Source organism: Chitinophaga fulva (assembly GCF_012927205.1).
GTDB classification, from domain to species: domain Bacteria; phylum Bacteroidota; class Bacteroidia; order Chitinophagales; family Chitinophagaceae; genus Chitinophaga; species Chitinophaga fulva.
On sequence record NZ_JABBGC010000001.1, the window covers coordinates 3044538 to 3102208 of the forward strand.

A 57671-nucleotide genomic window follows, 5' to 3' on the forward strand; every position below is an offset into this window, starting at 1 on the left:
GATACCCAATATGAAAGCAGCACAAGGTGTCACCTACATGAGCCACTGGCTGAGAGCCGATGTCCGCCTGAACAGAATAGTACACCTGACGGCCACCGGATTCGTGGATTTCGCTTTCTGGAATGGTAACCCTGATCCCAACAAAGACAGAAAACTACGTACGGCCTGGGGATATGTACCAGCCATCGAGGTATACCCCTTCGATAAATATGACCTGAAAATATTTCTGAACATGGTAGGCAGAGTATACCGGTATACCGATTATGCACAAACGAAATTCGGACTGGTGAATGATGATACCTACCGGTTTTCGATAGGGTTTATTACGCCGCTGCTGATCTTGTGAGGAATGGCGTGTCTCGCTCACATTTGTGTTCTGTGTTTGTGTTCCGTGTTCGGCGTTCCGTGTTCAGCGTTCCCATTCGCGTTCCGTTCGCGTTCCCAGGGCTAAAGCCCTGGGTTACGTTGTGGTTCAGGTTCTTTTATTGCTGAGGTCCATTATTGATAAGGGGTTTTGTTTCTGTACCTGGGTTTTATGGGGCTAAGCCTTGAGTTATGTTGTTGCGTTCTTCTGGCATTTGCAATTATTGTAGCCGTTATAGACATTGTAGCTGTTGTGCTCATTGCCTTCCTTATTCCATTATTCCAATGTTCCTGCTACCCCTATTATTCCTATTATCCCTATTATCTTCCCATTGCGTACTATCATCCCCATACTTCCTGTCATCTTCCTACTGTCTCCCATCATTTCCGTTGCTTCTTATCATATCTATTGCCTCTTTTATCTCCATAGCACCCATTCCTTCCATTGCAACTTCTTTAATCCTTACAAACCTGAACCACAACGTAGCCCAGGGCTTTAGTCCTGGGAAATAAAAAAGCAGCGAGGCAATCCCCGCTGCTTTGATGATATTTTTATATCGTTATTAGAATTCCTGTTCAAGCTTACCTACTGTTCCTTCGTCTGTAATACCCTGTACCACTACACGGAAACGTTTGGAGAAGTCGTTGTTATAGAACTCCACTTTAGCAGTATGTGTCAGGGTGTCAACCGCCAAATTGGGATTCCAATAGAGTGTCAGGCGTTTGTCGGGCAGGGCATGTACTTCTTTTTTCACAGAGTAATCCGGAGAATAGAAGGTTTTCACGACGGCATAACCTGCTTTTTTATACAGCTGGAAACCTTTGATAGACGGGTCGTTGGCAGGTGGATTATCGCCACCTTTTTTGGTGTATACGGCGATCGCGCCATTAGCGCCGCCGAAGCCGCCCATGAAAGGAGGGCGGAATACTTTGATCAACGCCACATCATTGATTGACAGGGTGCTCAGCATGCTGATGTCGGTCTGCATCTCGTTGAGGTAGAGGCCTGGTTTGCCACCGCGCCAGGAGAGGCTTGGGTTGCTGAGGTCACCGGTGATCTGTAAGCCGGCCACTTTGGACTGGAGATACTGGAAGATGTTGTAGGCGGTAGGATTCTCTTTGGTGAGGTCAAAACTATACCCATCGCCACCGGAGAACATGCCGGAAGCATATCGTTTTTCGGTGGTTTCTTCCGGTTTGATTTTTTTCGCATTCACATTTACTTCCTGCAGGTATACCGTTTTATTGTTGATGGCGCGGTTTACCTTATTGCTTTCCGCAGCTGTGGCGAGGAACAGTTTCAGGGAGCTGTTGTCAACCGCAGGCGGTACGCGCAGCGGATAAGGGATTTTTACCTGTGTAGCGCGGTCAAAGAAATGGATATCAAACTTCACGTTTACATCTTTGCTCTTTTTGGCATCGCTACCCTGGTAGTAGATGTAGGCTGTATCCGGGAACACCATGTTAGCGATGTTAAACTGACCTTTTTCATCGATCGGTGCAGATGCGAACATGGAAGAACTGTCCACAGGCAGTTTGATGATCATGTCCAGCTTACCGCCGACGATAGGCCTGCCGCTAACACCGGTGGTGATACCTTTTACGGTAACACCTTGTTCGTAAGGGTAACGGATATCCGGGAATTCATTTTTAGCGATCTTTTCCCAGCTGAACCTGCGCCATCCGTTGGTCAGCATCACGAGATCAAGAGCCTGCAGGGTAGTGGGATTGGTGTCACGGAAGTACCAGTTGGGATTGTATACATATCCTTTGATATCGGAAGTAAGGAGCAGGGTAGACACGATATCGGCCGCGTTTTTATCAACAGGTACCGCATCGGCGTCTGTAACAGCCACGGATATATTGGATTGCAGCGTGTCCGGGAGGCGCAGCACAAAAGTGCTTTTCTTGCGCGGCTCGCGGGCTACATCAGATTCCAGTACGTCCATTTCCATGCGGTCGTTGTTGCGTATAAAGGCTAGCCGCTCTGCGAGCGGGGCGCCGTTATTGCCGAACAGCGTTATCTGGAGAATGCCGCTGGGTAGTTTATCGGCCGGAATGAAGCCACTGATACGGCCTTCCGATACATCGAGGAGGGCTTTGTAGACCAGCTGCTGGCCCATTTGTGCGATGACTACCAATTTATTCAGTCCGGTATCGCCCATATTGGCGGGAACGGCCTGGTAGAAAATGCGGGCGCCTTTGTTGAACACTTTCAGCGACGCGCCGGTAGTCTGAACAGCCGGCAGGGTGAACGTCTTGCTTTGGCCTTTAGCACTTTTCACCACGGCCTGGTAGGCATCGGAGCCGCCAGTTGGTGTGATTTCGAAAGTGCCCATCCCGTCATGTACGGATTTGATGGCAGTATTTTTCGGGTCTTTTATGGCGCCGGTTACCTCGATAGGATAACCGTTGTTGTCGATAGCCTTGAAAGCCACGGTGTTAGCCTGGCCGGCAATGAGGTTGCCTCCTTCGGGGAAGAACTGTACAGAGAAGTCCGCAGCGGTACTGTCGGCAGCCGGACCGCCTTTTTTAGCCGGATCAAATATCTCGATGGTACGGGTATAAGTGAAGGCTGGGTCAAAGTTGAGCATCCAGGCGGTATAAGCTCTCAGCTGGTAGGTGCCTGGCTTCTGTGCTTCGGGCAGTTCAAAATTGCCTGGTGCGCCGGCGTTGAAAACGGCGAACAGTTTCTTCTGAACGATGTTGTTATTCTTGTCGAGCAGTTCTACATACAGATTGGTAGCCTGTGTGGAGGGAAGGCCCTGGAGGGTGACATATCCTTTGAACCAGATGGTTTCACCGGCAGCATAGTAGTCTTTGTCCAGATGCAGGAATACTTTTTCCTGCGGGTAGCGGTTGTTGTATTGCTGTAAAGCCTGAACCAGATGATCTGACCAGTCGGCAGGTGGCGGCATCACCGCCACGGCGCCCATAACTCCGGCCAGCAGGGTAGCGGGGACCATCCACTTCAGGTGACGTCTCTTTTTGGTATTGTGCACTTGCATGAACTGTATTTTGAGCCGAAATAATGGATATAAATAATAGGACAAATATAAACTTACGAAAGAATAAACGGTAAGATTACTGCAGGTTTGTTATTATTGCGTCTTCAAGCTTTGGTTTTAACAAGATTTTAATGAGTGCAATCCGGAAAAGATTAGTGGTGGCCGGCGGCGGTGCGGCCGGTTTTTTTTGTGCGGTCAATGCGGCGCGTTTATGCCCCTCCCTGGAGGTGGTATTGCTGGAAAAAACCGGTAAACTGTTATCCAAGGTAAAGGTCAGTGGTGGCGGCAGGTGTAATGTGACCCACAACGCCCCTGATATTACGTATATGACTAAACGTTATCCCCGCGGGCAACATTTTGTCAAGAAGACTTTCTCCCGCTTTTTTGTGACGGATACCATTGAATGGTACGCTGAGCGGGGCGTGAAGCTGAAAGCAGAGGCCGACGGGCGGATGTTTCCGGTCACGGACAACTCACAAACGATCATCGATTGTTTGCTGCGGGAAGCGGATAAATACCAGGTGAAGGTGGAAACCAACAAAGAGGTCACCGCACTGGAAAAGAGCGCTGACGGGCGTTGGCAGCTGCAGTTGCAGGATGGCCGGTCGCTGGCGGCGGACTATGTCTGCGTGGCTGCCGGAGGCTATGCGCAGACCGGCAAATTCAGCTGGCTGGAAAAAACAGGCCATACCATTGTGCCACCTGCTCCCTCCCTGTTTACTTTCAATATGCCGGGTAATCCTATTACAGCCCTGATGGGCGTGGCTGCTACGGCGCATGTGAAAATTGCAGGCACCAAACTACAGGAGACCGGCCCGGTATTGATCACTCACTGGGGCATGAGCGGTCCGGCAATACTGCGTTTGTCCGCCTGGGGCGCCAGAGAACTGCAATCGCTGCAATATACTTTCACTGCGATCGTGAACTGGCTGCCCGACTACAACGAAAATTCGTTGCGGGAAGAATGGCCATCCTTGCGACAGGATCTCGGGAAACAGAAAATACATCATAAGAACCCATTCGGCCTGCCACAGCGGCTGTGGCAATTTCTCCTGCTACAGGCGGGCATCTCCGAAGAAATGCGCTGGGCGGACGTACCGGCGAAAGACCAGAACCGGTTCATGAAGATGCTGGTCAGCATGGAGTTTCCGGTAAAAGGAAAGACCACTTTCAAAGAAGAGTTTGTTACCTGCGGTGGTATCACGCTCAGCGAAATAGACCCCTCCACCATGGAAAGCCGGTTGGTCCCCAACCTGTTTTTTGCAGGAGAAGTAATGGACGTAGACGGTATCACCGGCGGATTTAACTTCCAGCACGCCTGGACCAGCGGGTTTATCGCTGCAACTATGATTGCCATGATGGCCGCTGATGCTCCTGATTTACGAAGATAAGAGCAAAGCTTACGTTGCTTTCATATCCGCTATGATCTTCCTGATTATCTCCCTGAATCAGCGAAATCAGCAATAATCATGACCATCATAGTTTCAGGTAGTGCATGCCTGGCTCGTATTCTTTATCCAGCGCTGCCAGCAGGCTTTTGAAGTCTTCCGGCTGCCGCAGGAAATCCACTTTTGTAGTATCTATAACCAGGGTGCGGACAGGATGCTGTTTGATATACTGCATGTACATGTCGTGTACATTGAGCAGGTATTCGTCAGGTATCTGCTGTTCGTAGGAGCGGTTCCGGTGCCTTATATTTTCCTGTAGCCGGGTAACGGGCGCGTTGAGGAATATCAGCAGCTCGGGCTGTACCAGTTGAGGATTGATGATATCAAAGAGTTTCTGATAGAGGGAATATTCTTCTTCGGGCAGGTTGATTTTGGCAAACAACAGGCTTTTGATAAACAGGTAATCGGAGATCACCACATCAGAGAAGAGGTCCTTTGTTTGCAGCATGTCTTTCAGCTGTTTATATCTTTCCGCCATGAAAAACAGTTCCAGCGGAAAAGCATATTGCTGCGGGCGTTCATAGAAGAGGGGAAGGAACGGGTTGTCGGCAAACTCTTCAAGTATCAGTTTAGCGGAAAAGTGTTTGGCCAGCATATTGGCCAGGGTGGTTTTGCCGGCGCCGATATTTCCTTCTATGGTAATGAATTTATAGTGCATGGATTAGATTTTTTGCCCGCAGGGCATCTAAAGTGCTGAGCGGCAAAGATAAGCTGTAATGTGTTGCCTGCCTGTTGGGCTGCAAAGTTGTTTTAGTGTTGCTGCGTGGTCAGTTTAACGGCGCTCAGGTCGTCCGGGCATTCCTGTTGCAGCTGCCTTACGGTCTTATGCAGCACGGGATGCATGTAATCCGGAACTATTTCTGTCAGTGGTACGAGCACGAACTGGCGCAGGTGCATCCGGGGATGCGGCAGTTTCAGTTCCGGGTGGGAGATGACCTCATCATTGAAAAAGATCAGGTCAATGTCGATGACCCTGGCGCCCCATTTTTCCTGACGGATACGGCCGATCCGGCGTTCGATGTCCAGCAGTGTATGCAACAACGTTAGTGCGTCCATACTGGTCTGTATTTCAACTCCCTGGTTGAGATAATCGGGTTGGTCTACAGAGCCCCATGGGGCTGTCTGGTATAAGGCGGAGGTTTTAATCACCTCCCCGGCTGCTGCGGCGATGTGCCCGATTGCGTTTTGCAGGTTGGCTACACGGTCGCCCAGGTTGCCACCTATAAGTAATATTGCTGTATTCATGTATATTCTGAAGCCCAAAAGTAGCCATATTCCGTATTTTTGAAAAAATGTATCTTTCCATTTCCCTTTCATTTAATTAAAACGTATGCGTTTCTTTAAAACTTTCCTTGCAGCCCTTCTGGCATTCATTGTCTTTACAGGCCTATGCTTTATCGTGCTGCTGGCAATTATCGGGAAAGCCATTTCCCGTGAGCCCGTGACGGTTTCCCCCAATGGAATACTGACATTACAGACCAGCCAGGCTTTTAGCGAGCAGAAAATAGTAAACCCCGTAGCTGCTTTTCTGGGAGACGAGTCTTCCGAAATTCCCGGCCTGTTTCAGGCGGTAAGACTGATCCAGCATGCTGCTACAGACGACAACATTAAAGGGATCTATCTGAAAGTGGATGGTAATGGTAACGGCTTTGCCGGCACGGAAGAGCTGCGCAACGCCATCCTGCGCTTCCGCAAGTCCGGTAAGTTTGTGTATGCCTATGGCGAAGTGATGACACAACAGGCTTATTACCTCGCCAGCGCGGCTGACAAGGTGTGCCTTAATCCTAAAGGCGGCATTGACTTCGGTGGTTTTTCCACCCAACTGACGTTTTTTAAAGGAACATTGGAGAAACTGGAGATACAACCTGAAATTTTCTACTGTGGTAAATTCAAAAGTGCCACCGAGCCCCTCCGCGAATCACAGATGACAGAGGCCAACCGTATACAGACCAACCAGTTCCTGGGTGAGTTGTATGGCAACTACCTCAGTGGCATTGGTAAGGCCCGTCAGCTGGATACCGCTACCCTGCATGGTTATGCCAACGGGAACCTGATCAAGGAGGCGACAGATGCCCTGAAATATAAGCTGGTAGACGGTCTCAAATATGATGATGAGGTGATGAGCGAACTGAAAAGCAAGACCAGCATCAAAACAGATGAAGACCTCAACCTGGTACCTTTCCTGAAATACAATAGTGCCGTAACGCTGAACAATGGCGGTGGTGAACACAAAATCGCGGTGATTTATGCGCAGGGTGATATTATCAGTGGCGAGTCTGATAAGCAGAATGTCATCTCCAGCGAAAGTTATATCCACGATATCCGTAAGGCAAGGGAAGACAAGAAAGTGAAAGCTATCGTTTTACGGGTGAATTCCGGTGGTGGCAGCGCCCTGGCCTCAGAGGTGATCTGGCGTGAGCTGTCACTGGCTAAAAAGGTGAAGCCGGTGGTCGTGTCCATGGGTGATTATGCAGCTTCCGGCGGATATTATATTTCCTGTATGGCTGATACCATTTTTGCACAGCCGAACACACTGACGGGTTCCATCGGCGTTTTCGGTATCATGTTTAATATGGAGAATTTCTTCAAAAACAAGCTGGGTGTGACATTCGACGGTGTTAAAACAGCGCCGTACGCTGATTTGGGTACCATGTCCCGTCCGCTGAATGAAGTGGAGAAACGTTTTATCCAGGATGGTGTGGACAGCATCTATGCTTCGTTTAAATCGAGGGTAGTGGCTGGCCGTAAGCTGAATGCCGCTGTGGTGGACAGCATCGCGCAGGGCCGCGTATGGAGCGGTACGGATGCGTTGCGCCTCGGACTGGTGGACCGCATCGGTGGCCTGAATGAAGCCCTGAACTGCGCTGCCCGCCTGGCTAAAGTGTCAGAATACAGAATGGTGGAATATCCGGAAATCAAGGATAAACTGTCCCGGTTACTGAAAAACGTAGGCGGAGAAGTACAGGCCACCATGGTGAAGAGGGAAATGGGCGTGAACTACGACCTGTACCAGCAACTGAAAGCTATTCAGCACATACCTGGCGACGTACAGGCTAAACTGCCGTTCGTTTACAAGTTTTAAGATTTTTAAATTTTGGTATATAGGGGGATGAACAACTGTTGTTCATCCCCCTTTTGTTTTTTATATCGATATTAAAATCCACTTAAAAATCGGGCAGGCATCTACCTGAAAGTCATTATTGGAGGTCAAAAACAGTAAAAAATCACCATAAAATGATAAAAAATGGGTGAAATGAGCAAAAAGATGCCCAAAAGATACATTTTCCGGTCTGACGGCGAATGCAAAGCATGAAAAATCGGAGAGGACGTTATTTTTTTGAGTAGTTTTACGGGATTTTTAACAAACGAGACTCAGATGAATGGAGTGAAGTACAGCCAATGGAGGGCCATGCTGGCTATAACAAAAGGAAGTTTAAGAGGTATTTTCAGAAGCCCTTCTGCGGTGGTTTTTAGCCTGGGATTCCCGCTTGTGTTCATTCTCGTATTCGGATTTATTGGTGGCGGCAGTGTATCTGTGAAAGTGGGTGTGGACAGGCATACGGATATTAACAGCCGGTTTTACGAGGGATTGTCAAACGTGAAAACGCTGAAACTGGTTACAGACCAGCCGGCGGCGGAAATGGAAGATGACCTGAAGAAGGGCCGTATCACAGCCATCCTGAATATTGTACCTCAACAGGGAGCCGACAGCCGGCCTCATTTCCTGGTAAATGTCAGAACATCCACTGCGTCTGATGTCAACAAAAAAGCCATTTTGACGTCTGTGTTGAAGGAAGTGGCTGCGCGTATTGATGATCACGTTTATCCCCGGGAGTCTGTAGCGACTTTTACCACTGAAGAGATACCTGGTCGTGTTTTTAAGACCATCGATTTTATATTGCCCGGCCAGTTGGGTTTTGCGTTGATGAGCGCCGCCGTGTTTGGCACCGCCTTCCTGTTTTATAGTTTAAGGCAAACACTTGTATTAAAACGTTTTTTCGCCACCCCGATCAAACGCACCTATATTGTACTGGCAGAGGCTTTCAGCCGTATGATCTTCCAGTTGATCAGCTCCGTGGTGATTATCGGTCTGGGCCATTTCGCTTTCGGTTTCACGCTGGTGCATGGATGGGTCACCTTTATGGAGATGCTGGTATTGTCTGTTTTTGGGCTGCTGGTATTCATGGGCTTCGGCTTTGTGGTGAGCAGCATCGCTAAAAACGAAAGCACTATTCCGCCACTGGCCAATATTGTGACACTGCCGCAGTTCCTGCTGGCGGGCACCTTTTTCCCGATCGACTCTTTCCCTGCCTGGCTGCAGCCTGTCTGCAAGGTGATGCCGCTGACCTATCTCATTGATGCACTGCGTAAAGTGGCCTTTGAAGGGCAACATTTGTGGCATGTAGGCTGGGATATTGCCATATTAACCCTTTGGGGGGTAGTAGTGTATGCGGTAGCCGTTAAAGTATTCCGTTGGGAGTAGCTGGGTTTTTTTATTAGCTTTGGCTTACCTAAAATCAGCTACATGCAGGCCTTTTTTATTCTTCTGGGGGCGTTGATCGTCCTGGTATTGGGGCTTTTCATATTCAGCTTGTTTCTCCCCCCTGTGGTCAAAGTGGAGCGTTCGCTCGTGATTGCTGCACCGGCAGACAGGATCTTCCCGTTAATCAATGTTGTACGCAACTGGGAGCTATGGTCGCCCTGGAAAGAACTGGACCCTGATATATCCATTACCTATGGGGAAAAAGACAGCGGCGCCGGCGCCAGCTACAGCTGGAAGAGCCATAACCGTAACATCGGCACCGGGCATATGACCATCACGGAATCCCGGCCGGATCAATATATCGCCACAGACACCGATTTTATGCGGATGGGCATCGCTAAAGGCACTTTCCGGCTGGACCCGGTAGGAGAAGGCACACTGGTCAGCTGGAGCATGACCTGCAACATGGGCCAGCATCCGCTGCGTAAAGTAATGGGACTCATGATGGATAAATGGGTGGGCCAGGACTTTGAAAAAGGACTGGAAGGAATAAAACGATTAGTAGTTCGTAATTAATCAGCATTATGCGTCTTTTTAAATTGTTAGGCATCAGCATCGTTGTATTGGGCACTTTTGTATTGCTGTTGTCGCTGATGTTCCCCTCTACCGCCGTGGTAGAACGTACCGGGGTGATCCAGGCACCCATCGATTCTGTATATGCACAGGTCAATAACCTCAAAGCCTGGGAAAACTGGAACCCATGGAGCCGTCCCGATACTACTGCTCAACTGGTATTTTCTGCACAAACCGCCGGCACCGGCGCTAATTATTCCTGGGAAGGAAAATTCAACAGTGGTAAAGTCACCATTGTTGACAGTGAACCTGACAAGGGCGTACATTATACGCTGGATATCAAAAATATGCGCCCGGTAAAAGGGGGAATTGAACTGAAAACCACCGCAGACGGTAAAGCCACTGCCATCTTCTGGCATATGGAGATAAAACTGGGCCTGGCGCCCTGGTGGAAGCTCCGGGGATTTTTGGCAGACCGCATCTATGGCCCGGCTATGGCTGATGGCCTTACCCGCCTAAGCCGCCTCTGTGAGCACCCATAAGCAGGGGGGGATTTTTAAATTTATTTATTTTACCATTTATCCAATAATTAAAGGTGGAGCAGTGTAATAGTTCTAAATTGTTGTCATTACCTCATTCCTCAACACAAAAAACTACATCTGCAATGAAACACCTTTTATTGGCTGCTTTTTTCTGTATGGCCACCACACTCGGTTTTGCTCAGGAGAAAGCCAGAAAAAGCCCACATGTAAACGTAGAAAATAAAGAGATTAAAGTGGTGTATGGTCAGCCATCCAAAAAAGGAAGGGTGATATTCGGCACCCTGGAACCTTTTGGAAAGGTATGGCGTACCGGCGCTGATGAAGCTACTGAAATCACCTTCAAAAAAGACGTGGTATTTGGTGGTAAACCAGTGAAAGCAGGCACCTACACTTTCTTCAGCATCCCTGATGCCAAAACGTGGACCGTTATCCTGAACGGTAAACTGGGCCAATGGGGCGCCTACGATTACGATAAAAACAAAGGCGAAGACGTGGTATCTGTAAAAGTACCCCGCGAAACATTGAAAGCACCGGTGGAAAAACTGACTTTCACCCTGCCAGGCAATGCTGTGGTATTTGAATGGGATGATACTAAAGTATCTGTACCAGTGAAGTGATTTCTTTTGAAGGATAAAAAACAAGCGGCGAAGATAACCTCTTCGCCGCTTGTTTTTTTATGCTTGTTGAAGGGAAGGTACCAGTTCCCGGATACTGTCATATACCGCTGTCAGCTGCTCATCTGTGATACAGTATGGCGGCAGGATGTACAGCGTATTGCCTAACGGGCGCAACATGATGCGTTTGGCCCGGAAGAAGCGGTGAAGATAATCCGCCAGCTGATTCGTATAACCGTCGGCGTTATCTGTGACCAGTTCAAATGCCAGGATGGTCCCTAAAAGGCGCGGGTTTTTAACGGCATCCATCTGTTGCAGCTCTCCCAGGAACTGCGCATGTTTTTCGTGTATCCGTTGACGGTTGAGCGCGCAGGCCGGGTCCACGAAGAGGTCGAGGCTGGCGAGTGCCACGGTACATGCCAGCGGATTGGCGGTAAAGGAATGTCCGTGGAACAAGGTTTTCAACTTGTCGTTGGAGAGAAACGCTTCATAGATATCGCTGGTGCAGGTGGTGATGCCCAACGCCATACTGCCGCCGGTAAGCCCTTTGGAGAGGCATATCATATCCGGAGCGGTCTGCATATATTCCATGGCGAAGTTTTTCCCGGTCCTGCCGAAGCCGGTCATCACCTCATCGGCGATCAACAGGATGTTTTGTTGCCGGCAATATTGCAAAAGCTGTTCAAATCCGGCTATATCATACATGACCATACCACCGGAGCCCTGCAACAGTGGCTCAAAGATAAAGGCCGCAACCTGGTCAGGTTGTTGCGCTGCTATAGAAGCGATGAGATCTCCGATGTTGTCCGGCGTAGGCACATCCAGGAAATGCACTTCAAAAAGGAAATCATCGAATACGCGGGTGAATACGCTGCGGCCGCTGACGCTCATCGCGCCAAAGGTATCGCCGTGATAAGCGTTTTTAAAAGCGATGATTTTATTTCTGTGTTGTCCTTTGTTATGCCAGTACTGCAACGCCATTTTAATGGCTACTTCCACCGCAGTGGAACCGTTGTCTGAGTAGAACACGCGGCGCTGGTTGGCGGGCAACAGCTGCAGCAGCCGTTCCGCTAAATTGACCGCCGGCGGATGGGTATAGCCGGCAAAAATACAATGCTGTAACTGCAACGCCTGCGCTGCCAGCTGTTGCGCGATATGCGGGTGTGCATGCCCGTGAATATTAACCCACCAGCTGGAGGTGGCATCTATATACGCGTTGTTTTCTTCATCATACAAACAGGCGCCTTCGCCGCGCACAATACCGATAGGAGCAGGAGCGGTCTGCATCTGGGTATATGGGTGCCAGATCACTTCGAGGTCTCTGGCAGACAGGTTTCCTTTAGCTGTTGACATGCAGCAAATGTAGGTAATTCATTTTTTATACCTGTGGAGTATGCGGTAGAGATCTTCCGCTTTATAAGGTTTGGGAAGCATGTCTTTCACTTCCAGCAGCCGCAGCTGTTCTGTGGCTTCCGGCATAATATCGGCGGTGAGCACAATGATGAAAGCATCGGGCTGAAGGCGGCGTATCCATGGAATGGTTTCGTATCCGTTCATTTCTGGCATATGTAGATCGAGCATGACGCCGTCGAAAGTTTGTTCTTTCATTTTGGCAACGGCTTCTTTTCCGTTGACAGCCAGTGTTACCGCGGCGCCGGTTTTATTGAGTTGCAGCTGCATCACCTGCCGGTTGATCTTATTGTCTTCTACGATGAGCATCTGCATGCCGGTCAGCATATTGGCCGGATCGATAGTAGTAGCGGGAGCGGGCTTGGTGCTGGCACCGGGAAGCGCGAAGGTAATGGAGAAGCGGAAAGTGGTGCCTTGCTGTGGCTGGCTTTCCACGGAGATGTGGCTGTTCATCAGCTCCACCAGTTTGCGAGTGATGGACAAACCAAGGCCTGTACCTCCGTATTCCCGGGTAGTGGCGGAATCTCCCTGTACAAAGGTGTCGAAAATACGGTCCTGCAATTCAGACTGAATGCCAATACCGGTGTCTGTTATCTTAAAGCAGATGTTTACATGATGGTTATCGGACTTCTCCGGCAGCAGTTCAAGGCTGATATAACCTTCATTGGTGAATTTCACTGCGTTGTTAACGAGGTTGTTAAGAATTTGTCCGAGACGTACCGGGTCACCCTGTACCTGTTGCGGGACGCCGGCGTCGATGCGGGTATACAGTTGTAGCCCTTTGGCAGCTGCGAGGGGCTGATAGTTGCCGGTGATGCCCTGTATCAGGTCATGCAGGTCGAAGGGGATGTATTCCAGTATTACTTTCCCTGCTTCAATTTTACTGAGGTCGAGGATATCATTGACAAGGCCCAGCAGGTGATTGGCGGAGAAATGCAGGTTTTGTAATAACTCCGGATGCGGCGTGCCTGGCTGGTCATGCAGGATACCGGAAATGCCGATGATGGCATTAAGCGGTGTCCGTATTTCATGGCTCATCACAGACAGGAACTCACTCCTGCTTCTGGCGGCGTTTTCCAGTTCTATCTCTGCTTTTTTCTGTTTGTCGATATCCATGATGATGCCACGGAAGGCGTTCACCTTGTCCTGGTGGAACACCGGGATGCCTGTCGTACGCACCCATTTGACAGTGCCTTTGGCAGAGATATGCCGCAGGTCAATACAATAAGGCTGATGATGGCGGAGCAGTTGTGTCTGCGCTTCTTCCAGCAGGTGTCTGTCTTCCGGATGATAGAATACCAGGTCATTGTAGATGGCGGTAAAGTTTTCCGGCAGCTCGCGGAGTGTATACACCTGTTTGGTCCAGAATACTTGTCCGGTCACAAGGCTGAATTCCCAGCCGCCGATCAGCGCCATCTGTTGGGTAATATCAAGTATCTGGATGTTCCGGGCGTAGTCTGCATTGACCTGCCTTAGTTCCAGTTCACTTCTTTTACGCTGGGTGATGTTTTGTATAAACAGCAGTACACGGCGGGGAGAGCTGTCGCTGGCCGGCATGAGGCGCATTTTCACTGCATACCAGTAAGGCATGTCCTGCCGGATATCAGCATATTCATAATACTGTGCATCGCCGGTCCGGAGCAGGGTGTCCGTCAGTTGAAGGAAAGCATTGGCATGTTCTCCCACGAAGTCCATTATGCATTTGCCTAATATTTCTTCTTCCGGGAAAAACAACAGGTGCTGTTGATTGCACCAGATACGGGTAAATATCAGGTTTTCATCGAGCTCAAATACAATATCATCAAGGGAAGAAGTGAAAGCATGTAATTCGGTGACCAGTTGCTGATTGGTCATTTCAAGGCTTTCCCGGCTGCACTGGGTACGATAGGTGTGCAACAGGGCGCCGTATGTCAGCGCGATGGGTTGCAGCAACGGTATCAGGGCCGGGTGGTATCCACCGGGTTTATTGACCAGTCCGATCATACCGATCGTTTCACCATGATGACATATGGGAATACCGAGAAAAGCCCGAAATATAGCGGGTTGGTGCGGTTCATCCTTCTCCGGATGGTTGCTGAGCACTGGTTCTCCTTCGCTTAACACTTTACCGAAGAGGGAGTCCATATTGGTAAAATGTTGTCCGCGTTCGAGGCGGGCACCGAAGTATTGTTGCACATTGGCGTGCCAGTGGATATTGATGATAGCCTGTACTTCCAGATAGGACTCGTGAAAATAGTCTTTCTCCATAGCGCCCATAAAACCGCCCTCGCTGCCGGTAAGGGTGATCAGTTCGAGCAATAGGGCCTGACATACCTGCGCAGGTTTACTGTCTGCAAAACTGGTATGCAGGGTAGTAATGATGTCAAGTGCTTTCTGTTGGGGAAAACCGGTATGGTCATCGATACCATCTTCTAGTGGCAAGCTCCTGGAACTGTTGCCAGAAAAGGGATTCACCAGCATGCGATCAGGTTTAGAGGTTTGGGCACATTCACGGCATGCACCTGGCAAAGGCTGCATGCTTTTTATGATGAAAAAGGTTTCTCAGGCTGGCGGACGGTTATGGAACAGGAGAGGGGATTGCCTAAGGCAATCCCCTCATTAAATATACAAAAAAACATCAGATAAGTATCTTATTATTTCCGCATGCCATTGTTTTTAAACAGGGAGTAAGCGGTTTGATAATGGGCAACGCTGTGTGACAGCAGTGTGTTGTCCATCGGTATTGGCTGTTCTTCGTTTTTGGCCGGGCTCCAGGAAAAACACTGGGCTTTCTGCTGCGGACTGAGAATCACCATTTTACCTGTTTCGAGGTAAGCCAGTTTCTGATAGGTGCTCACCATAGCGCGCGGCTGATAGCTGCTGTCGAGCACATTTTTACCATAGAAATTAGTATTGTAAGACCAGTGTAACATTTTCAGCAGCGTTGGGTAGATATCGATCTGGGAGCACATCACCGGTATTTCCTGTGGCGTGGTGTCAGGCACATTGAAGAAAATACAGGGGATATGGTATTTGCTGATCTCTATCTCGTTTTTACCGGCACTGCTGGCGCAGTGGTCAGCCACGAGAATAATGACCGTGTTTTTATACCAGGGTTTGTCCTGGATAGCTTTCAGGAACTGGCCAATGGCATAGTCGGTGTACTTTACAGCACCTTCGCGGCTGGTACCGGAAGGGATATCAATTTTGCCACCGGGATAGGTAAAGGGGCGGTGGTTGGAGGTGGTCATGATAAAATCATAGAAAGGTTTGCCGGCGGCATACTTTTCATCAGCGCTTTTAATCGCTGCTTTATAGATGTCTTCATCACAAACGCCCCAGGCATTTTCAAACTGCACGGCGCTGTCGGGGATATTGGTCCGTTTGGAGGCCAGCTTGTCATCTACAAGGCGGTGGCGAAGACGGTCGGTGATATCGTAACCATTATTACCGAAGAATTTGTTCATGTTATCGAAGTATCCGTCACCACCATAAAAGAAGGTGGCTTCATAACCGCTTTTCCGGAAGATGGAGGCGGCGGAAAAGAGATTTTCGTTGTTGCGGCGGCGTACGATGCTTTGACCAGGCGTAGGCGGTACGGCGAGTGTGAGTGCTTCCATCCCGCGTACGGTACGGGTACCGGTGGCGTACATATTGGTAAAGAGTATTCCTTGTTGTGCGATACTGTCCAGTACAGGCGTGATATGTTGTTTGTTACCGAAGCGGGTCATGAAATCGGCGCTGAAGCTCTCGATGGTGATCATGATGATGTTCGGCTTTACCGCTGTAACAGTATCGGTAATGCTACGATAGATACTGTGGCCGTTTTCCAGGTACTGTGCATCGGGTGATTGCAGCTGCTGACGGATGGTAGCGAAAGCTTTGTTATCATCTTCCAGCAGGTAATATTTATCATAAGCCAGCTCATTGTTGAGATAGGCGGATATAAATGAGTAGATGCCTGCTTTGGACAGCTCCTGCTGGTAACGGTTTTTACTTTTTTCTGCCCACGCATTGCTGATCAGAAAAGCATGTGCCAGAACACCACCCAGCAACAGGGCGAAGATCCCTATCCGTTTGGAGAAGGGCGTGCGTGACTGGAAACTGTTGCGGAACATGCCCCGGCGATTGCACCACCAGGTGAGCAGCGCGGTAGCCAGCAATACGCCGCCAATGAGCAACGGCAGCGGGTACGACTGGTTGATGTTACTGATCACTTCATATGTGTAGATGAGATAGTCTACCGCGATAAAGTCGAACCGGCCGGCATATTCTCCCCAGAAAGTGAACTCTGCGAAAAACGAGAAAATCACGATCATCAGGGCGAGGAAAAAACCGGTATAAGTGAAAACGCGGTTGAAGACGGTGTTGTTAAGCCGTTGTGGCAACAGTAACAGATACAGGGCATAAGCGATGGTGAAGAAGAGTGCTACGCCTGCATCGTATACGAAGCCTTTTGCATAGGCAGAAAAGATACCGCTAAGGGAAAGGCCAGCTTGAGGGGAGGCCCAGATTAACAACGCGGTACGTACTAAAAATGACAGTACTAAGAATAGGCCGGTAAAGCCGAAAAGAACGGCGTACCGATTTTTTGCAGATTTCATTGCTGTATAAATGTGGCCGCAAAGGTACGCCGTTCCCGGAAAGAAAAAGCAGAAATTGTTACAGATCAAATTTAACCGACAGGTTGATGGTACGGCCGTCTATAGGGCCCCACAGCTGTGCAAACTGAGGATTGCTGACAGGACCGGTGAACAGCGGCATGTGTTTTCCCTGACGCGCATCGAATACGTTTTCGCAGTTCAGTACCAGCGTTACGTGCTCACCCAGCTTACGTGACACCATGGCTGCCCAGAACCAGTAATTAGGCGCTTTCTGGTTGTTTTCCAGGTATTGGTTGCCTATCCAGCTGTTTTCGATACCGAAGCGCCATTTCTCTTCTATCTCGTAGGCGAGGGTAGCGGCGAACTTGTCCTGTGGAGCAAAAGCCACTTTGGTGGAGGCTGCGTCCGTGTATTTGGACACTGTGTGGTTGTAGCCCAGGTACAGCTCCAGATGGTCAAGCTCCATTCGCACGTAGGTATCGGTACCCAGACTGTTAACGGCATACGGCTGATTGGCCAGTATCACTTTGTTGAGATCGGCAGCGTTACTTACCGGCAGAATGGGGTCTTTGATATGGGTGTAGTAGAGCGCCTGGTTAACGGTAACGTCTATATCGCCCAGCATTGTGTGGTAATTGCCATCGAAGTTAATGCCTTCGCTTCTTTCAGATTTAAGTCCGGCAGCCAGCGGCAGCAGGTTGCGGTAGCCGATGGTCTGTGTTTGCGCGGAGAAGATGGCGGGCGATTTGTAGCCGGTGCCACCGCTGAGGCGCAGGCTGAGGCCTTCCAGTGGTTTGTATACGAATGCCAGGCGAGGCAGTACGTACCAGCCAAATACGTTGTGGTAGTCGGCACGGAGACCTGCTTCTGCCATTACCTTGTCTGAGAAATGGTAGCCATCCTGCGCGAAGACGCCCATGGTGTTGTAGGTGTAGTTGCCCAGCAGGGTGCTGTCTCCGTTAGCGCGGCGGTATATTTCGCCGGTATTGTTGAGGCCCACGACCCAGTCGTGCCGGCCGCTTTTTTTGTTGTAGGCCGCTTCCAGGTAGGTATTGGTTTGCTGGCCGTTCAGCGGGAAGTTGCCTGCGATATTTTCCAAATGAAAGAAACTGCCTACGCCTTTTACGGTGAGGGTGCCGCCACCCAGGTTTTTGCGGGTGAATTGCACATCGGCGCTATGACGTTCGCTGTTGTTGCTTTCCGTATAGGCATGCAGGTTGTCTGCATGATGGTTGAGCACCTGCATATCGCCGCCTTCCCTTTTTTCGATGGTACCGGTGTAACCCGCTATGAGCGTGGTATTGGCGTTGGGGTACCAGAAAAAGCGGGGATGAATGAGGTATTGTCGTACGCGGGGCACATCACTGAAACCGTCATCGTTCACATCCACCGGGTTTTGGGTAGTGACGCCGGCAAAGAGGGTGAGGCCAGTTTTACCATAACGTTGGGAATACCATACGTTGCCATTGGTTTCTTTCAGCGTGCTGCGGTTGGCGAGGATGGTCAGTTCCGGTTTTGAACCTGGCGTTTTGGCCACGAAGTTGATCATGCCGGCGATGGCGCCGCCACCATACAGGGTGGACACAGAGCCTTTGATGATTTCTACCTGCTTCAGGTCGAGGGGCGGAATGGCCAATACGCCGAAATTGCCGCTGAGACCTTCATATACAGGCATACCGTCGCGTAGCAGTTGGGTGTATTTACCGTCCAGTCCCTGCATGCGGATGGCATTGTTGCCGCTGACAGCTGATGTGTTCTGGATATGTATAACAGAGAGGTCGCCGAGGATACTGGTCACATTGCCGGGTTTGATACCGCTTTCTTCTATCATTTCTTCGCGGCCCAGTATTTCCACTTTCATTGGAAGGTCTGCAATGCGGCTGTTATTGCGGGTAGATGAAATAATGACTTCATTCAGATCAGATACTTTGCTGATAGTGTCCCTGTGCAGGGTGTCTTTAACGGGAGCGGTTACACGCTGCTGCGCAGCGGCAGTTAGCATGGTGATACAAAGGGCTCCGGTTACAATAAGCGGTCGCATGGATGTACAACTTTGATGATGGATTCTTTTTGACATCACAAAGAAAGAAATACAATCTGGTGCAAATCTGTACTAGCAGGAAGCGGTAAAAATATGCAGGCCGTTGACGTATTGATAGGAGACCTGAATATGATAGGATTCTCCTATCTTTTTGACGATGGCAAGTCCCAGTCCGTTGGAATTGGAATACCCCTGGTTACTTTTCCTGAACCGCTGAAATACATCGGCGGGCGGTATTTCCGGCAGGTTACTGGTGTTGGAGATGGTAAAGGTTTGGGCTGTGAGCGTGATATGGATACGGCCTTCGTGATAGTTGTATTTGATGGCATTGCCCAGCAGGTTGCTGATCAGGATGTCTGCCAGTGCAGGATGCAGGGGCCATGGTGCGGTGGGGACGAGGTGCGTCTCCACGGTCAGTTCCTTTTCCCGGATGAGTTCTTCAAACAGGGATAGGTATTGGATGAGGACCTGATGCAGGTCTGGTTGTTCGGTCACGGGGTACTGCTGGTTTTCTATTTTGGCGAGCAGCAGCAGGTTATGATTGAGCCGGGAAAGGCGTTGCAGCTCTTCGCTGGTTTGACCGATATTTTTCAGCTGATCTTCTGACAGGTTTTCGTCCTGAAGGAGTAGTTCCAGTTTGCTCTGCGCGATGGCGAGCGGTGTTTGCATTTCGTGTGCGGCATCTTCCGTCAGTTCTTTCATGTTGATATAGTCCTGATGGATGCGGTCCGTCATTTGGTTAAGTGCTTCGTTGAGCTGATTAAATTCATGCGTAGGGGTAGCGGCAAAGCGCCGTGCTTCCATCTTATTGAGCTGTAACAGCCGGATTTTATCCAGTGAGTGATAGAAGGGGCGCCATACATTACGGCTGATGAACCAGTTGGAAAGAATAACGAAAATGAGCAGTCCGCCGAAGGCGAACAGCATGACGTAGATAATATTTTTCAGCAGATCATCTTTTTCGATCATGGATTTACGCAGTATCATCTGGTAGTGTTTCCCATGGATGCTGATCACTTGTGACAGTTCCCGGAAAGGGGCGCGGGCGTCTTCCGTTTCCTGGTACAGGGTGACGCCTTTGAATTTAAATTTTTTCTGTACCGGTTGATCGGTAGGAGTGAGCTGAAACTCCTGCGTCTGGAAGCGGAAGATGGGATTGTCAAGGCTGGCGGTGTCGAGATAACGCAGCCATTCCCGTTGATCATTGGCCAGCTCTTCATCTGTTTCGTGTTTGATTTCTTTGTTGAATTTATGGAACAGGAAGAAGGCGCCGCCAGCAAACACCGGCAACATGATGATGATAAAGTACAAGGTAGTTTTGGTGAGCAGTTTCATGCAGCGCATTTCAGTTTAGCCGAAACGGTATCCGGTACCATATACGGTTTTGATATAGTCTTCTCCGCCGGCTTCCATCATTTTTTTGCGGAGATTTTTGATATGGGTGTAGATAAAATCGTACGAGCCGGCCTGATCGTAGGCATCGCCCCAGAGATGCCCGGCCAGGGCTGATTTGGTGACTACCCGGTGTTGATTGGCAATGAAGTAGACCAGCAGTTGGTATTCCTTACCGGTTAATGTAATGGATTTATCATGTACCAGTACTGTTTTCGAAGCGGGGATGACGGTGATTTCGAAGAAGCTGATGCTGGTGTTCCCATCAAAATTTTTGCGGCGCAGCAGTGCGTTGATGCGGGCATTCAGCTCCGAGAGATGGAACGGTTTGGTGAGGTAGTCATCGGCGCCAAGTTCCAGGCCGCTGAGTTTATCTTCGAGGGAGTCTTTCGCGGAGATGATGATGATGCCGGCTTTGGATTTCAGTGACTTGAGTTCACGGATCACATCGAGGCCGCTGCCGAAAGGCAGGCCAATGTCTGCTACGATGCAGTCATATTCATAATCGGTCACTTTATCGATCGCCTCCCTGAAGTCTGCCGCCACTTCGCAGATAAAGCCCTGGTGTTCCAGGTATTCACGGATACTGTTGCGTAAGGAAGGTTCATCTTCTATGATCAGCACTTTCATTCTGTAAAATAACTGTTGTAAAATAACTGCAGTAGCCTGCTGAAAGCAGGTGCGACAAAAGTAGGGATTAATTCTAAAGCAAACCTGTACCCAGGGCTGAAGCCCTGGGCTACGTTGTTACATACACATATATATCTTTTGTTGGTATTGTTGAATATAATTTAATTATAAAGTATAATATATTTATATTTGATGGTACTTTTTACTGATGATGATAAGTTGAGGTAACCCGGGACTAACTGAAATATGTTAGGATGGATATATGGTATCATCAACATAGAATAGTTACAGGGCCGATGGCTGCGAAAAATCGCGAATCAGGGGAATCAGTAATAATCATGTTTATCATAGTTTAAATCCGGATGGTATTATTTATCGTTTATACTACTGATATCTTAATGATACACGGAAAATCAGTGTAGAGACCCTGAGCTGAAGGGCGAAACCAAGGGAACATGCAGCAGAGAAGGTGCTGGCAGCAAATAGGTACAACGAACAAGTAAATGAAATCACAACGATAGCGTAGCAATTGATATCCCGTAGATAATTATCCGGGAGTTTAGGATGATTGTATGATGAGAAGAAGATACCCTTACTATGACAACCCTTATAGCGAACTATCCGTATTATGTTTACGGGGCCTGATGCCGTAAATCCGGCAGGCCTGTATTGTCGGCTTTTTATACTATACCTATTGATAACCGGTACCCGTGTGGGTACCACTGATGTTTTGATACTCAAAAACACTTGACATTGAGCAACAAAGAAACCAAAGAGCTGTTTGACCTGATGGACCAGGTACCCAATGCCCGGCGGGTAGCCCAGGAATACCGGCGTTTGATGAGGGAGGGCAAGATTGACCCTAAAAAAGATGTAACGGATGCCGGTGCAGGATGGTTAGCCGTGGAAGATGAATTAATGCAGGAGGATGAAGCTAAATCGTATAATTACAGGATCCCCGGCATATGCATCAGCATTATCCTGGCGGGGCTGTGTTGGAGCGCCTGGTGGCAAAAGCAGCATGAGAAAGAGTTGGTCCATCTGCTGGCCATTAATGAAAGAACAGCTGCGGCAGTTTTTCATGACCCGCTTAACAGGCAGTTGCATAATGCAAAACGTAAGAATGGTGTTTATACTTTTCACGACGCCTCTCTGAATGACATCAGGGGAATGATTGACAAACGTTTTGCGATCAAGGTAATTTTTGATGAGCCCGAAATGTCAGGACGCCGCTTTACCGGCTGCATGGACCCTTGCCAGTCGCTGGATGCCTTTATGAACGTGGTGAAATACAGCAGTGCGGTGGATTACTATTATAAAGGTACTACGTTGCATATCCGTTCTTCGCAGTAACCGGATATCAGGGGAGGCCTGCGGGTGCTCCTGTGATGGAACGGATAAATTTTTTCAATCCCTTTTCCCTTTGCCATAATTCTCTGGAGGCGAGCCAACAAACAAAAGCTTCCTGTCTGCTACCGGGCGGTATTTGCGCCTGATATTCCGCGAACTCATCTGTAGGAAACTGGTGACTGGACTTCAGCAGCTCTGCTGCCATATGAGGCCAGGCTTGCTGTGCTTCGAGGAACCGTTCTTTAGCCTGTGTTGTCAGGCCCAGTTTATAGAAGGCCAGGAAAGAAAAAAAAGTATTTTCCAGCGTGTGGCTGCCGGCGGGTTGCTGCTGATACCAGGCGATGTATGCTTCATACCGGCCCAGGTGCATGTAACACAACGGCAGGAGCGCGGTGGCGAGGGTATCATCCTGTGGGTTGATCTTTAACAGGAAATTGATTTTATCCAACGCTCTTTCATAATGTTTTTCTTTGATGTACTCTGGAATGACCGCATGGAGGGCGCGTAGAAAAGGCCGGTTTTCCAGCATGCACCAATAAACATGATCGGTGCCTGGCCGGAACTCCGCCGGCAGTGCTTCTATACAGATCAGGTGTGCCCTGTGCATAAGGGCATTCCCTTCTATATGCCGGCCGGTCCTGTTCAGGACCACGGCCAGCGATAGCAGTGCATCGATATGGCTGTTGCCACAGGCCAGGATAATTTTACGGAATATTCTCTCCGCGGCCAGTGGCCTTGTATGCATCATGTCCATTGCGTGCAGCAGCTCACTGTGATAGGTGACCAGTACAGCTGGCTGATGAAACATCCATGTGCCGCCCTCATTGGTGAAATACGGTTGCCCTGGCATATCATCCGGTTTTTTAGCGATTAACCATGTTGCAAGAATACAGCTTATCAAGTTGACATTTGTTAACCACTTCTAAACACGGACAATTATTTTGAGATTTTTTTTGATAGGCAGTTTTCATCCGCCGGTTATTTCTCTGCGGCACCTTTCTCCATAAAGGTGGACGGGGCTTTACCGGTATATTTCCGGATTTCGTTGGTCAGATGGGAATGGTCATAATAGCCGTAGTCAAAGGCTATTTGCAGCAGGCTGCTGCCGGGGTTATTACGGATATGGCGGTGCACGGTCTGGTAGCGCACGATATTGGCAAATGCCTTAGGGCTGACGCCGGTATGTTTGAGGAACTGCCGTTCCAGCTGCCGGGGCGTGAGGAAATGGGCACGGGCGAGGTCTCCGATCCTGATACAGCCCTGATGCTTGTAGATGGTGTCTACGATGGGCAACATATCAAGAGATGCATGGGTATTGCGTTCCAGGAAGTATTTGTCCAGCACAGTAATAAAGTTGTCGCCGGCCTGCAGGAGCAGTGTGATCAGCTCCTGTCCGAACTCAATGCATTCATCTGCGGTATCCTGCAAGGGCAACCGGAAGAATGAGTTAAAAGCGGCGGGCTTAAAGCGGATACCGATCATGCGGGCAGCTCCTGGTTGACAGGAATCCGAGTAACGCGTCATGGTACCGATCAGGTATGCTTTTTCAGAGAGGAGCAACTGCTGTTGCGGGGTGCCGGCATCACTGATGGTAGCATCACCCAGGTTGCAGATGATGTCTACACAGCCATCGGGCAGTATACGGCCTACAGCCGCGGACCCTGTGGCCGACGTAACGGTCCAGTAGGCATCTATATATGGTTCCAGTAGTGGATGCGGTTTGTATTGCCGGTACATATCATAAAGGTAAAAAGAAACGTTCATTATCGGACAGGCGGTGTGCGGTAACGAAACAGTTCGGGGGGCCTGCCTGCCGCTATATCCCATCTGGCAGGGCCACCAGCTGGTGGCAGATTTATTGTGATCTCACGGGTGCCAATTTTTCTTCATATGCTGAAAAACTATATCAAGATTGCCTGGCGGAATATCAGCCGTAACAAGGTGTTTTCTGCCATTAATATTATGGGGCTGGCGATTGGTATCGCCGCTTCCCTGCTGATCCTGCAATATGTGGCGTTCGAATTAAGTTACGAGAGCTCCCAGGAAAAAGGTGACCGTATCTACAGGGTGCGGCAGGAGCGTTATGAGAAAGGGCAGTTAAGTACCAGCTGGGCTGCCGGGGCTTTTGCGGTCGGCAATCATTTCAAGGAAGCTTTTCCGGAAATAGAAGAATATGTAAAGCTGGTCAAACTAAATGAGGCAATGCTGGACAATGACGAAAAAAGCGTCAAAGTATCATCGGTGTATTGTGCCAGCAGCGCTTATTTTACGGTATTTTCCACCCCGCTCATCAGCGGAGATGCCAAAACAGCCCTTACAGAACCCAATACGGTAGTGCTTTCAGAGCGCATCGCCCATAAACTGTTTGGACAGGAAGATCCCATTGGTAAAATAGTCCGTCAAAATTATCGCCGTGTTTTAAAGGTGACGGGCGTATTCAGGGATATGCCTTCCAATACCCACCTGAAGGCAGAAGCGTTGTACTCCTATGCTACCTACCTGGACATCGTGAAGCCGGATGATCCTGAAACAGGATGGCAGTGGGATGGTTGTTTAACCTACCTGTTGCTCCGGCAGGGCTCCAATCCTCAGAAGCTGGAGGCAAAGTTCCCGGGGCTGGTGGCCAAATACTATGGGGACGTACCGAAGGAGTTTACGACAAAATATTATCTCCAGCCGTTAAAGGACATACATCTTTATTCCCACCTGATGATGGAAACAGAAACTAACGGTCAGGGCAACACGGTATATCTGTTGATGGGGATTGCGTTGTTTATTATTGCCATCGCCTGGATCAACTATATCAATCTCGCCACAGCCCGTGCTATCAACAGGGCGGTGGAAGTGGGCGTACGCAAAGCGATCGGCTCGCGCAGGTCGCAACTGGTGGCGCAGTTCATGATCGAATCTGTGATGCTGAACGGGATGGCTGTTATCACGGCACTGTTCCTGGTTGTTTTTTCCATTCCGCTTTTTAACAGTGTAACAGGTCAGCAGTTATCTTTTTCACTGTTGTATGACCGGCTTTTCTGGACCGTATTAAGTGCGCTGTTTGTGGTGGGGTCATTCCTGTCGGGTTTGTATCCGGCGTTTGTGCTTTCCCGTTTTAAACCGGTGGTGGTATTGAAGGGCAAGGCTATCTCTTCCCGCCAGGGCAGTACGTTGCGCAGATCATTGGTAGTGGTGCAGTTTGCCGCTTCTTTATTTTTGCTGGTAGGCATGCTCACTGTCTTTAAACAAATACAGTTTATGCGTTCGCAGCAGTTGGGGATAGACATTGCGCAAACGCTGGTGATAAAACCACCTATCATTTCCACCGATTCTACCCGGATGAGACAACAACTGGCTTTCAAAGAACAATTGATGCGTGAAACCACCATCCATAGTGTAACCGTATCATCCATCGTGCCCGGCGAAGCTTCGTCCATAAATGCCGGTGGTATACGCCTGATTGAGCAAAACAGAAATGAGGGCAAACAGTTCCGCGCCATTTACGTCGACTATGACTACGTGCCTTCCTATCACCTGAAGCTGATAGCGGGCCGTAATTTTGACCGTGACTTTGGCATGGATGGCGCAGAGGGCGCCGTGGTATTCAACAGGACCGGTATCCGCAGGCTGGGCTTCGATCGCCCGGAAGCGGCTATTGGCAAGCTTGTTTTCTTCTGGGGCGACACGCTGAGGATTGCCGGCGTAGTAGAGGATTTCCATCAACAGTCCCTGCATGACGCTTATGAGCCATTGATCCTCCGGCTGCGTGCCGATGTGAAGGGATATATTTCCGTTGGCCTATCGCCGGATAATATCAGTGCTACCATTGCAACGGTACAACGGAACTGGAATACTTTCTTTCCATCCAACCCGTTTGAATATTTTTTCCTGGATGAACATTTTGATGAGCAATACAAAGCTGACCAGCGCTTCGGAAAAGTGTTCGGCATCTTCACGGCACTGGCCATTCTGGTGGCATGTCTTGGTTTGTTTGGGCTGGCCTCCTTCACCATTGTGCAGCGGACCAAAGAGATCAGTATCCGTAAAATACTGGGTGCTTCCGTAGCAGAGATTGTCCGGTTGTTGTACCGCGAATTCGCCGTGCTGATCGTGATCGCTTTCGGCGTAGCTACGCCGGTGGCCTGGTTCAGCGTTACACAATGGCTGAAAGGTTATGCCTTCCGGACAGAGCTGTATTGGTGGCTGTTTGCCATTCCTTTTGTCCTGGTGCTGGTGATCGCTTTCCTGACGGTAAGCTTCCAGAGTATACGCGCTGCGCTGGTGAATCCGGCGCACAGTTTACGGTCTGAATAGTTGGGTTTGAACAGATAAAGTCCGACATTTACTATCCTATAAAGTGAATGTTTATCTGTTAACAAAAATCCAATCAGCACATATGGAAATCACGATAAGAAAAGCTGTAAAGGAAGACCTGCCTTTGCTGCTTACTTTCGAGCAGGGCATTATTACAGCAGAAAGGCCTTATGACCCCACCCTGCAGGATGGTGCTATTAGTTATTACGATATCGCTAAAATGATAGCAGCCGACAATGTGGAGGTGGTAGTGGCAGTAGCAGGCACGCAGATCATCGCATCCGGATATTGCCGCATAGAGCCTGCCACCCGGCCTTATCTCAAACATGATAAGCAGGCATACGTAGGCTTCCTGTATGTAGATCCTGCTTATCGTGGTAAAGGTATCAATGGCAGGATCCTCGCCTTTCTGAAAGAATGGGCTTATTTACAGGATGTACTGGAAATGCGCCTGGACGTTTATAGTGACAATGAAGCCGCTGTAAGGGCTTATGAAAAAGCAGGATTTAAAAAGCACCTGATCGAAATGCGGATGGACCTGAGAGATGATCCCACCTATCTCGCACAATGATTACTATATTATCATAGCACCGGCCAGCCTGAGTATCCGCTCCACAGGTTGGCCGGTGTTGTTTATGATCTATCCGCAATTGAACAAAACCTGTATCAAAAGCGGACATTTTTCATATTGTGCGATATGTATGTTGTTGGATATTAATATATTTATTGTTGGCATCCGATTGGAAAATCTGTCATCATGATTACCAACTATATCCGGACCGCTGTCCGCAGTTTATGGAAGAACAAAGTATACAGCTTCCTGAATATTTTCGGGTTGATGACAGGCATCGCCTGCGCCGGTATTATCTTCCTATGGGTGGAAGATGAAGTGCAATACGACAGTATGCATGAAAAGAAAGACCGGCTGTATGCCGTTTTACAGCACTGGCAGTATGACGGCTACAAGCGTACTTTCTGGTCTACCCCCGGGCCGATGGGCCCTGCGATAAAAGCGGAATTTCCTGGTATAGCCAATGTCTGCCGTACAACGGAGGAGCCGGTGTCTACGATGTTCAACAACGGTAGCACGGCTTATTACGCATCCGGGATGTATGCAGACAGTACCCTGTTCAGCATGTTCACCTTTCCTTTTGTGGAAGGAGATGTCCGTTCTGCTTTTACGCAGCCTTATTCCCTCGTTATAACGGAAAGGGCTGCACGGAAATTTTTCGGGCAAACCACCAACGTAACTGGTAAGATGCTGAAGATGGACAACAAGCAGGAATATATGGTGACAGGTGTCCTGAAGGACCTGCCGCAAAACTCCACGCTGAAGTTTGAATGGCTGGCGCCTTTCCAGACTTATTTTAATCAGAACAAATGGCTGACATCGTGGGATAATAATGCGATCAATAATTTCGTGGAAGTAGTACCAGGAACGGATGTGACAGCGCTCAACCGGCAGCTGGCGGCATATGTGAAAGCAAAATTCCAAAGAGCTGTTACCACACCCTTTTTGTTTACGATGAATGACTGGCGGTTGCGCGGCGACTTCGTGGATGGAAAGCAGACGGGTGGACGTATCGGGTATGTACGATTGTTCACTATTATAGGTTGGATCATCATTTTAATAGCCTGTATCAATTTTATGAACCTGGCCACTGCGCGTAGTGAGAAACGTTCCAAGGAAGTAGGGGTACGCAAAGTGCTGGGCGCTGGCAAAGGTAAGCTGATCGCGCAATTTATCGGAGAGGCCATGATGATGTCTTTTGTGGCCACGCTGTTGGCCGTGGTGCTCATCAGCCTGTTGTTACCGGCATTCAATGCCATGGTAGGCAAACAGATTGCATTAGGCCTGCAACATCCGTTGCACTGGACCGCATTGCTGGCCATCGCAGTGGTAACCGGATTGATGGCAGGCAGCTATCCCTCTCTGTATCTGTCATCCTTTAACCCGGTAGCGGTGCTGAAGGGCATCAAAATGCCCGGCGGTAGTGCTGCTATTATCCGCAAAGGACTGGTAACAGTGCAATTCACGGTATCTATTGTATTGATTATTTCCACTATCATCATCTATCAGCAGATAGAACATGTGAAAAACAGGAAGCTGGGATATAACAAAGACAAACTGCTGGAAATGAATATTACCGGCAGAATGGGACAGGACTTTGCGGCCATCCGCCAGGACCTGCTGAATACGGGCCTCATCGAGAATGCGGCCATGTCTGATCATGTCACCATTGAAGGAGGGAATAACACCAATGCCTTCCGTTGGCCGGGATCACCGGAAAGCGGTTTCCTGATCTCCAACAGGAGTATTACACCGGGATTCTTCGCTACCTCCGGCATGGAGCTGAAAGAGGGGAGGGACTTCCTGCCTGGCGCTACGGTAGACAGCTTCAGCGTGGTGATCACCGAATCGCTCTCCCGGTTGATGGGTGCTGAAGGGAGCATCGGCAGGAACCTGTTGATCCCGGAGGGCGAGGAGACTAATTACCAACCTTATCGCATTGTAGGGATCGTCAAAGATTATGTGTACGGAGACATATATGGCAAGCCTGACCCGGTGGCTTTCTTCAAGCGGGACAATGATCCCCGGGTGATGTATATCCGTATGGCAGCTAATGCCGATCCGGAACGGGCGGTGAAAAGTATTGAGCAGGTGATGCTGAAAGATAATCCCGGTTATCCGTTTGCTTTCCGTTTTGTAGATGAACAGTTCAATGCCATGTTCAGCAGTGAACAGCTGATAGGCCGGTTGTCCAGGATATTTGCTACGCTGGCTATTGTTATTTCCTGTCTGGGGTTATTTGGCCTTGCAGCCTATACGGCGGAGCGCAGGACCAAAGAGATTGGCATCCGCAAGGTGCTGGGCGCCAGCGTAACAGGGATTGCCCGGTTATTGTCGATGGAGTTCCTGAAGCTGGTACTGTTATCGGCAGTCATCGCATTTCCGTTGTCGTGGGGAATTATGGCGCATTGGCTGGACCAATTTCCTTACCATACGGACATTCACTGGTGGGTGTTTGTACTGGCCGGCGGCATGGCAGTGCTGATTGCATTGGCAACGATCAGTTACCAGGCAGTGAAGACAGCTATGCAGAACCCGGTCAGGAGTTTACAGGCTGAGTAGACGCCATAATATAGCGGCGATGCTCCTTGCCCCAGTCCATCAGCTGGAAAACAATTTTTTCAAGGGTTTTTCCGTAGGGCGTAATCTCGTATTTTACCGTTACAGGTTTAGTGGAACAAACGGTGCGTGTCACCAGCAGGTTCAGTTCCAGTACCTGGAGTTCCCGTGTCAGCATTTTGGCGCTGATGCCCTCCACTTCCTGATGCAGTTCAGAGAAACGTTTCTGTCCGCGGCAACAGAGGACTGCGATGATCAGTACCTTCCACTTGCCCTGGAGAAGCTCCATGGCATCGCTCAATGCCCTTGTTCTTCCTTTGTAGTCACATTCAGGATACCGGTTGATATATGGTTTCATGATAACTGTTTTTGAGAGATATGGACAAAAATAAGCTATCTATCGGTTGATAAGATTTTTGTTGATAATATGGGATATTCATAATATGTATTAAATTTGCTGTATTATTTGTTTAAACAATACTCCAATGACCCGTACCTGTCTATTCCTGTTAGCATCTACAGTATTCCTATTTGCCTCCTGTTCCAAAGACGAGATGGCCGGTCCCGATCCGGACCCTACTGTAAATCCGCCAGGCACCAATCCTTCGAATAAGTTGATGGGTACATGGAAATTTGCCGGCGTGGAACTAAAGGGGCAGTCGATCACATCATTTACTGATCAGGATGGGGGTTCTTTTAAAGGGCTGCTCGACATTGACTATATCAGCACCGGCAACAAAGGCATCGTTACTTTTGATGATCGGACGATGACATCCAAAGATATCAGTTATACGGTAGATACAAAAGTGAAGAGTACCACTTACATTAATGGAGCGCTCATGGCATCACAGGAACTACCGTGGGGTGTTACGATGCCGGCTTCTGCAAGCAGCGCAGGATACGAACTGAGAGCTAATGACTCGCTGTACAGCCAGGCCGCCAGCGTTTCCCTTCCCGGCGTGGATGGATCCTTACCCGGACAAGAGATGGCAGCCAAAGTGAGCTGGAAAGGAGATACGCTGGTGTTAAAGTCACACATTCTCTATGCTAAAACTACCATAGAAGACGGCGTGCCTACAGCAGTCAACTACAACCTCGATCAGATAACCAAACTGGTCAGAAAATAATTGCTGCCGCTCTAATGAATTTCTAATACTTTTCTAAAGCCCCTCTAACAGCCTGCCAGTGCAGGCTGTAGTATTTTTGTCCTGTCAACAAACATTTATCACTATGGACGCAGGACCCGGACATACCGGTAATGTAAGCCAGGGTGCCCTATTTTCTTCCTGATAAGAAACCGCCCCGGCTGACCATTAAATTATTCTACAGTCATGATCAGAACAGCAGCAGGCAGCATCAGGCGGCATATACCCTTTACCCAACAGGTAACAGCAGATGGATTTAATGTACTGGCAGCTAAAAAGCTCCGCCATGTGGCGCGAAGCGACAGGGCCGGTACAATGACCCTGTTGGACAGCCAGGAAGGCGGTCTGACAGAAAACCAGGTACAAACCAAACGCAGGTTGTTTGGCCTCAATGAAATCACCCACAAAAAAGCCCCTGCCTGGTACAAACAATTATTACAGGCTTTCATCAATCCATTTATCGGCGTACTGGTAGTGATTGCCATTATATCCTTTATCATGGACGTATGGCTGGCTGCTCCCGGTGAACAGGACTACAAGACCGTCACCGTAGTAGGTGTGATGGTGGTACTGAGTTCCGTACTACGTTTCTGGCAGGAATTCCGCAGCAACCGCGCCGCAGAGAAACTCAAAGGCATGGTGAAAACCACGGCCATGGTGCTGCGTAACCCGGAAGGCGCACAGGAGATACCCATCCAGGAGATTGTGCCCGGAGATATTTTCCTGTTGTCTGCCGGTGACATGATACCTGCGGATTGCCGGGTGCTGCAATCGAAAGACCTGTTTGTCAGCCAGGCTATGCTTACCGGGGAAGCGCTGCCGGTAGAGAAGCAGGAATTCAGCATCGCAGATGCAGAGCGCCGTGTGCCTTTTGAACTGGAGAACACCTGTTACCTGGGCACCAACGTGGTGAGCGGTGCTGCTACGGCCATCGCCATCAACACCGGTGATCAGACTTACTTTGGTTCCTTTAGTAAAACACTGACCAGCAAACGGGCAGAAACCAGTTTCGATAAAGGTGTAAACAGCGTAAGCTGGCTGCTTATCCGTTTTATGCTGGTGATGGTGCCGTTGATCTTCGTCATCAACGGGCTGGTAAAACACGACTGGATCTCCGCTTTGCTTTTTGCTATAGCCGTTGCCGTAGGGCTCACACCAGAGATGTTGCCCATGATCGTTACCGCCAACCTGGCCAAAGGCGCATTGAGCATGAGCAAACGCAAAGTGATCGTAAAAAGGCTGAATGCCATTCAGAATATCGGCGCTATGGATATCCTGTGCACCGATAAAACCGGTACGCTCACCATTGACAAAATAGTACTGGAAAGGCATCTGAATGTACTTGGGCAGGACGATGAAGAAGTGCTCAAATGGGCTTATCTCAACAGCTACTATCAGACGGGGCTGAGAAACCTGCTGGACCAGGCGGTGCTGGAACATGTGGAAGTACATGAGCATATTCAGGCGGGCAACCGTTTTACCAAGATAGATGAAATACCATTCGATTTCCAGCGCCGCCGCATGTCAGTAATATTGCAGCAGCGCAACGGCAAACACCTGCTCATCTGCAAGGGCGCCGTGGAAGAGATGCTGGCCCTTTGTTCACATGCTTTTAACCCCGGAGAAGACAAGGAACTGCACCCAGAAAATGATAACGTGATGGTACTGGACGAAGGAATGCGCAACCATATCCTTCGTATTTCGCGCAAGCTCAATGAAGAAGGGCTGCGCGTGTTGCTGGTCGCCATTAAAGAGTTTGACAACCGTGCACTTACTTACGGCGTGGCCGATGAAAACAACATGACGCTGACCGGCTTCATTGGTTTTCTCGACCCCGCCAAACCTTCCGCTCAACCATCCATCGAAGCATTGCACCAGTTGGGCATTACCCTGAAAGTGCTGACCGGCGACAATGAGATCGTGACCAAAAAGATATGCCGGGATGTGGGGATACCGATCAACAATATCTTGCTGGGGCCGGATTTGGACAATATCAGCGATGTCGAGTTGACAAAAGAAATCGACAACATCAGCATCTTCGCCAAACTAAGTCCGCTACAGAAAACCCGTGTGGTGAAAGTATTACAGCAGAAGGGCCATACCGTTGGTTTTATGGGCGACGGCATCAACGACGCTGCCGCTCTACGTGAGGCAGATGTAGGCATCTCCGTAGACACAGCGACAGACATCGCCAAAGAAAGTGCGGATATCATTTTGCTGGAAAAAGACCTGACCGTATTGCGGAAAGGCGTGATCTACGGCCGGCGGACATTTGGGAACATCATCAAGTACATCAAGATGACCGCCAGCAGTAATTTTGGTAACATGTTCAGCATGTTGGGGGCCAGCGCGTTCCTGCCGTTCCTGCCGATGTTGCCTATTCAGTTGCTGGTACAAAACCTGTTGTATGATATCTCCCAGATAGCCATTCCCTGGGACCGCATGGACAAAGAATATCTCGAAGAACCGAAAAAGTGGGACGCCTCTGGTATTGCGCGGTTTATGTTTTTTATCGGACCTATCAGTTCCATTTTTGATTACCTGACCTTTGCCCTGTTGTTTTTCTTTTTCAAGGCCAATACACCGGAGCATCAGGCATTTTTCCAGAGTGGCTGGTTTATAGAAGGATTGTTATCACAAACGCTGATCGTGCATATGATCCGTACGCGTAAAGTGCCGTTTATCCAGAGCTGGGCTACCGCGCCTGTGCTGGCATTGACAACGCTGGTGATGGCCATTGGAGTTTTGTTGCCATTCAGTCCGCTGGCAGCAGCATTGAAAATGCAGCCGCTGCCGATCCAATATTTCCCTTTCCTGCTCGCTATCCTGGCAAGTTATTGTGTGTTGACCCAAGTCGTGAAGAACTGGTTTATCCGGCGTTTTCACAACTGGTTGTAATCAATTACAGATTACGAATAGAGAGTCCACTTATAAACCGGTTATTTAGTAACCTTTCTATAAGTGGACTCTCCATTCGTAATTCGTAATTATTTCACGCCATTTTCCGGGTTCCATGATCCTTGTTCCTTGCGAACGAAGATGATCTGTCCGGTATGATAGGCGTTGTGAGCGGAGATATTGGCGATGTTTCCGGCGGCCGCAGCGAGTGTTTTATCATCTGCTTTTTCCACGAACTGTTCCAGGCCGGTGAGTATTTCGTCCAGTTTTTTTACCGCAGTTTCCCAGCTTGCTTTGTCAACGCTGGCAAATGTTTCGTTGTTGTCGCCATTGAAGTCTTTTACGTTTTTTCCGAGGAATTTGTTGAGCTGTCGTTCGTTCCAGAACACAAGATGTTGCACCAGTTGGCCTACAGAGTGGTTGCCGCTGCCGTCTTTCCAGTTGGCTTGTTCAGCCGTAAGGCCTGCCACGGCAGTGTTGGCTGGCACGAACCAGTCCGCCTTATTGTGTGTGCTGCGGAGTTGTGTCAGTAGAACAGATTTCAGGGTAGGCGTGGCCGTTTGTCCGAATACCTGTACGGACACCAGCATCAGCCATACGGGGAGTAGCTTTCTCATAACGCTGTTGGAGTTGTTTGGGGAATGAATAATGGGATGAAGGTAGCTGCTTCCCATGGTATGCCCAAGTGGAAATGTATGAGCGGAAAAACAGGCAACAATTCCGTTTGCAGGACGTTACAGTTATAGGAGGCATTTTATTATGACGGAATTATTGAAATGGGTTGATCGCCGCTTTCAGTTTGGACATACGGTTGACTACATTCCTTTTTTCATGGAGCGGTTGCGCGCTACTGCGCCCCGGCTGGAGGAAGCGACGGTGCGGGTGCCGGAAGACATCATGGAAGTCCACGAAAATGGCAAGTGGTCGGTAAAAGAACATATTGGCCATCTTTCAGATATCGAGCTGTTGCACGACAAGCGGCTGGAAGACCTGCGGGCGGGGCGGGCGCTGACGCCGGCAGACCCTGAAAACAAAATCACCGTGGCGGCCCATCACAATCAATATCCGATCAATGATCTGGTGTATCATTTCCGGCAGATGCGGGATAATTTCCTCAAACAGGTAGAACATTTTTCGCCGGCAGATATGGAGAGAAAGGCGATGCATCCCCGGTTGGGCCAGGTGTTATCGCTGGCTGATATGTTGTATTTTATTGCTGAACATGACAATCATCATTTGACGGCGATAGCGACGTATTTGCGGAAGCATTATCCATGAAGATATTACAGCAATAAAAAAAATCCCGGAGTTATTTTCCCGGGATTTTTTTATTGTAAGTGAGGAGTCGTAATCCGTTGAACACCACTACCAGCGTAGAACCTTCGTGGGCCATTACCGCCGGGCCGATGGAGGCGATGCCGGTGATAGTGAGGGGGATGAGGATGGCTACCATGCCGAGGCTCATCCAGAGGTTTTGTTTGATGATCCTGCTGGCTGTTCTGCTCAGGCCGATGGCGAAGGGCAGAAGGGTGAGTTTGTCTCCCATCAGCGCGATATCCGCCGTTTCGAGGGCCACATCTGAACCGGCAGCGCCCATAGCGATGCCGACCGTGCTGTTGGCCATGGCTGGGGCGTCGTTGACACCGTCGCCTACCATGGCGACTTTATGTTCATCGCGGGCGAGTTTTTGGATGGCTTCCACTTTTTGTTCCGGCAGCAGGCTGCCCCAGGCATCGGTGAGGCCAATTTGTTGAGCTACCGCATCCGCCACCTGCTGGTTGTCGCCGGTGAGCATGATCATGCGCCGTATTCCCGCACTTTTAAGCGTTTTAAGCACTTCTGCCGCCTCCGGGCGTGGTGTGTCCATTACCGCAATGATACCGGCATAAACAGTCCCTTTTCGCACCACCATGGTGGTGTGACCGCCATGTTCCAGTTCCTGTACCTGAGTGGTCAGTTCTGTGGAGGGGCGGTATTCATCGAGCGATTCAAAGAGGGCGAGGTTACCGATATATACGGGAGCGCCTTGCCAGGTAGCTTTGATGCCTTTGCCCAGTACGGCTTCCAGCTGCTGTGCTTCCGGAACGGCCGTATCGCCGAGTTTGGCTTTACCGTCGCGTACGATGGCTTTGGCCAGCGGGTGGTCGCTGAGGGCTTCCACTGCCACGGCAGCCTGGAGGAGGTCTGTTTCACTGCTGCCGTTCATCGGTATCACGTTGGTCAGCCGTGGTTTGCCTTCGGTGAGGGTGCCGGTTTTATCGAAAGCCACCGCCGTGAGAGTGCCCAGGTCTTCCAGCGGACGGCCGCCTTTGATGAGCACGCCCATGCGGGCTGCTCTGGCAACACCGCTGAGCACCGCGCTGGGAGTGGAGATAGCGAGCGCACAGGGACTGGCAGCCACCAGCACAGACATAGCGCGGTAGAAGCTGGCGCTGAAAGGTTCGTTGAGCACAAGGAAGGCGAAACATAGCAGGAGCACCAGTGTCAGCACTGCCGGCACAAAGATGCGCTGGAAGCGGTCGGTGAACTGCTGTGTGGGCGACTTCTGGGATTGTGCTTCATTCACCATTTTCACCAGCCGGGAAATAGTGGAGTCGCTGGCAGGCTGGCTCACCATGATCTCGAGAGAGCCGTTGCCGTTGATGGAACCGGAAAATACTTTATAGCGGGCATTTAATTCTTTTACCTGTTGTAATGCATTAGCCGGATCATCGACCGGCATTTTATCCACCGGTACGCTTTCGCCGGTAATAGGCGCCTGGTCTACGCTGCTGGCGCCGGCAACCACGATGCCGTCTGCAGATATTTTAGTGTTGGGCCTTACCACGATAATATCACCGGCTTTGAGCTCCGATGTTTCTACTTCTTTCGTGCCGCCATTGGTTTTGAGCAACGCTGTTTTAGGCGCCAGATCAGCCAGTGCCGTGATGGATTTACGGGCTTTCTCCATCGCATAATGTTCGAGCGAGTGACCGAGGCTGAAGAGGAACAACAGCAGGGCGCCTTCTTCCCATTTGCCTAAAACAGCTGCACCGGCAGCTGCCACCAGCATCAGGAAGTCGATTTCAAAGCCGCCTTTGGAGATTGTTTCGATGGCTTCTTTGGCGGTGTAGAAACCACCGAAAATGTAAGATGTTATCAGAATCGGTAACAGTCCGCCTTCCGGCATTGTTCCTGCGGGAACAAGCGTACGTCCGAGTATCCAGGCAATGGCCAGTGTGGCGCCGCACAGCAGGCTGAAATACAGCTCTGTGTTTTTGCCGAATATCATCATCGTATGGGCATGACCGTGATCATGGTCATTATGGTCATGTTTCTCTCCGGGCTTATGTTGATGGTCGCCGTCGCAGGCATGGACCGGTTTGGGAGAAGGAGGCGTTGCGGTCATATTTTCTTTCATGATAACGCTTTTATGGGCACAAAAATGCTGTTGCACGTCATGAACGCACAGGCAGTGTCAATGATGTTTGTTATTGGAAAATCATCAGGTTATGCGGTATGATAGTAGCTCCTATCCGCATGCCACAAAATTAAGTATTCCTCCAATGCCCGCCCATTCTATTTTTACACCGTCGTTGCAAAAAGCAGGCATTAATATCCGTAGCTTTGGACTATGAAAGCGTTAACGATCACGGGCTATTCCACGGCCCTGTTTTCCACCTGGTATTTTGTAGAAGAGCTGGGCATCCTGCTGGACGCGGGAGACGGCGTAAGTGCCACGCTGTTGCAGAAAAGCAGAAAAATCAACCATGTATTTATTTCCCATGCCGACAGGGACCATCTGACCGGATTATTACAACTCAATCAACTGAATGCGCGGGATGGTTTTCCCGTTATCTGTTACCCAAGAGATGGCGGTTCATATCCTGCACTGGAAGCTTTTTCCAAAAGATTTGACCCACATGTGGCGGGAACGGTATGGATGCCGGTAGCGCCGGATGATGAAATCCGTATCAAAGATGATATACTGGTGGTGCCGTTGCGGAACGAGCATGTACGCGCTGCTCCGGGTGTTATCCGTAGCCTGGGCTATAAGATCATGCAGACAAGGCGTAAGTTACGCCCCGAACTGGCGGGGCTAACGCAGGAGGATATACGAAGAATAGGCATTGAACAGGGAAAAGAGAAAACTACCATCGAGGTGCGCCGCAATATCCTCAGTTATTCCGGTGATACACCGGTGGCCAGTCCGGAGACGTGGCAGGATGCGGAGATATTGATTCATGAAGCCACTTTCCTCGGCGGGGATGAAGTGATTGAACACCCTTCCTATAAGAACCTGCACAGCCGCCTCGAAGAGGTGATAGAGATGGTCAGCGCCACGAATGTGCAGCAGTTGGTGCTGGGGCATTTTTCATCGCGGTATGCGCCGGAGCAGATAGATCAAAGTATCCGGCAGCTATGTGAACGGTATGCGTTGAATATTCCTGTGTTCCGTGTGTTGCCTGGCCAAACGGTGAGGGATATACTGGGAGGCCTGCCGGTCAACCGGTAGGGTTGGTGCTGGCATGAAAGAGGGCTATGTTTGCCCGAAAAATGCCGCTCGCGGCCGTAGTTATCGCCGGTACCGGCGATCTTGATACAGGTGTGTACCCATAAAAACGCCGCCGCCGTAGCCGCGGATTCGCCTGTGTACTGATAATTCGTTTTAGCCCATCACCTCCAACCGTTCATCCTTTTTTATTTAAAAAAATAATTTAAAAACTACCCTAGTTTATTAAATTATTTTTATATTGTGCTTACGCACGATGAAATATGAAGGAGCTGCTTTACCGCATACAATTTCACGATGACCAACTGGCTTTTAAAGCTTTTTATCAGCAGCAGATGTTCCCGCTTTATCAGTTTGCCCTGGCATTCCTGAAGCAACATCAGCAGGCGGAGGAAGCTGTGAACGACGTATTTGTGAAGCTATGGCAGCGGCGTCATACGCTGCAGGAGATAGACAACATCAAAGTATATCTCTACGTGGCGGTGAAACATACGGCACTGAACCAGTTGAGGTCTGCCACCACCTTTGAGGAGGCTGACCTGGACAATGTACAGGTGCCGCAAGTCCGGTTTTGTGCGGGTGCCGAGCAATTGCTGCTTACCCACGAACTGCGGGACGCTATTGCAGCGGCCATCCGGCAGCTGCCTCCCAAATGCAGAATGATCTTTAAACTGATCAAGGAAGACGGACTGTCTTATAAAGAAGTGGCCGGTATCCTGAATATTTCGCCCAAAACAGTAGATGCACAATTGATGATCGCGATGAAAAAACTGTCGGCCTCGCTTCAACCCTTCCTGCAGCATACCTCTGTTTGACTGCAGTATTTTCTCACACCCGTTTTGTAAATTGTTGCTTATTCGATTTTTCTGCCACACTAAACACCTGCATTGTCTATCAGGACAAGGGAAAGCTGAAAACCTTCAGAAAAGAGTAAGCGCCATGTTTTTCGCGTTAAACCATTTGTTATGAAAAAGAAAACCAAAAAGAAACTCGACGTTACCAAGATCAAACTTGTAAAACTGAATGAGCCCGGCCAACAAAAAGCCGAGAAAGCAACTATTCCTCCTCATACATTCTGGTGTACAACCACCGGTCTCGTATAAACCGAAAAAACAACAACGAACAACATGGCCGGCCCTTTGGGCCGGTCTTTTTTTGTCCCCAGGGCTGAAGCCCTGGGCTACGTTGTTGTTCAGTTTCTTTCGGATTGCAGGTGTTGTTATTTAGATGGAATGGTATTGTAGGCTAGAGCCTTAGCACAGGCACTTTGAATGTGAGACGCTGTTAGTGACTATTCAATTCAATTTTGGGCCGCTATCATTTGTGTATAAGAAATCATAATCAGGACGATACCTCTGAAGCTAAGTGCTGTTAAGCATAAACGAAAGAACTCATCATTATAAAGAAATTGAACGACATCGTAACCCAGGGCTTCAGCCCTGGGAAACCGGACACAAAAATTTTTTCCACCTTTTTAGGGAATCCGGTTTTTACCCGTGTCCTTTTCGCAGGTACACTATCTAACCATTCAATGAAAGCAGAAAGAATACTGGAGCTGATGGCACGAAAAGCCGGCAAGGCCGCAAGCAGGGAGGAGCTGGAAGAGCTGGAGGAATTGCTGGCAGAGAACCCCGACTACCGTTTCATGGAGAGCGTGCTGGACACGGTGGAGGCGCCAGTCCCGGATACGGCTGTTGTAGCGGGTGGCTGGGAAAAGATGGACGCGCTCCTGCAAGCGCCGGCGCCGGTAGTATCTTCCAGACGCCCCTACTGGTGGGCTGCGGCGGCAGTACTGCTGGCGGCTGTAGGTGCAGGCATGTGGTGGCTGGGGCGTAAAAAACAACCTGCACTGGCGCTGCAACAGATCAGTGCACCGATGGGTAGCACCATCAAAGCGCTGCTGCCGGACGGTACACAGGTATGGATCAATGCTGGCAGCCAGATCAGCTACGATGCCCGTTTTGCTGGTAAAAGCAGGGACGTGACGGTTACCGGTGAAGTATTTTTTGATGTGGCACAAGATGATCATAAACCATTCATCGTTCATTCCGATAACCTCGCCATCCAGGTACTGGGAACTTCTTTCAATATAAAGGCCTATGGCGATGATCAGAAAGCAGAAGTGGCGGTCATTACAGGAAAGGTACAGGTGATGATGCGTAACAGCCCCGAGAAAAAAGTAGTGCTGCTGCCCCGCGAAAAACTGGTGTTGTCACTCGATCAACATACACTTATGCCGGAGCGTGACAGTATACAACATGTCAACTTCAGGGTACAGGAACTGGCCAGCAGCAAAGATCCCGGGCTGGTAATGGAAACAGCCTGGTGCAACCAGAAGCTGGCGTTTATGAATGAAACCTTCGCGGAGGTGGCCCGCAAAATGGAACGACAGTTCAACGTCAATATAGTTTTTGAAGACGAAACACTGCAAAAAGAAATACTGAGCGGCGTATTCGAAAAAGAAGATATCAACAAGGCGCTGCGGTTGTTGCAGATGACCACAGGATTCCACTATAGGGTAGTACAGCAACAGGTTTACCTGTCCAGATAGAACATCATAGCAACATTTTATCAACTCAAAAATCACCTGTAATGAACACACGGTTAAACGCACGCATTACCTGAAAACATGCATGAGGGATGAGATAAGCTTCGTCCATAAAAGAAAAGGGAAGAGGCCTGCTCTTCCCCAAAAGGCTTATGTGTATGTACAGGGGTAAGTCAGCCTGAGAAACTTCACTTACACCCTTCTTTACAAACCTTTCTAAAACAAATCTATGAAAAAAAGCAGATTTGGAGGGGCTTCCTATGCGCTCAGCCAGACAGTCAAACTACTCCTCATGATGAAGTTATGTTTTGTTGTGGTGTTATTGTCCTGTTTACACGCTTCAGCAACCGTCTTTTCGCAGGAAAAATTCACGCTCACTTTCGTGAGGACTGACGCAGACAAGATCTTCGCAAAGATCCAACAGGAAAGCGACTATCGTTTTTTTTATAACTATACGGCCATCCGCCAGCTGGGTAAAATAGACCTGCAGGTGAAAGATGCGCCCCTGGCGGAAATTATGCGGCGAATGCTGGACAGTTCCGCACTGGCTTTCCGCATTGTAGACAACAACCTGGTGGTCATCTCCCCCAAATCAGAACAAAACGCAGGCAGGGTTAACGGTAAGGTGGCCGATGAAAAAGGCACACCGCTGGTAGGCGTGTCCGTTAAAGTGAAAGGTAGTAGCCAGGGAGCGGTAACGGACATCGAAGGACGCTTTTCCCTGCAGGCCGGTCCCGGTGCAGTACTGGTGATCAGCTACATGGGCTTTATCTCGCAGGAAGTACCGGTGCCGGCAGGTGAACAACTGATCAACATCGTCCTGAAAGAATCCACCAGCGGCCTCAATGAAGTGGTGGTGATCGGTTATGGCACCCAACGCAAAAAAGATGTGACCGGCGCTATCAGCTCGGTGAACAGCAAAGACCTGCGCAACGTGCCGGTACGCAACGCGGCAGAAGCCTTGCAGGGCAAGGTGAGCGGCGTGACCGTTTCCCAAAGCAGCGGCAGCCCCGGATCAGCACCGGTGGTACGTATCCGTGGTATCGGATCTATCAGCGGCAGCAATACACCGCTATACATTGTAGACGGTCTGCCGCAGACAGATATCGGCTGGCTGAACCCCAATGATATTGAAGCGATGGATATCCTCAAAGACGCCTCTACTGCGGCCATCTATGGCTCCAGAGGCTCCAACGGCGTGGTGATCATCACTACCCGTAAAGGCAGTCGCAATGATACTAAAATGCATGTGACACTGGACACCTACACCGGCTGGCAGTCAGCCTGGAAACGGCCACACATGCTCAACGCGGCGGACTTCATCAAATATAAAACACAGGCTTACAGCGCAGACGGCGCACCGTTGCCCACTGATATTAATACACCGGAGAAAGTAGCGCAGGTACTGAAGTTTGTGAACGACAACTCCGGGCCTAACGGTACCGACTGGTGGAAGGAGGTCATTCAACAGAACGCTCCTATCCAAAGCTACAACGTAGGCGTGAGCGGCGCCGGTAAAAACCTGGTATACGCTTCCAGCGCAGGGTATATGAAACAACAGGGCATTGTAAAAGGATCTGATTATGAACGTCTCTCCTGGCGTACCAACGTGACAGCTGATATCAGCACCCGCGTAAAACTGACTACCAATTTCGGCCTGATCTATGAAAACCGCCGTAATGTGGATGAGAACAACCCCTTCTCCGGTACGATCTTCAGTGCGATGGCCGCTGACCCGATCACACCGGTATACCGCAATAACCTGAAGAGCGTCCCTGATTTTTATCAGCGTATTATGACAGGTTATGAAGCCAATAACCCGTATTCACAATATGCCGGTATTCTCTTTACCAACAAACCCAACCCGGTAGCACAGGTAGAGCGCATGCAACAGAGCGTATGGGAAGGGATTGCCATCAAAGGCGGTGCTGCGCTGGATGTAAAGATCATCGAGCCGCTTACTTTTCGCAGTAACTTTGGGATGGACCTCGGACGTGGTATCTCTAAAGGATTTTCGCCGGCTTACTTCCTGAATTCCTTTGATTACGCTACTTACAATACTGTCAGCAACAGTTCCTCCTGGAGCAATTATTTTGTATGGGAGAATACGCTCAACTTCGACAAAACTTTTGGCAAGCACCACATCACTGCGCTGGCCGGTATTTCCGCTGAGCTGACGAAAGGACTGTCTTACGCTGCTTCCAAACAAAATATCGTGAACAACGAACCGGATATGCGTATTATCGATGCCGCCACCCTGAACCCCGGGGCTTCCGGTTATACCTATTCCAGCGCGTTGCAATCATTCTTCGGCCGGATCAACTACGTATATGCTGACCGTTATATTCTGGCTGCCAATGTGCGCCGGGACGGTAGCTCCAATTTCGGTGACGGCTACCGCTGGGGTACTTTCCCCTCTGCTTCCGCAGCATGGCGTTTCTCCGAAGAGAACTTCATCAAAAACGCTAACCTGGGATGGCTGACCAGCGGTAAACTGAGAGCCAGTTACGGTGCTATCGGTAACCAATATGTTAATACCAGCGGCTTATACCTGTCTACTTACGGCAATACTTATTTCCGGTACCTGTTTGGTAATGCCAATACAGGTTATCTTGGTGCAGAACGTAAGACCATGGCTAATCCCAGCCTGCAATGGGAAACCTCCAAACAAACAGACATCGCGCTGGACCTGACCCTTTGGGATGGCATCCTTGATGTGACAGTAGATTACTTCAATAAAAAAGTGACCAATATGCTGGTAGTGGTACCGATACCATCTACTATGGGTTACCCTTCGGGAGATTTCTGGACCAATGCCGGCAGCATGGTCAACAAAGGATGGGAAGTGTCGCTGGGCCATAGTCATCACTTTGGCGACTTCTCGTATAATGTACGCCTCAATGTGTCCACGTTCCGCAACGAAGTATTGAGCATGGGCGGCGGAGAACCGATCTACACCACTGCTCACCTGGGTGAGACCATCAGTAAAACAGAAGTAGGTAAACCGGTAGGTTACTATTTCGGTTGGCTGACAGATGGTATTTTTCAAACACAGGATGAAGTGGATAAAAGCCCGCAGCGCCTCAGTTCCCGCCCCGGCGATATCCGTTTCAAAGATATCAATGGCGTAGATGCGAACGGTAACATCGTGCCCGGTCCGGATGGCAAACTGGATGCTGCTGACCGTACTATGATCGGTAATCCATGGCCTGATTTCGTATATGGCCTGAATATCAACCTGAACTATAAACGTTTTGACCTGGGTATGTTCTGGCAGGGTTCACAAGGCAATGACGTGATGAACATCCTGCGTTATGACACCGAGTCCGGTACCGGCTGGTACAACGCGCCACAGGGCTTCCTGGAGAAATCCTGGAACGGCCCCGGTTCTACCAACAAGTATTTCCGTATCTCTTCCAACTCCGCGCTCAACAGCAGCGTGTCTAACTACTTCGTGGAAGATGGTTCCTACCTGCGGTTGAAAAACATACAGTTGGGCTACAACTTCCCGGAAAAATGGTTGCAAAGAGCCCGTATACCACAGTTACGGTTATACGTAGGTGCGCAGAACCTGCTCACCTTCACCAAATACAGCGGCCTCGATCCGGAGATGGGCAATGCAGATCCACGCCTGATTGGTATTGATCAGGGGTATTTCCCACAAGCGCGCACTTTTATGGTAGGCGTGAACGCTAAATTTTAATCCTTAACACTGTCTGTAATGAAAAAGATCATATATACTTTACCGTTGTTGATGGTTTTGCTGACTGTTTCCTGTTCCAAGGATTACCTGAACAGGCCGCCGCTGGGAAAACAAACCGATGAAAACTTTTACAATTCGCCGGGTGCCGGTTTTAAGACTGTCGTTAACTGTTACCTTGGATTCTATGATTTCTGGGGATACCAGGCAGCGATGGCGGAGCTGGGCAACATGGCCACCGACGAAAGCGATAAAGGCGGTTCCGACGCCAATGACCGTCCGTTTGTGGTAGATCTGGGCTGGGGCCGTGCGCTGGCCACCAACGAAACGCTTAATGGTCTCTGGGGCGCCTGTTACAAAGGCATTGGCAACTGCAACGTGGCGCTGGAGCGCCTGCCCGCAGCCAAACTGCTGGATGACAAAGGCAATCCGCTCGATGATAAAACCAGGAGCCGTTACCTCGCGGAGATACGTTTCCTGCGTGCTTACTACTACCTCGACCTGGTACGTGTATTCGGTGGCGTGCCCCTGGTGACAAAAACGCTGCAACTCGAAGACCGCAACAAGATCGTGCGGGCAGCTTCCAATGAAGTGTTTCAGTTCATCACCAGTGAACTGGAGGCTGTGGGTAATGATGCCGCGCTGCCTTCCCGCGGTGACCTGCCTGCTACAGAACTGGGCCGTGTTACCAAAGAAGCTGCATGGGCCGTACAAGCAAGGGCTTACCTCTTCTTCGCGGAAGATGACAAAACCCTCTACGCCAAAGCCCGCGATGCCGCTAAAAAAGTGATCGACGCCAATGCTTACACGCTGGACCCGCAGTATCAGGCGCTGTTCCTGAAAGATGGCTACAAAAGCCCGGAAGCAGTGTTCCCTATCATCTTCGGTGATGATCCCGCAGCCTTTATCTACGGTACTACGCTGCCTATCTACTGTTCGCCGCGTAACGTAGGCGGATGGGGTTTCGACTGCCCTACGCAGTCGCTCGTGGATGAATACGAACCCGGTGACCCACGTATCCTTTTCACGGTTCTCGACCAGGGAGATGTGTTCCCCGGTGGAGAAACACTGGACTTCTCCTCTTATCCGAATACCGGTCATCATAACCGCAAAGTTTTCCTGCCTGCAAACCGCCGTGGACAAGGGTGGGGCAACGATGCCTGGACCATGCACCTGGTGCGTTATGCAGACGTGCTGCTGATGTATGCAGAAGCGTTGATTGAAAGTGGTGGCAGCAAACAGGATGCCGCCAATTACATCAATATGGTACGTAACCGCGCCAGCAACTCGTCCCACACCGATGTGGAAGCAGTGTCCCGCAAGCGGGTGATAGCGGCCACGCCGCTGCCAGCGGTAACAGCCGGAGATGATCTGCGCAAAGCCCTGCGGCATGAACGGCGCGTGGAGCTGGGCTGTGAATACGGCCGTGTGTTTGACCTGTTGCGCTGGAACAGCTACGTGACCACCATGAAAGATTATTCCACTAAACCTTATTCCAACGGAAAAGGCAGCGCCTTCAGAGCGCCAGCTTCCGGTAATAAATACCTCTTCCCGATACCGCAACAGGAAATAGATCGTACCGGCGGTGGTATCAAACAAAACCCTGGTTACTAATTCTTAATTGAATTGATGGACTTTTAATTAGAAACAATGAAAAAATTATGGTTGCCTGTGTTGCTCACATTGCTTACAGCATGTGGGGCCAAGCGTTCTGTTACCCGTATTTTATGTTACACGAAAAACACAGAAAGCCCCTGGGTGAAGCAATTACAGGAGGCAGGACAAAAAGAAGGCTGGCAGATAGTGCTTACCGGCGACAGGCAGTATTTCCAGGATGATTCCCTGAAAAGCTTCAGCGCAGTATGTGTGCCCTTTTCTCTGACAGATAGTTTGAATTACCGGAATATTCCGGCATTGAAACGTTATGCAGAAGCAGGTGGTGGCGGTATCCTCGCGGTGAAAGACAGTGCTGCCGTTAAACAGGGATGGCCCTGGTTGCGCGAATGGAACACGCTACCGGAAGGCAAAGAACTGGAACAGGACAAAGGCCGCCTGTATATTGTGCCTGCTACAGCTACGGCTGCAACCATACAACCGGCTATCCGTTACCTGGTGGGGAACAATGCCTGGCCTGATTACAGCAAGTCATTGACCATTGCGCCGCCGGATACTAACCGTTACACCTATACGGTACTGGACCACGGTCTGGATGAGCCGATGGAGATGTGTATCCTCCCAGGCGGTAACGTATTGTTCGTAGAACGCAAGGGCGCCGTGAAACTCTATGATGCCCGTCAGCGGCAAACCAAAACCATCGGCCGTTTCGATGTGTTCAGCGGTATTGAGGACGGCTTGCTGGGCGTGGCGCTGGACCCTCATTATGAAAAAAATCACTGGGTGTATTTTTATTACGCGCCCGCTGGTGAGAAATGGTACAATAAACTGGTACGCCTCGAACTGCATGGCGACACGCTGGACATGTCTTCCGAAAAGGTGTTGATGGAAGTGCCTACGCAGCGCCGCTATTGCTGCCACTCTGCCGGCTACCTGTTCTTCGGGCCGCATGACCTGTTGTACTTGTCTATCGGTGATAATACGAATGCTGAAGAAACCCACGGCTATACGCCAGTAGATGAAAGACCCGGCCGCGAGCTGTCGGATGATCAGGCCAGTTCCGCCAGCACCATGGATTTGCGCGGTAAGATCCTGCGTATTAAACCGGAGCCGGACGGAACATACTCCATCCCCGAGGGTAACCTCTTCCCTAAGGATGGCTCCAAAGGCCGCCCGGAAATTTATGTGATGGGCTGCCGTAACCCTTATCGTTTTTCTGTGGACATGAAAAATGCATTTGTCTACTGGGGCGATGTGGGGCCGGACACGAAAGTCCCTTCTGCAGAAGGCAGCACACTCAGCTTCGATGAAATCAATCAGGCAAAGAAACCCGGTTTCTTTGGATGGCCTTATTTCAATGGTAACAACGAAGCCTATCCTTTGCTGGATTATGCTACCATGAAAGAGCGTCCGGGAAAAGACCCATTGCGTCCTGTTAACAATTCACCGCACAATACCGGTATCAAAGACCTGCCGCCTGCACAGCCGGCCATGATATGGTATGGCGATGCCGCTTCACCGGTGTTCCCGATGGTAGGCAAAGGCGGAGAGACGGCTATGGCTGGACCAGTATTCTACAGTGATCAGTTTAAGAATGCACCTTATAAACTGTCTGATTATTACAACGGCAAGCTGTTTATCTATGAATGGATGCGGCACTGGATTATGGCGGTAACGTTGGACTCCGCCGGCAATTACCTACGGATGGAGCCTTTCCTGGAGAATATTGATTTTGCAGCTCCTACGGATATGAAGATTGCGCCCGATGGCAGCATTTATATGCTGGAATACGGCACCAACTGGTTCTCCAAAAACTCCAATGCCAAACTGGTACGTATCACCTATTCAGAAGGCAACCGTCAACCGGTGGCGAATATACGCAGCAGCCAGTTGTACGGTGGTGCACCACTGACAGTGAAGCTCTCCGCTACCGGCTCCGTGGACTACGACAAAGGCGATAAGCTCACGTATACATGGAAGATCGGTGATAAACAGCTTACCGGTGAACAGGTGGACCATACTTTCTCTCAGCCGGGCGTGTATAAAGTAGACCTGACGGTATCTGATGATCATGGCGGCAAAGGAACATCTTCCGTGGACATCAAAGTGGGCAATACACCACCGGATGTGAGAATCATGACCTCTGCGAACAAAAGCTTCTATTGGGACAATGCCCTGCTGGATTATAAAGTGATGGTCACCGATCCGGAAGATGGTACTCCTGACAGCAGCAAGATTAAAATCACCTTTGATTATCTCCCGATGGGAAAAGATTTCGCACTGGTACTCGCTAATAACGGTGGTGGCAATACGAAGTTCGCCAAAGGGCATCAGCTGTTCTGGTCGTTGGATTGTAAATCGTGCCATACGGAGAATACTACGTCCATTGGTCCGAGTTTGCAGGAAGTGGCCAAACGTTATACTGATAACGAAACCAATGTGAACAAACTGGCAGCCAAGATTATTACCGGTGGCAGCGGCAGCTGGGGTAGCCGCACGATGTCTGCCCATCCGGACATGTCTGTTGACGATGCCAAAGAGATTGTGCATTATATTCTGTCACTCAGCAGCGTGCAGGGCACTCTGCCTATGCAGGGCGTGCAATCCTTTAAAGCGCATGCTGGCAAAGGCAACGAGGGCGGGTATCTGCTGATGGCCACTTATACGGATAAAGGCGCCAACAATATAGAACCGATTACCAGCAGGGATTATCTCATGCTAAGAAATCCATGGGTGCAGGCAGAAGATTTTGATGAAGGCAATGTGAACCTGATCACGATCACCACAGCAGGCTTGGCTTATACAGCTGTGCGTAACAACAGTTACATCCGGTTCAACCATCTGTATATGGACGGAGTGAAGAGCATGCAGTTCAATGTACAGGAGCAGGGTATTGGTGGTGTGGTGGAAGTACACCTGGACAAGCCGGACGGGCCGCTGGCGGGCAAAGCAGTGGTGAAAGCCGGAAACGCGGCAGCAGCCGGACCAACAGCAGGATGGAAACCAGTGTCCGCGACGATACAACCTGTTACGGGTCAGCATGATTTGTACTTCGTGTTCAAAAGTACAGATGGTAAAGATGGTTATCTCTTTAACATGGATTGGATCAATTTCTCCAACAATAACTGATCGTATGTCCCTTTCCGTTCGGCTGCGGCTGTCTATCCTGATGCTATTGGAGTACTTTACCTGGGGCGCCTGGTATGTCACCATGGGCACGTACCTGATCACCGCGTTGAAAGCAGATGCGGTGCAGGTGGGCGCAGCATATGCCAATCTCTCCATTGCGGCCATTATCTCCCCGTTTTTTGTGGGGTTGATAGCCGACCGTTTTTTTGCAGCGCAGAAGGTGTTGGGCGTATTGCATCTGGCAGGTGCGGTCACGCTTTATATGACCGGCAGCGTACATGATTTTGGTAGTTTCTGGTGGCTGATATTGCTGTATACGTTGTTGTATATGCCCACCATGTCGCTGGCCAATGCTATTTCCTTCCGGCAGATGACCGATGCCGGAAGGGAATTCCCTTCAGTGCGTGTATTCGGTACCGTAGGATGGATCGTTGCCGGTTTGCTGATAGGATTTGCCAAGGTGGAAACTACCGCCGTAACCTTTCATGTCGCCGCTGCCAGTTCACTGCTGCTGGGCGTCTACAGCTTTTTCCTGCCTGACACACCACCCGTGAAAAAGAAGGTGCAGTTGTCGGATGTGTTGGGACTGGACGCATTGGTACTGTTTAAAAGCCGTGCTTACTGGCTGTTTTTTATCACGGCCATTGCCGTGTGTATACCGCTGGCATTTTATTACAGCTTTACGAATGCTTTCCTGAACGACAGCGGCATGACCAATGCTGCCGGTAAAATGACGCTGGGACAGGTTTCTGAATTCCTGTTCCTGCTGTTGATGCCGTTGCTGTTTGTCCGCATGGGCGTAAAACGCATGCTGGTGCTGGGCATGGCCTGCTGGATACTGCGTTATGTACTGTTTGCCTATGGCGACAGTGGCGCCGGTACCTGGATGCTGTATGGCGGTATCGTGCTGCATGGTATGTGCTACGATTTCTTTTTCGTGACCGGGCAGATTTATACTGACCGTAAAGCCGGTGAGGCCGTGAAGAATGCCGCACAGGGATTGATTACGCTGGCCACCTACGGCATTGGTATGCTGGTAGGGTCCTACGTGTCAGGGTTTGTAGCGCGGCGGTTCAGTGAGGCGGGAGCCGCCGGCCCGGTGTATGACTGGCAGGCTATCTGGCTGGTGCCGGCGGGCATTACCGGGGTGTTCCTGCTGTTGTTTGTTTTTTTATTCCGGGAGGATGATCAACCGTAACTATAACAATAAAACATTTTTATATGGGAAGAAAAATTGCCATGCTGGGCAGTGGTTTTATCGGTAGGTTTTACGCCGATTCCATCCACAGCCAACGCAGTAAAGACAGGATCGTCAGCATTTATTCTCGCCGTGAAGAAAGTGCGCAGAAATTTGCTGCTGACTATCAAACACCACACTGGACTACCACGATGGAAGAAGCGATCCATCATCCGGAGGTGGACGTGGTGTGCATTGCTTTGCCTAATAACCTGCATGAGGCAGCCGTGATGGCCTGCTGTAAAGCAAAGAAAGCCGTGATCTGTACCAAGCCGCTGGGCCGTAACGCCGAAGAAGCCAAAAGGATGCTGGAGGCAGTAGAAGCGGCGGGCATCTTCCATGGTTATATGGAAGACCTGGTATATACGCCTAAATTCTCCAAAGCCCTGCAAAGTGTGCAGGACGGTGCATTGGGCCGTATTCTCTGGGCCAAGTCGAGGGAAACACACCCCGGTCCGCACAGTGAATGGTTCTGGGACAAAGAACAGGCCGGCGGTGGTTGTATCCTTGATCTGGGCTGTCATTGTGTGGAGATCGCCCGCAGCTTTATCGGTAAAGACATCAAACCGGTGGAAGTGATGTGTTGGGCAGATACGCAGGTAAAACCAATTGATGCAGAAGATCATGCCATCGGGTTGGTGAGGTATGAAAACGGCGCCATTGGCCAGTTTGAAGTAAGCTGGACTTTCCGTGGTGGTCTCGATTTACGTGATGAAGTGATGGGCACCGAAGGTACGATATGGCTCAACAGCTTCCTGCGTACCGGTTTTGATATGTTCACCACCGGCAAAGGTGCGGAGTACGTAGCAGAAAAAGCAGAGAGCAACACCGGCTGGTTGTTTCCCGTAGGAGATGAGTTGAATGATCTGGGGTATAACCACATGTTCACCGACATGTTCAATGCTATCGAACAGAACAAAGCACCGCGGGAATCCTTTTATGATGGCTACGTGGTAAACGCTGTGCTGGACGCGGCTTACAGGAGCGCTGCCAGCAAGCAATGGGAGCCCGTAAAGCTGGAGATATGGCGTGGCCGTGAAGGGGTGGGCAAAGGTGCTTCCCTGGTAGATTATGATGACAAACATTACCTGATCAAAGAAGAGAAGACACATTTTGGCAGCACGAAACTGATCTTAAAAGAAAAACAAAGCGGGAAGATCATTGAAGTGACCCGTTAATCATCCAAATAAAACAAATTATGACCGCATACGATCGCAGGAAATTTCTCAGAACAGCGGCAATAACGGGGGTTGGGCTCGGTCTGGTAGGCCGTGCCGGCTCCCTGTTTGCCGGTACGCCCGCTGAAGCAGGAAAACGGGTAGGCATCATCGGGCTGGACACTTCACACAGTGTGGAGTTCACCAAAATGCTGAACGCCCAAAATGCAGACCCTTCCTACCATGGATTTAAAGTGGTGGCGGCTTATCCGCAGGGCAGTAAAGACATCGCTTCCAGCCTGGAGATGGTGCCTGGTAACCTCGCCAAGGTAAAAGAGCTGGGCGTGGAGATAGTGGATTCTATTGCGGCCTTACTGGAAAAGGTAGACGTGGTCCTGCTGGAGTCCAACGATGGCCGCGTACACCTGGAGCAGGCGCTCCCGGTATTTAAAGCCGGCAAAAAGGTTTTCATCGATAAGCCGATAGCCGCTTCCCTGGCAGATACCAAAGCAATTTTTAAGGCAGCCGAAAAATATAAGGTGCCGGTGTTCTCTTCTTCCGCATTACGTTTTATTGACAGCATCCAACAGGTGAAACAGGGCAAGATCGGCAAAGTGGCCGGGGCCGACGTATATACGCCGTCGCCTACGGAGAAAACACACCCCGATCTTTTCTGGTACGGTATCCATGGTGTGGAGATGCTGTTTGCTCTGATGGGTGCCGGTTGCCGTAAGGTGACCCGCACTACTTCCGAAGATATGGACCAGGTAACCGGTGTATGGGCTGATGGCCGCATCGGTACGCTGCGCGGCGTGATCAAAGGCCCATATGGTTTTGGTGGCCATGCTTTCGGTGAAAAAGGCATTATGCCCATCGGTGATTTCAGCTCGTACCAGCCGCTGGTATTGCAGATCACTTCGTTCTTCCAGACCGGCATCGTGCCGGTGGACCCGCAGGAGACCATTGAGATGATGGCCTTCATGGAAGCTGCCGATGCCAGCAAAAAGAAAAAAGGCGCTCCTGTAATGATGAATGTGTAGCGCCCTGCCCCGGGGCTGGTGTAATGCCTGCTTCGGGGTTTTATTTACTCATACAGGAATTCTACATAGGTGACAGTCATGGTTGTGCCGTTGTGCCATTTAACCCAGCCGTATGTCTTCTTTTTGCGGTTGTAATCTTCGCGGTCTATGAGCTGCGCCCATTCTCCCCGTACTTCCCCCACTTTAAAACAATCATCACAGTTATCTTCCCGCTTTGGAAAAGGAATCCGCTTACCTTGTGGCGATTCAAAAAGTGGTGTGTCCGGTTTGACATGGACGATACATGCCCGTTGCAGTAAATTTTCCCAGGTTTCATACAGGTACCAGTTGGGATTGTAAGTCGTTTTTTTACCGTTATAGGGCATGCTGTTATGCAGGTCTTTTTGTACCATCGTACTATACAGCGCATAATCCGACTGTATGCGGATAAAACAGGTGAGCTTTTCTTTTTCATTGATCACCACCCTGAAGTATGTCTTCGTAGCTTCCACCACGCGGAGTTGTAATTCCGCCGGAAAGTGCACCAGGCCCATGTTGATGTGCTGACTGCCGGCTTCATAGGTGTCTCCTTCAAAAAGCCGGTAAGGGGTGAAACGGGTTTTAAGCACCTGCGTCAGGAAGGCGTAGCTGCCGTCTTTCTTTTGCCTGATCACCAGGGTATCAAAAGGTGTTTTGTCGCCAGCGTTAGCGTATAGTGGAATTTTTTCATCGAAGCTGACCTGCAAAATGCCCGTCCCTAGGGAATCGTAGCGGGCAAGGGGTGGTAAAGCGGAACCGGGCTGCTGGCCACAGGCGAAGAAACTGAACATGATGGAAAGGATTAAAAAACAAAACTTCATAGTTGCTTTTTAATGCAAGATGCCACCAGCAGCCCGGATTCCATAAGTTATCCTAAAATTTTTCCCATATACGGGTCAGTGATGCTTTCCAGGCCTGTTTCCACGCGGCCGGCATATCTCCGGGCATATTGATCATGACCATCGGCCAGTATCGTGAAATCATACCATCCGTGGCTGGATTGCAATGGCAGCACGATTTGTGTGGGCTGGTCTTTGGTCACTGAACGGGTAATGGTTTTGTTGCCATAGGCATTGTCCCGTATGGTGATGCTCATCGGTTGGGCGCTGTTGTTGGACAGCGAGAGCAATACATTACCCGTAAGTTTTTGGGTAGATTTATTTCGTTCGTACGTACACGTAGCTGTGATGGCCGGATCTTCCGTATTGCCGGTTGCTTCGCGGAAGAAGCCATTGGGGCCATGCAGCTGCAGGTGGTAACGGTTGTTTTCAAACGCGTTCAGCGGCCATTCGTAGTGAAGCTGATCACCGGCTTTTACAGCGAAGGACCAGTTGCGGCATTTGTCGGTATGGCCGTTGTCGTCTTTGTAAGTCACTGGTGCGATCACAGTAAAGGGAGCGCCTGCGGCTGCCGCGCCGAAAACTTTGTTATCTGCCGCGAAGGACGCCTTTACCTGACGGGAGCCAGGTTGACAGTCGATCTCGGCGTACAGTTCATAAGGCAGGGCAGGAGAGGGGCGCACACCTTTTTCCTGTGGCACCAACAGATGGGCTGGTGTGGTTTTGCCGGTGACCTGTGTGATAGCCTCTGCCGTCAGTTTTTGAAAACCGGCAGGGATGGTTTTGAACTGCGCGTTATAGATTTCCTGTACGAACTTTTCCTTTTGCAGGAAAGGCAGTTTTTCTTTTTTAGGCACGAAGGTGCTGAAGGCAGCGGTCAGATCGCCGCAGATGGTGCGCCGCCACTGGCTGATGTTATCGAGGTGTACCTGCTTATTGTATTTGCGGTGCACAAACGTTTCGAGGAACTGCAGCGTAGACGTGTGATCGAACACCTGCGAACATACTTTGCCGCCGCGGCTCCAGGGCGAAGCGATGATCATCGGAACGCGGAAGCCCAGTCCGACAGGCGCTTCACGGGCTTGTTTCTTATGTATGCCCTGTGCCAGTTCATTCTCCAGTCTTACGTGTTCCACTTCCGTATCAATGCCCGCGGATACTTTGCCGGTGCCGGGTTTATTTTCATCCGGGATAGAGAAAGGCGGCACGTGATCATAGTAGCCGTCGTTTTCATCGTAGGTAACAATGAAGATGGTCTTTTTCCACACTTCCGGATTGCCGGTAAGGATATCCATGATCTCCGAAACATACCAGGCGCCGTACCAGGGGGCGCTGGGGTGGTCTGAAAAATTCTGCGGACCGCTGAGCCAGGATACGGTGGGGAGATTGCCTTCGCGCACATCCTGGCGGAACTGGTGCAGGATATCACCCGCCGGGACAGTGACTTTGCGGTCTTGTCCATCATCTGAGTATTGGAAGGTGGTCACGCTGCGGAAATTGCTATCACTGCTGTTGATCACAAAAGCGCTGTAGTACAGTTGCTTTTGCTGCGCAGACAGTTGCTCAAAACTTTCTTTGTTCCACCTGGCCAGTTCTTTGGTGGCGTTGTCCAGTACTGCCTGTTTTTTCGCGATGTCAGTGCGTATTTTCTGTGCCGCTTCGTCGGAGGAGGGTGAGGCTTCCTGTAGTTTGTTGATTTCTTCCGGAAGGGTTGCTGCCTGTTTGAGCAGCGTTTGGATATAGCGGGAAGAGAACTTTACGTGGTATGCTTCAAAGAATTCGAGGAGGTTACAGCCGAAGTTGGCCAGCCAGGCGCGTTCTTCGCCTTTGAAGCCGCCGCCGCAGCTGAGGTCGTTCTGATAAAATTTCCACGGGATATCGTTTTCAGACAGCAGTTCCGGGAATGTTTTCCAGGTGTGTTTGCCATAGCTGAAATCGTCGTTGCGGATATTTTGTTTGGTGCGACCGTTTTCTTCACTGTTGATTTTGCCTGTCCAGAAGAAGGAGCGGTTAGGCGTGGTGCTGGTCATGCCTGAACAGAAATGCTGGTCGCATATGGTGAAAGCGTCTGCCATGGCGTAGTTGAAAGGGAGGTCTTCCCGTGTGAAATACCCCATGGTGAGCGGCATGTGCGCGTATTGTCTGTTGCCCGGTTTTTTAGCCAGCAGCCATTGATCGTGTTTGCCTTCGTTGTACGCATCGACCTGACTGGCGCGCGAGTGCGGCAGTGAGCCCATCCACGTGATTTTCGTGTCTTTGATATCGAGACGAAAAGGTGCATAGGTATCTCCTTTTTCATCGGTCTGGAACCATACGGGTTTCAGGTCGGGCAGCGGAATAGCGCGTGGGTCGCGAAAGCCTCTGACGCCTTGCAGCGTGCCGAAACAATGGTCAAAGGAACGGTTCTCCTGCATGAGTATAACGATGTGTTCCGCATCGAGCCAGGTGCTGCCTGGTGTTGGGTCTATCGCGAGCGCGCGTTGGATGGATGCCGGCATGATGGTGGAGAAGCCGGCGGCACCGGAAAGCAATAAGGATTTTTTCAGGAATTCCCTGCGAGTGTCCATGACTGGAATTGTTTAAAAAGTGTGGCTAGTTTGTGTCAGGGACGAAAAATAGTCATCATTTTTAATTATCTGGTAACCACTCATCCATCTTTTATGATATCATAACATGAACCGGGAGAGCAGGAATACGCAGCACATGGCTACGATGCCCATGATCAGTGTGGCGATGGTATATACGCGGAGCATGTCTTTTACTTCCAGTCCGGAGAAGCGGGAGATAACCCAGAAGTAGGCATCGTTGGTATGCGATACCATCATGGAGCCGGCGCCCATGGCCAGTACGCAGAAGAGTGAGCCGTCGGGCGTATGTAAGCCAAGCGCAGGAAGCAGCGGATGAATGATGGAGGCTGCTGTGATGATCGCTACGGTGGAAGAGCCTTGCGCGGTTTTGAGAATGGCGGTAACGAGAAATGGTAATAGTATGCCCGTGCCCGTTATAGCCGGATTGTTGGCGATGTGCGCACCGATGCCTGCTTTGGCGAGAATAGCGCCAAAGGCGCCACCGCCGCCGATGATCACGAGGATGCCGGCCGCTTTTTCTGCGCCTTCCTGTAGTATTTTTCCAAAGCCCTCACCCTGACCTTTGCGTAATCCCAGCAACGCGAGACCGATGCCAATGGTAATGGCGATCTCTGGTGTTCCTGTGAGATTTAATATTTGTAACAGGAGAGAAGAAGAACTTTGTTCCAGTGTGAAAAAAGAGCGTAGGGCTATCAGTAGAATAGGTACCGCAATGGGCAGTACAGCCATCCAGACGGAAGAAAGCGCCTCCGGAGCGGCGTCGGTTTCCATGGCAGCGGGTGCTATGACGGGCAAACGCCGCCCGGCGTATAACGACCACGTATATCCGCAGAAGGAAGCAGGTAAAGCAATGAGTAAGCCGAATAACATCACCTTGCCCATATCGGCCTGAATAACGCCGGTAGCGGCGGTAATGCCGGGGTGGGGCGGCATCATACAATGCACGGCGTACAAACCCGTGGCCAGCGAAGAGGCCATGATTACCATCGATACGCCGGAACGCCATGCCAGCGCTTTGTTTAGCCCACTGAGCACAATAAACCCGGAGTCACAGAAGATAGGCATGCCTACTAAATAGCCGATGATATTCAATGCCAGCGGTGAGCGCCGGGTGCCGGTTTGCCGCAATACGTAAGCGGCCAGCACCGTGGTGCTGCCGGTATGTTCGAGGATAAGTCCCAGCGTGGTGCCCAGGATAATGAGCAGTCCGAGTGAACCAATGATTTGTCCGAACCCGGTTTTAATGGTAGTGAGTATATCCGTCAGCGGTAGCTGGAAAATCAGGCCGGCAAGTAAACCAGCCAGCAGTAAAGCGAAAAAAGCGTGTATCCGGTAGCGTGCGGTCAATATCACAATCAGTGCGATACCAAAAACTATGACGACCATGATTATTG

Annotated in this window: 41 protein-coding genes (1 of these 41 only partly in view); 24 read left to right on the plus strand and 17 right to left on the minus strand. The window is 50.1% G+C overall.

The features are described from left to right. Window positions 1-346: the end of a porin gene (locus tag HHL17_RS12380; RefSeq protein ID WP_169225022.1), read on the plus strand. It extends 818 nt beyond the left edge of the window; the window shows 346 of its 1164 coding nt (coding positions 819-1164); its start codon lies beyond the left edge, outside the window; its stop codon occupies window positions 344-346. A 580-nt stretch (window positions 347-926) separates the two neighbouring features. Here HHL17_RS12380 and HHL17_RS12385 read toward each other — a convergent pair. Then, window positions 927-3371, minus strand: a complete 2445-nt coding sequence (locus tag HHL17_RS12385) for an MG2 domain-containing protein (protein ID WP_169225023.1) — start codon at window positions 3369-3371, stop codon at window positions 927-929. Window positions 3372-3502: 131 nt separating this feature from the next. On the opposite strand from HHL17_RS12385, the gene HHL17_RS12390 reads away from it, so the two are divergent. Beyond that, window positions 3503-4762, plus strand: coding sequence for a BaiN/RdsA family NAD(P)/FAD-dependent oxidoreductase (locus HHL17_RS12390; RefSeq protein ID WP_169225024.1), 1260 nt, complete (start codon window positions 3503-3505; stop codon window positions 4760-4762). 85 nt (window positions 4763-4847) lie between these two features. On the opposite strand, the gene HHL17_RS12395 is transcribed toward HHL17_RS12390, so the two are convergent. Together HHL17_RS12395 and folK are read right to left on the minus strand one after the other, a co-directional pair. Next, a complete protein-coding gene (locus tag HHL17_RS12395) occupies window positions 4848-5477 on the minus strand; it encodes a deoxynucleoside kinase (RefSeq protein ID WP_169225025.1) in 630 nt (209 codons plus the stop codon). Window positions 5478-5569: 92 nt separating this feature from the next. Then, window positions 5570-6064 carry a 2-amino-4-hydroxy-6-hydroxymethyldihydropteridine diphosphokinase gene (folK, locus tag HHL17_RS12400; protein ID WP_169225026.1) on the minus strand — a complete coding sequence of 165 codons (495 nt, stop codon included), beginning with the start codon at window positions 6062-6064 and terminating at the stop codon, window positions 5570-5572. Between the two features lie 85 nt (window positions 6065-6149). Between folK and sppA the strand changes: the two genes are divergently transcribed. From sppA to HHL17_RS12425, 5 genes are all read left to right on the plus strand, one after another. Next, a complete protein-coding gene (gene sppA / locus HHL17_RS12405) occupies window positions 6150-7901 on the plus strand; it encodes a signal peptide peptidase SppA (protein WP_169225027.1) in 1752 nt (583 codons plus the stop codon). Between the two features lie 294 nt (window positions 7902-8195). Beyond that, entirely contained in the window at window positions 8196-9302 is a 1107-nt protein-coding gene (locus tag HHL17_RS12410) for an ABC transporter permease (RefSeq protein WP_169225028.1), read from the plus strand. Window positions 9303-9344: 42 nt separating this feature from the next. Continuing rightward, a complete protein-coding gene (locus HHL17_RS12415) occupies window positions 9345-9878 on the plus strand; it encodes an SRPBCC family protein (protein ID WP_169225029.1) in 534 nt (177 codons plus the stop codon). 8 nt (window positions 9879-9886) lie between these two features. Further along, window positions 9887-10417 (plus strand): SRPBCC family protein, encoded by a 531-nt coding sequence (locus HHL17_RS12420; protein WP_169225030.1) that lies wholly within the window; start codon window positions 9887-9889, stop codon window positions 10415-10417. Between the two features lie 122 nt (window positions 10418-10539). Beyond that, window positions 10540-11034 carry a DUF2911 domain-containing protein gene (locus HHL17_RS12425; protein WP_169225031.1) on the plus strand — a complete coding sequence of 165 codons (495 nt, stop codon included), beginning with the start codon at window positions 10540-10542 and terminating at the stop codon, window positions 11032-11034. Between the two features lie 57 nt (window positions 11035-11091). Here the strand turns inward: HHL17_RS12425 and bioA are convergent, their stop codons facing one another. The 6 genes from bioA to HHL17_RS12455 form a co-directional block, all read right to left on the minus strand. Continuing rightward, on the minus strand, window positions 11092-12384 hold the full coding sequence (gene bioA / locus HHL17_RS12430) for an adenosylmethionine--8-amino-7-oxononanoate transaminase (RefSeq protein WP_169225032.1): 1293 nt from the start codon (window positions 12382-12384) through the stop codon (window positions 11092-11094). An 18-nt stretch (window positions 12385-12402) separates the two neighbouring features. Beyond that, complete coding sequence (locus HHL17_RS12435) at window positions 12403-14901, minus strand: ATP-binding protein (protein ID WP_169225033.1); 2499 nt, start codon at window positions 14899-14901, stop codon at window positions 12403-12405. 173 nt (window positions 14902-15074) lie between these two features. Beyond that, window positions 15075-17024, minus strand: coding sequence for an LTA synthase family protein (locus HHL17_RS12440; RefSeq protein WP_169225034.1), 1950 nt, complete (start codon window positions 17022-17024; stop codon window positions 15075-15077). 58 nt (window positions 17025-17082) lie between these two features. Then, window positions 17083-19065: a TonB-dependent receptor plug domain-containing protein gene (locus HHL17_RS12445; RefSeq protein ID WP_169225035.1), complete on the minus strand. Its 1983-nt coding sequence runs from the start codon at window positions 19063-19065 to the stop codon at window positions 17083-17085. A gap of 72 nt (window positions 19066-19137) precedes the next feature. Beyond that, complete coding sequence (porY, locus tag HHL17_RS12450) at window positions 19138-20400, minus strand: sensor histidine kinase (RefSeq protein WP_169225036.1); 1263 nt, start codon at window positions 20398-20400, stop codon at window positions 19138-19140. 15 nt (window positions 20401-20415) lie between these two features. Next, on the minus strand, window positions 20416-21087 hold the full coding sequence (locus tag HHL17_RS12455; protein WP_169225037.1) for a response regulator transcription factor: 672 nt from the start codon (window positions 21085-21087) through the stop codon (window positions 20416-20418). Between the two features lie 753 nt (window positions 21088-21840). On the opposite strand from HHL17_RS12455, the gene HHL17_RS12460 reads away from it, so the two are divergent. Beyond that, a complete protein-coding gene (locus HHL17_RS12460) occupies window positions 21841-22440 on the plus strand; it encodes a DUF4974 domain-containing protein (protein ID WP_169225038.1) in 600 nt (199 codons plus the stop codon). 7 nt (window positions 22441-22447) lie between these two features. On the opposite strand, the gene HHL17_RS12465 is transcribed toward HHL17_RS12460, so the two are convergent. Together HHL17_RS12465 and HHL17_RS12470 are read right to left on the minus strand one after the other, a co-directional pair. Continuing rightward, window positions 22448-23287 carry a tetratricopeptide repeat protein gene (locus HHL17_RS12465; protein WP_169225039.1) on the minus strand — a complete coding sequence of 280 codons (840 nt, stop codon included), beginning with the start codon at window positions 23285-23287 and terminating at the stop codon, window positions 22448-22450. Window positions 23288-23415: 128 nt separating this feature from the next. Next, window positions 23416-24201 carry an AraC family transcriptional regulator gene (locus tag HHL17_RS12470; protein WP_169225040.1) on the minus strand — a complete coding sequence of 262 codons (786 nt, stop codon included), beginning with the start codon at window positions 24199-24201 and terminating at the stop codon, window positions 23416-23418. A gap of 126 nt (window positions 24202-24327) precedes the next feature. Here HHL17_RS12470 and HHL17_RS12475 point away from each other — a divergent pair, with 126 nt between their 5' ends. From HHL17_RS12475 to HHL17_RS12485, 3 genes are all read left to right on the plus strand, one after another. Continuing rightward, entirely contained in the window at window positions 24328-26742 is a 2415-nt protein-coding gene (locus HHL17_RS12475; protein ID WP_169225041.1) for an ABC transporter permease, read from the plus strand. Window positions 26743-26824: 82 nt separating this feature from the next. Next, window positions 26825-27313, plus strand: a complete 489-nt coding sequence (locus HHL17_RS12480; protein WP_169225042.1) for a GNAT family N-acetyltransferase — start codon at window positions 26825-26827, stop codon at window positions 27311-27313. 186 nt (window positions 27314-27499) lie between these two features. Next, window positions 27500-29875 (plus strand): ABC transporter permease, encoded by a 2376-nt coding sequence (locus HHL17_RS12485; protein WP_169225043.1) that lies wholly within the window; start codon window positions 27500-27502, stop codon window positions 29873-29875. Here the strand turns inward: HHL17_RS12485 and HHL17_RS12490 are convergent. Further along, the gene (locus HHL17_RS12490; protein WP_169225044.1) at window positions 29853-30230 is read right to left on the minus strand and encodes a winged helix-turn-helix transcriptional regulator; all 378 of its coding nucleotides are present in this window, start codon (window positions 30228-30230) and stop codon (window positions 29853-29855) included. The genes HHL17_RS12485 and HHL17_RS12490 overlap by 23 nt on opposite strands. 127 nt (window positions 30231-30357) lie before the next feature. Between HHL17_RS12490 and HHL17_RS12495 the strand changes: the two genes are divergently transcribed. Next, entirely contained in the window at window positions 30358-30999 is a 642-nt protein-coding gene (locus HHL17_RS12495; RefSeq protein ID WP_169225045.1) for a hypothetical protein, read from the plus strand. Between the two features lie 204 nt (window positions 31000-31203). Further along, complete coding sequence (mgtA, locus tag HHL17_RS12500) at window positions 31204-33915, plus strand: magnesium-translocating P-type ATPase (RefSeq protein ID WP_169225046.1); 2712 nt, start codon at window positions 31204-31206, stop codon at window positions 33913-33915. 89 nt (window positions 33916-34004) lie between these two features. On the opposite strand, the gene HHL17_RS12505 is transcribed toward mgtA, so the two are convergent. Then, window positions 34005-34532 (minus strand): DinB family protein, encoded by a 528-nt coding sequence (locus tag HHL17_RS12505; protein WP_206155969.1) that lies wholly within the window; start codon window positions 34530-34532, stop codon window positions 34005-34007. 142 nt (window positions 34533-34674) lie between these two features. Between HHL17_RS12505 and HHL17_RS12510 the strand changes: the two genes are divergently transcribed. Further along, on the plus strand, window positions 34675-35193 hold the full coding sequence (locus tag HHL17_RS12510) for a DinB family protein (RefSeq protein ID WP_169225047.1): 519 nt from the start codon (window positions 34675-34677) through the stop codon (window positions 35191-35193). A 31-nt stretch (window positions 35194-35224) separates the two neighbouring features. Here the strand turns inward: HHL17_RS12510 and HHL17_RS12515 are convergent, their stop codons facing one another. Continuing rightward, window positions 35225-37315, minus strand: coding sequence for a heavy metal translocating P-type ATPase (locus tag HHL17_RS12515; protein WP_169225048.1), 2091 nt, complete (start codon window positions 37313-37315; stop codon window positions 35225-35227). A gap of 213 nt (window positions 37316-37528) precedes the next feature. On the opposite strand from HHL17_RS12515, the gene HHL17_RS12520 reads away from it, so the two are divergent. From HHL17_RS12520 to HHL17_RS12565, 10 genes are all read left to right on the plus strand, one after another. Then, window positions 37529-38410 (plus strand): MBL fold metallo-hydrolase, encoded by an 882-nt coding sequence (locus tag HHL17_RS12520; RefSeq protein WP_169225049.1) that lies wholly within the window; start codon window positions 37529-37531, stop codon window positions 38408-38410. A gap of 260 nt (window positions 38411-38670) precedes the next feature. Next, window positions 38671-39222 (plus strand): RNA polymerase sigma-70 factor, encoded by a 552-nt coding sequence (locus tag HHL17_RS12525; RefSeq protein ID WP_169225050.1) that lies wholly within the window; start codon window positions 38671-38673, stop codon window positions 39220-39222. Between the two features lie 150 nt (window positions 39223-39372). After that, a complete protein-coding gene (locus HHL17_RS12530) occupies window positions 39373-39510 on the plus strand; it encodes a hypothetical protein (protein WP_169225051.1) in 138 nt (45 codons plus the stop codon). 428 nt (window positions 39511-39938) lie between these two features. After that, complete coding sequence (locus HHL17_RS12535) at window positions 39939-40958, plus strand: FecR family protein (protein ID WP_169225052.1); 1020 nt, start codon at window positions 39939-39941, stop codon at window positions 40956-40958. A gap of 226 nt (window positions 40959-41184) precedes the next feature. Further along, the gene (locus HHL17_RS12540) at window positions 41185-44658 is read left to right on the plus strand and encodes a TonB-dependent receptor (protein WP_169225053.1); all 3474 of its coding nucleotides are present in this window, start codon (window positions 41185-41187) and stop codon (window positions 44656-44658) included. Window positions 44659-44676: 18 nt separating this feature from the next. After that, window positions 44677-46269 (plus strand): RagB/SusD family nutrient uptake outer membrane protein, encoded by a 1593-nt coding sequence (locus tag HHL17_RS12545; protein WP_169225054.1) that lies wholly within the window; start codon window positions 44677-44679, stop codon window positions 46267-46269. A 36-nt stretch (window positions 46270-46305) separates the two neighbouring features. Then, the gene (locus HHL17_RS12550) at window positions 46306-49398 is read left to right on the plus strand and encodes a PQQ-dependent sugar dehydrogenase (RefSeq protein ID WP_169225055.1); all 3093 of its coding nucleotides are present in this window, start codon (window positions 46306-46308) and stop codon (window positions 49396-49398) included. Between the two features lie 4 nt (window positions 49399-49402). Next, window positions 49403-50596 carry a nucleoside permease gene (locus HHL17_RS12555; protein WP_169225056.1) on the plus strand — a complete coding sequence of 398 codons (1194 nt, stop codon included), beginning with the start codon at window positions 49403-49405 and terminating at the stop codon, window positions 50594-50596. Window positions 50597-50619: 23 nt separating this feature from the next. Continuing rightward, window positions 50620-51813, plus strand: a complete 1194-nt coding sequence (locus HHL17_RS12560) for a Gfo/Idh/MocA family protein (RefSeq protein WP_169225057.1) — start codon at window positions 50620-50622, stop codon at window positions 51811-51813. Window positions 51814-51833: 20 nt separating this feature from the next. Beyond that, window positions 51834-52832: a Gfo/Idh/MocA family protein gene (locus tag HHL17_RS12565; RefSeq protein ID WP_169225058.1), complete on the plus strand. Its 999-nt coding sequence runs from the start codon at window positions 51834-51836 to the stop codon at window positions 52830-52832. Window positions 52833-52876: 44 nt separating this feature from the next. Here the strand turns inward: HHL17_RS12565 and HHL17_RS12570 are convergent, their stop codons facing one another. The 3 genes from HHL17_RS12570 to HHL17_RS12580 form a co-directional block, all read right to left on the minus strand. After that, entirely contained in the window at window positions 52877-53641 is a 765-nt protein-coding gene (locus tag HHL17_RS12570) for a hypothetical protein (protein ID WP_169225059.1), read from the minus strand. A 77-nt stretch (window positions 53642-53718) separates the two neighbouring features. Beyond that, window positions 53719-56256, minus strand: coding sequence for a phosphocholine-specific phospholipase C (locus tag HHL17_RS12575; RefSeq protein ID WP_169225060.1), 2538 nt, complete (start codon window positions 56254-56256; stop codon window positions 53719-53721). A gap of 99 nt (window positions 56257-56355) precedes the next feature. Then, window positions 56356-57663, minus strand: a complete 1308-nt coding sequence (locus HHL17_RS12580) for a GntP family permease (protein ID WP_169225061.1) — start codon at window positions 57661-57663, stop codon at window positions 56356-56358. Between the last annotated feature and the right edge of the window lie 8 nt (window positions 57664-57671).

Coding starts and splice junctions, on each gene's coding strand:
- HHL17_RS12385 (WP_169225023.1), bottom strand. CDS start 3,371: ATGCAAGTGCACAATACCAAAAAGAGACGTCACCTGAAGTGGATGGTC.
- HHL17_RS12390 (WP_169225024.1), top strand. CDS start 3,503: ATGAGTGCAATCCGGAAAAGATTAGTGGTGGCCGGCGGCGGTGCGGCC.
- HHL17_RS12395 (WP_169225025.1), bottom strand. CDS start 5,477: ATGCACTATAAATTCATTACCATAGAAGGAAATATCGGCGCCGGCAAA.
- folK (WP_169225026.1), bottom strand. CDS start 6,064: ATGAATACAGCAATATTACTTATAGGTGGCAACCTGGGCGACCGTGTA.
- sppA (WP_169225027.1), top strand. CDS start 6,150: ATGCGTTTCTTTAAAACTTTCCTTGCAGCCCTTCTGGCATTCATTGTC.
- HHL17_RS12410 (WP_169225028.1), top strand. CDS start 8,196: ATGAATGGAGTGAAGTACAGCCAATGGAGGGCCATGCTGGCTATAACA.
- HHL17_RS12415 (WP_169225029.1), top strand. CDS start 9,345: ATGCAGGCCTTTTTTATTCTTCTGGGGGCGTTGATCGTCCTGGTATTG.
- HHL17_RS12420 (WP_169225030.1), top strand. CDS start 9,887: ATGCGTCTTTTTAAATTGTTAGGCATCAGCATCGTTGTATTGGGCACT.
- HHL17_RS12425 (WP_169225031.1), top strand. CDS start 10,540: ATGAAACACCTTTTATTGGCTGCTTTTTTCTGTATGGCCACCACACTC.
- bioA (WP_169225032.1), bottom strand. CDS start 12,384: ATGTCAACAGCTAAAGGAAACCTGTCTGCCAGAGACCTCGAAGTGATC.
- HHL17_RS12435 (WP_169225033.1), bottom strand. CDS start 14,901: ATGCTGGTGAATCCCTTTTCTGGCAACAGTTCCAGGAGCTTGCCACTA.
- HHL17_RS12440 (WP_169225034.1), bottom strand. CDS start 17,024: ATGAAATCTGCAAAAAATCGGTACGCCGTTCTTTTCGGCTTTACCGGC.
- HHL17_RS12445 (WP_169225035.1), bottom strand. CDS start 19,065: ATGCGACCGCTTATTGTAACCGGAGCCCTTTGTATCACCATGCTAACT.
- porY (WP_169225036.1), bottom strand. CDS start 20,400: ATGAAACTGCTCACCAAAACTACCTTGTACTTTATCATCATCATGTTG.
- HHL17_RS12455 (WP_169225037.1), bottom strand. CDS start 21,087: ATGAAAGTGCTGATCATAGAAGATGAACCTTCCTTACGCAACAGTATC.
- HHL17_RS12465 (WP_169225039.1), bottom strand. CDS start 23,287: ATGCCAGGGCAACCGTATTTCACCAATGAGGGCGGCACATGGATGTTT.
- HHL17_RS12470 (WP_169225040.1), bottom strand. CDS start 24,201: ATGAACGTTTCTTTTTACCTTTATGATATGTACCGGCAATACAAACCG.
- HHL17_RS12475 (WP_169225041.1), top strand. CDS start 24,328: ATGCTGAAAAACTATATCAAGATTGCCTGGCGGAATATCAGCCGTAAC.
- HHL17_RS12480 (WP_169225042.1), top strand. CDS start 26,825: ATGGAAATCACGATAAGAAAAGCTGTAAAGGAAGACCTGCCTTTGCTG.
- HHL17_RS12485 (WP_169225043.1), top strand. CDS start 27,500: ATGATTACCAACTATATCCGGACCGCTGTCCGCAGTTTATGGAAGAAC.
- HHL17_RS12490 (WP_169225044.1), bottom strand. CDS start 30,230: ATGAAACCATATATCAACCGGTATCCTGAATGTGACTACAAAGGAAGA.
- HHL17_RS12495 (WP_169225045.1), top strand. CDS start 30,358: ATGACCCGTACCTGTCTATTCCTGTTAGCATCTACAGTATTCCTATTT.
- mgtA (WP_169225046.1), top strand. CDS start 31,204: ATGATCAGAACAGCAGCAGGCAGCATCAGGCGGCATATACCCTTTACC.
- HHL17_RS12505 (WP_206155969.1), bottom strand. CDS start 34,532: ATGAGAAAGCTACTCCCCGTATGGCTGATGCTGGTGTCCGTACAGGTA.
- HHL17_RS12510 (WP_169225047.1), top strand. CDS start 34,675: ATGACGGAATTATTGAAATGGGTTGATCGCCGCTTTCAGTTTGGACAT.
- HHL17_RS12515 (WP_169225048.1), bottom strand. CDS start 37,315: ATGAAAGAAAATATGACCGCAACGCCTCCTTCTCCCAAACCGGTCCAT.
- HHL17_RS12520 (WP_169225049.1), top strand. CDS start 37,529: ATGAAAGCGTTAACGATCACGGGCTATTCCACGGCCCTGTTTTCCACC.
- HHL17_RS12525 (WP_169225050.1), top strand. CDS start 38,671: ATGAAGGAGCTGCTTTACCGCATACAATTTCACGATGACCAACTGGCT.
- HHL17_RS12530 (WP_169225051.1), top strand. CDS start 39,373: ATGAAAAAGAAAACCAAAAAGAAACTCGACGTTACCAAGATCAAACTT.
- HHL17_RS12535 (WP_169225052.1), top strand. CDS start 39,939: ATGAAAGCAGAAAGAATACTGGAGCTGATGGCACGAAAAGCCGGCAAG.
- HHL17_RS12540 (WP_169225053.1), top strand. CDS start 41,185: ATGAAAAAAAGCAGATTTGGAGGGGCTTCCTATGCGCTCAGCCAGACA.
- HHL17_RS12545 (WP_169225054.1), top strand. CDS start 44,677: ATGAAAAAGATCATATATACTTTACCGTTGTTGATGGTTTTGCTGACT.
- HHL17_RS12550 (WP_169225055.1), top strand. CDS start 46,306: ATGAAAAAATTATGGTTGCCTGTGTTGCTCACATTGCTTACAGCATGT.
- HHL17_RS12555 (WP_169225056.1), top strand. CDS start 49,403: ATGTCCCTTTCCGTTCGGCTGCGGCTGTCTATCCTGATGCTATTGGAG.
- HHL17_RS12560 (WP_169225057.1), top strand. CDS start 50,620: ATGGGAAGAAAAATTGCCATGCTGGGCAGTGGTTTTATCGGTAGGTTT.
- HHL17_RS12565 (WP_169225058.1), top strand. CDS start 51,834: ATGACCGCATACGATCGCAGGAAATTTCTCAGAACAGCGGCAATAACG.
- HHL17_RS12570 (WP_169225059.1), bottom strand. CDS start 53,641: ATGTTCAGTTTCTTCGCCTGTGGCCAGCAGCCCGGTTCCGCTTTACCA.
- HHL17_RS12575 (WP_169225060.1), bottom strand. CDS start 56,256: ATGGACACTCGCAGGGAATTCCTGAAAAAATCCTTATTGCTTTCCGGT.
- HHL17_RS12580 (WP_169225061.1), bottom strand. CDS start 57,663: ATGGTCGTCATAGTTTTTGGTATCGCACTGATTGTGATATTGACCGCA.